Here is a 57,671-nt window from a genome sequence, read left to right as displayed (position 1 = left end):
CTGCTCGGCAGCCTTCTTCTTGCAGCCCTCCGAGCAGGTCATATCGGCCAGGTTGACCTTAAAGACCTTGCCGTTCTCCAGGCGCAGCACCAGCTGCTCGCGCGGCGTGTCATATTCCTGAATACGCGCCTTGCCGAGCGGCGTATCGATGAGCGTCTTCTTTTTGGGCGCGCGGCTCTTAAAGTCCTTGTAGGCCTCGAACTCGTAGCGCAGGCAGCACATCAGGCGGCCACACACGCCGCTGATCTTGGAGGAATTGAGCGGCAGGTCCTGCTCTTTTGCCATGCGGATCGAGACGGGCTCAAACTGTCCGCCAAAGCGCGTGCAGCAGAGCTCCTGTCCGCACTGGGCATAGCCGCCCACCAGGCGGGTCTCGTCGCGCACGCCGATCTGGCGCATGTCGACGCGAATGTGCAGCGTCGAGGACAGGTCCTTGACGAGCTGGCGAAAATCGACGCGCTCCTCGGCCGCAAAGTAGAACACGGCCTTCTCGCCGCCAAACAGGTACTCGACGCCGACCGGCTTCATCTCGAGGTCGAGTTCTTTGACCAGACGGCGGAAATCGACCATGGCCTCGTCGCCCTGGATGGCAAGATCGTCGGCAAGCTGCAGGTCAATGTCGCTCGCCACGCGCAGTACGGGCTTGAGCGGCTGACCGATCTCGTCTTGCGGCACCTCGAAGGGATCGGCCGTAACCAAGCCGATCTCGGTTCCGCGCTCGGTGGAGCAAATGGCATAATCGGCCTCGAGGATATCCAGGTCCTGCGGGTCAAACCACAGGTCGCGCGAGGCGTAGGTAAACTTAACGGGTACGACTAACGGCATTTCAGTGCCTTCCTGATATCGAACAGCATGACCTCGATGGCCAGCTGGGGAGTAACGTTTCTGGCGATGTTGCGCTCGGCGGTCGCGACCGCCTCGAGCGCCTGGGTGGCACCCGCAACATTGGTCGCGGCGGCAAGCCGACCGATCGTGTCGCGCACGTCCTCGTTCACCACGTCGGCTGCCTCGTCCTGAAGTGTCAGCAGCACGTCGCGCATGAGCGTCCGCGCGCTCGCCAGCGCTTCCATGATACCCGAACGCTCGCGCGCGTTGAGTTCGCGCTTGTTGCGGTCCTCAAGCTGCTTCAATGCTCCACGCGACAGGTAGTCGGCGTTTTGCTCGAGTACCTTTTCCTGCGTGGACTTGACCTCGGCAAGCGGCGCCTTGACGGCGACGATGAGCGACTTGGCGCGACTGAGCACGTCGGCCTCGTCGGCGGCAATGAGTGAGTCGATGGCACGGACCATCTGACGACGGGCGTCCTGGCGCTCGGCGCTCTTAAGAAACTCGATGCCGCGTGTGGGGCTTCCCGCCACGGCGACCGCCATGCGGCAACGCGCAGGGTCCTGACCGGTGGCGCGGCTCACGGCCTGCGCGGCGACGGCGGGCGATACCAGCCGAAACGGCACGCACTGGCAGCGGCTCACGATGGTGGGCAACATCACGTCTGCCGAGGTGCCCAGCAAGATAAACATAACGCCATCGGGCGGCTCCTCGAGTGTTTTGAGCAGTGCGTTGGCGGTGTTAGCGCGCAGCTGCTCGGCACGGTCGATGATGTAGACCTTGGCCTTGGCGCGAATGGGCGCCAGAGGCACGTCATCGAGCAGCTCGCGGGTCTGGGCAATGAGGTAACCCGTGGCGCTCTCGGGCGTGTAATAGTGCACGTCGGGGTGCGTATGGCGGGCGACGCGCACGCAGCTATCGCATGAGCCGCAGCCATCCTGCTCGCACAGGAAGGCTTGGGCGAGCGCCCACGCGGCGTCGAGCTTGCCCGCGCCGGGAGCGCCCAAAAACAGGTAGGCGTGCGATGCGCGACCGCTAGCGACGGCATTGGTCAAAAAGTCACGCACGCGCTCTTGGGTGTCGAGCTTGGTCAGCAGGCTTGCCTGAGCAGGGGCCATGTTACTCGGCCTCCTTGGCAAGCGCGGCGGCGACGGCTTCCTGCGGAATGTCGAGACCGTACGCGCGAACCTGCTCGACCGTCTTCTCGAAGACTTCCTCGACGGTCGTAGTGGCGTCGATGAGCTTTACGCGGTCTGGCTCCTCGGCAGCAATTGCGCAAAACCCCTCGTAGACACGCTCCTGGAATGCCATGCCCTTAGCCTCCATGCGATCTGCCGCGCCACGGGCTGCCATGCGCAGCGCCGCCTGCTCGGGCGTGATGTGGTAGACGAGTGTGAGCGCCGGGTGCGTTCCCGCGACGGCCAGGTTGTTGGCGTCGCGCACCATCTGGCGGTCGAGCCCATCGGCAAATGCCTGGTAGCAGGTCGTGGAATCGTAGAAGCGATCGCACAGGACCACCTTGCCGGCAGCGAGGGCGGGCGCGATGACCTCGTGCACCAGCTGGGCACGCGCAGCCTCGTAGAGCAACAGCTCGCAGGTATCGCCCATCGTCGTGTTGGCAGGGTCGAGCAGCAGGGCGCGAATCTTTTCGCTGATGGCAGTGCCGCCCGGCTCGCGCAGGCTCACAACCTGATAGCCAGCGAGTTCGAGCGCGCGGGCAAGCAGGCGCGCCTGCGTGGACTTGCCGGCGCCATCGACGCCCTCGAGCGTAATGAAGCTATGTTGAGCGGGCTCAAAAGCCATGGGCGCAGCCCCTTCCTACAAGGCGCGTAAATGCAGATATATCAACCAAGCCATGATACCCCAGCGTCCGGTGCACCCCAAATCCGACCTAGTCGTTTGGGGCGGCAGTTGGGGACGTTCCTAAACTGCCGGCACAGACGATATGAGCAGGACATAAAACATTGAGAGCCCCTGCTGCATGAAAGACCGCGGATTAGGCCGACAATGGTGAGTGTCTAATTCAGCCGCGGCGGCCACGCCGCATTCATGGAAGGGGCTCCCATGCTCGATACTACCACCTTCGTCGGCCTCGACGTCCACGCCCGCTCGATAAAGGCCGTCTCCCTCGACGTCATGACCGGGGAGGTGCGCTGCGCGACCTTCGGCTACGACGCCGGCGCCGTCGCGGAGTGGGTCCGCTCCGTGGACCCCGGGGCCAGGTGCGTGTACGAGTCCGGGGTCACGGGCTTCGACCTGCAGAAGAGGCTCTCCGGCCTGGGGGTCGACTGCGTGGTCGGCGCCGTCTCGAAGATGATCAAGCCCAGCGCGGACAGGCGCAGGAAGAACGACCGCAACGACGCCGAGTTCCTCGCCCGCATGCTGTCGGTCGGCAACGTGGTCGAGGTGTGGGTCCCCGACGACGAGTGCGAGGCCGCCCGCGACCTGACCAGGGCGCTCGAGGACGCGAGGGACGACCTCTCGCGCTCGAAGCAGCGGCTCTCCAAGTTCCTGCTAAGGCACGGGCTCGTCTTCGGCGAGAGGACGCCCACCGGCCGCAGGAAGGGCAACTGGACCCGGGCGCACTGGTCCTGGATCGAGTCGATTAGGTTCGCGGAGGGGGCCGACAACGACGCGCTCGCCTACTACGTCGACGCGGTCAGGCGGGCGGCGGAGGAGAAGGCGAGGCTCGAGGGGCTCGTCGAGGCCGAGGCCCGCAAGCCCAGGTGGCGGAAGAGGGTCGACTCCCTGCGCTGCCTCAAGGGCGTCGACACCGCTTCCGCCGCCGACCTCGTGTTCGAGGCCGGCGAGTTCTCGAGGTTCAGGAACGCCCGCTCGTTCGCGGCATGGGTCGGCCTGACGCCCTCCGAGCACTCCAGCGGGGAGAGCGACCGCAGGGGCGCGATCACCAAGGCCGGCAACAAGCACCTGAGGAAGACGCTGGTCGAGGCCGCGTGGCACTACCTGACGTGCTCGGGGCGGCCGAAGGACCTCGCCAAGGGCCAGGCCCCGGACCGGGGCGCCCGGAGGCATGCCGCCAAGGGCGTGCGGAGGCTGGTCGAGAGGCGGGAGGCGCTGCTCGCGCGCGGGGTCCACGGCAGCAAGGCGAACGTCGCCACGGCGCGCGAGCTCGCCTGCTGGGTGTGGGCGGTCGGCCTCATGGCCGAGGGGGCGTAGGGGGGCGGTCCCCCGCACATAAGCCAGTCACCCCGGAAGCGGTTCGATCCGAAGCCGTTGAGGCGAACCTCAGGTCCCTTTTCTGCGAGCGCCCAGGGCGCCACACGCGTGCACAGACTGTCGGTTCGACGTAGAAGCCTCAGCCGTAGCAACGGATTGCCCAGCGAGAGATCGCCACGGGCGGATATTAAACTGCAAAGACGAGCGTCGGTAAGACACGCCGAGGTCGCCGCGGACGGGTTGATATAGGGAGAGGGCCTGACCCCATATCGTTGGGGCCAGGCCCGATTTTGCCTCTTGACAATGTCCTGCTCATATTAAAAGGAACGTCCCCAACTGCCGGCTTTTTTGTACGCTGGGTATAATCGTCGTATTGCATTGAAATGTGGCGAAAGGAGTGGCAATGTCTCGGTATTGCGCCTCGTGCGGCAAGCGTCTTGCAGATGATGCCAAGTTCTGCACCTCGTGCGGTGCACCCGTTGAGCAAACAGCCGCGAGCGATAGCCAGCCCGCTTTTGAGCAGACCGGCTCCCTTGATGCGCCGCAAGCCAAGGCGGACGACCCCCTCGCCTATAGCCCCGACCCCGCCGCAAGGACCGAGGCCGTCGAGACCACGCAGCGCATACCCGTCGCGAGCGGCTCGCCCCAACAGCAGCCGGCTCCCGCATACGCGCCCGCTTCGCCACAGACCCCCGCTTCCAAAAAGAGCGGCACCGGGCCGCTTATCGCCGTTATCGTTGTGCTGGTGGCGATCATCATCGCCCTGGTCATTTTCTTTGTGATCAAGCCTTTCGACAACGCCGGTACGCAGACGACCGCCGAGGTTACCAAGCTGCACCACGATGTTGACGATGATGACCTTGAGCCTCTCGGCGATCCCAATAGCCTTTACGACGATGACGATGATGACGACGAGGATGGCGGCGAAGCAACGCTCTCTGAGCAGAACCTCTACCGCCGCCTGAGCGAATACTACGACCTGCTCGAAGATCTCGACAGCCAGGTCCGTGGCTGCGCGCAGAACTTCAACGGCAACTATCTGGAAGAGGATCGAACCACCCGTCAAAATCTCGCCGACGTCGCCGAGCGCACGGAGGACACCATCGAGCAGTATTACGACATCGTCGAGGACCTGGACGTCCCGACGAGCTCCAAGAACTACAGCTCCTGGAAGGACATCATCGCCCTGTACGACGACCTGGATCACCGCATTGACGCAATCTGTGATGCCTGGGAGATCAGCCTGAAATACGCCAAGCCTGCGGACCACAAGAATGAGATCGTGGCGCCGCTGTCGCGCGACAACGTGGCGGGCACCAATGACAATAAGTACCGCCTAGACTTTGAGGAGCGCTATCCCGGCGCCAAGCCTGTCGAGGTGAACTAGCGCTTTGTCGTTCCCGAGCCGGCAGTTAGGGACGTTCCTAAACTGCCGGCAGAAAAAGAACATCCCTAACTGCCGGTCAAAAAAACGAGCGAGGATCGCGGGGTCCTCGCTCGTTTTTTTGGGCAATGTTTCGACTGCGCCGTTACTTGTCGGCGGCTGTTTTCTTGGCAGTCGACTTCTTCGCGGTCGTCTTCTTGGCGGCAGTGGCTTTCTTAGCCGTCGTCTTCTTGGCCGCCGTCGTCTTCTTTGCCGTGCTCGCCTTGGTTGTGGTCTTGCGACCGCGGGCGGGCTTCTTCTCCTTGGTCGGGCAGTCCATGTTGACGCAGATACGCCACGGACCGCGCGCCGTGTTGACCACCACGATGGGGGCGCCGCACTCGGGACAGGTCTCGCCCGTCGCCTCGAGCTTGCCACGCGCCGGCAGCGGATAGCTCACGCCGCAGTCATCGTAGTTGGTGCAGCGGATAAAGCGCTTGCCGCTCTTCTCGCTCTTGTGCGCGATCAGGTCGCCATGGCGTCCGGCCTCGGCACACACCTTGCACTCGCCCACCTTAAGGTCGGGCTCGTAGTTGGTGGGGCACGTCGGGTTCACGCAGATCTCGAAAGCCTTCTGGCGGAACGGCTGACACTTAATGCGCGGCGCACCGCATTCGGGGCACACGGCGGCCTCGCCCTCGAGCGGGCTCACCTTGACGCCGCTCGGCACCGGATAGGTCACGTCGCAGTCGGGCCAGCCCATGCAGCCGATAAAGCTGCCGCGGGTCTTGGCGCTCGTCTTCATAACCAGGTCCTTGCCGCACTTGGGGCAGGCGCCCACGCGCGCATCGGCCGTGACGGCGTCGCTGATGGCATCGCCCAGCTCCTGCGTATGCTTGAGCAGCTCGTCGAGCACGCCGGCCAGCAGCGCACGCGAGTGCGTCACGACATGCTCTTCGGTGTCCTCGCCGCGCTCCACGCGGGTCATGTCGCCGTCGAGCTCGCTGGTCATATCGGGGCTCGTGATGCGCGGGGCAAACTGCGTCAGCGCGTCGATGATGGCGATGCCCAGCTGGCTCGGCTCAACGGGATCATTTTTGAGATAGCGCACGGCATACAGGCGCTCGATGATGCTCGCGCGCGTGGACTTGGTGCCCAGGCCACGCTTCTCCATCTCCTGCACGAGCTTGCCCTGGCTGTAGCGCGCGGGCGGCTCGGTCTGCTTGGCCTCGAGCTTAATGTCGAACACGTCGACCGTATCGCCCTGCTCAAGCGGCGGCATCTGCTCGTCGCGCTTGAGCCCGTACGGGTACGCCTCGCGGAAGCCCGGGGTCACGAGCACGTCGCCCGAGGCCACGAACGGCTCGCCGCTCACGTCGAGCTCGAGCTTGGTGTTCTCGATGGTCGCGGGACCCATAAGCGTCGCCAGGAAGCGGCGGGCGATGAGGTCGTAGAGCTTACGCTGGCCGCCATCGAGCGTGGACGGATCGCCTTCGCCCGTGGGGTAGATGGGCGGGTGGTCGGTGGTCTCGACCTTGCCGCGCGTGGGCTTCATGGGGCCGGCGAGTACCTTTTTGCACACGGGCGCCAGCGCCGGGTTGATCTTTGCCAGGTCGCTCACCACGGCGCCCAGATCGAGCGTCGCAGGGTACACGGTGTTGTCGACACGCGGATAGCTGATGAGGCCCGCCATGTAGAGGGACTCGGCGATGCGCATCGTACGCGCAGGCGAGATGCCCTCGGCCGCGGCGGCAGCCTGCAGCGAGGTCGTCGCGAACGGCGTGGGCGGCTGCTGCTTGCGGGAGCGCCTGGTCACCGCGGCGACGGTCGCCGTCGTAGCGCCGTCGACGTGGCCGTACGCCGTCTCGGCAGCATCTTTATCGGTAAAACGCGCCGTCTTGTGCGCAATTTTAAAGCGGTCGTCCTCGGCAGCACCCTGCGCGGCACCCATGCCGCGAATCTGCCAATAGTCCTCGGGCACAAACGCCATGCGCTCGCGTTCGCGCTCGACCACCAGGGCGAGCGTCGGCGTCTGCACGCGGCCGGCGGAGCGCACGTTGCCAAAGCCGCCAAACTTGGCGAGCGTCAGGTAACGCGTGAGCACCGCGCCCCAAATGAGGTCGATGTGCTGGCGGCTCTCGCCGGCGTCGGCCAGATTCTGGTCGAGCGAGACAAGATTATCGAAGGCCTGCGTGATCTCGGCCTTGGTAAACGAAGAATACTGGGCGCGGGCGACCGGCAAGTCCGGCGCGACCTCGCGCACCTTGTTGAGGGCGTCCGAGCCGATCAGCTCACCCTCGCGATCGAAGTCAGTGGCGATGATGACGCTGTCGGACTTTTTGGCGAGGTTCTTGAGCGAGCGAATGAGCTCTTTCTCTGCCGGCAGCTTAATGACGGGCGCCCAGGTGAGATAGGGCAGGCTCTCGAGCTTCCAGCCCTTGATGGAGATACCGTCGGCAAGAAACGGCTTGCGCTTGGTGTCGTAGGGCGGACGAGCCAGGCCATCGGGCATGTCGGCCGGCAGCATCTCGCCGTCCTCGGTGACCGAATACCAGCCCAGCTTTTTATCGAACAGCACGCTGTCGCAAAAATCGGGCGCAAGGATGTGACCGGCAAGGCCGATCGTCACGCACTCCTCGCCCTTCCACTCAAAACGGTAGATGGCGGTGTTGTACACCTTGTCCTTTTTGGGCTTGCCCGTGGACAGACGCTCGGCGATCTGACGCGCGGCGTCGTTTTTCTCGGCGATGATGAGCTTCAAAAGAGGCTCCTATCTCGTATCTCTGCGGCTACGCCCGCCCGTATGGCGGCCGACTTACGCCCTTGCTTGCTCAATCTGCCCGATGAGCCAATCGCACCAGGCATCCATGCCCTCGCCCTTGCGCGCGCTCACGGCAAACCGCGGCGCTTGCGGATTGAGGTCATCGAGTGTCTTAGTATACCTATCCATGTCAAAATCGAAAGCCGGAGCCACGTCGACCTTGTTGAGCAGCTGCGCGCCGGCGTGTTGGAAGATGCCCGGGTACTTGATGGGCTTGTCGTCGCCCTCGGGCACCGAGAGAATCATGATGGACAGGTTCTCGCCCAGGTCAAAGTCGACCGGGCAGACCAGGTTACCCACGTTTTCGATAAAGATGACGTCGATGTTCTCCAGACCGACGGCCTGGTCGAAGGCGTCGACGGCCTCCATGATCATGTTGCCCTCGAGGTGGCACAGGCCGCCCGTGTTGATCTGGATGGCGGGCATGCCGGCTTCCTTCATGGTGATGGCGTCGACATCCGAGGCGATATCGCCCTCGATGACGGCACAGCGCAGGCCGGCTTTGTCACGCAGGCGCTCGTTGGTGCCCAGAATCGTGGTGGTCTTACCCGAGCCGGGGCTCGACAGCACATTGATCACGTAGGTGTTCGTCTGCTCAAATCGCTGACGCAGCTGATCTGCCAGGCGCTCGTTGCGCGACAGAATCGGCGACGCAATATCAATCGTTTTCTCGGCCATACTTAGCGCTCCTTACTTTGGCCCCTTTATACCCCATCACCAGATGGCTAGCGGGCTAATCGTCGGGGGTTTCGATTTCGATACTTGCGATATCGAGCTCGCGGCCGTGCAGTAGGCGCACGTTGGCACCACCACACTGGGGACAGCGACAGTGGAAGCGATCGTGGTCGAAAACCTCGCCGCAGTCCAGACACTCGCTTTGTGGATGGACCTCCTCCACGGCAAGCTCGCAGCCGCGCGTGAGCGGGTCATCGTCGCGAAACGTCTCCCACGCAAAGTCGAGCGCCTCGCGCACAACTTCGGTCATATCCCCGATACGCAGCGTTACCAAAACGGCGCGCGAGGCCCCCGCCCCACGCGCCGCGCGAATCACTGTATCGAGTATGCCGTTGACAATGCCAACCTCGTGCATACCGATTTACTCCTCGTCGTCCTCGTCGTCCGAGAACAGGTCCAGACGGCTCACGAACAGGCCCTCCTTGCCCTCGCGCGCGGTAATGACCACGCGAGCGATGGCGAGCGAAATCTCGTAGAGCGAGAGCAGGGCGCCATACATGAGACCCAGCGTAACGGGCGAGCCGTCGGGCGTAATCACAGCCGAACCCACGAGCAGGCCTACGTACACGTAGCGCCAGGCGCTGCGGAAGGCCGCATAGGACACGATGTGGAAAACGGACAGGTAGAAGATGATGAGCGGCAGCTCAAACGCCACACCAAAGCCGATCATAAAGAGCAGCTCCATGTTGACGTAGTTCTCCAGGTCGGGCAGCGCCGTGGCGACGGCCGAAGTCTCGCCGATGAGCCACTCAAAGCCCGCCGGGATAATGATGAAGTAGCAGAAGATGGCGCCCAAGAAGAACAGCACCGTCGAGGCGAGCACCGTGGGTACGACCCATTTACGCTCGTTGGGGCGCAGTGCCGGCAGGAAAAATGCCAGAATCTGCCAGATGATCATGGGCGTGCACATGACCACGGCCATCTTGATGGCCAGCGAGAAGCGCAGGCCAAAACCGCCGAGCGTGGTGGTGATGTAGAACTTACCGTCCGGCACAAACGAGCGGATGGGATCCTCGAGGATATCGAGTACCACGGGCGTGGCAAAGTACAGCACGATGGCGGCGGCAAACACCGACACGACCACGATGGTCAGGCGGCGACGGAGCTCTCCCAGGTGATCGAAGAGCGGCATACGCGCAGGTCCGATAGGCATTACTCATCGCCTCCCTTCGGGGCATCGGCGGCAGCAGTGTCGTCCTCGGCCTCGAGCTCGCGAGCGAGCTGGTCGGCGACGGCTTTGCGCTTGCGGGGACGACGGGCGTAGAGGTCAGCCGTCGTGGGCTCTGCCGGCTCGGGCTCGGGCTCGGGCTCTGCAGCAGGCTCGGGCTCGACAGCGGCGGCGGGCTCTGCACTCTCGGCCTCCTCGGCAGCGGCCTCGCCCTCAGCGGCACCCTCGCTTGCAGCCTTCTCGGCAGCAAGGCGGGCACGGCGCTCGGCGAAGGTCTCCTTCTTTGCTGGCGCAGCCGTCTCGGCGGCTTCCTCGTCCGCATCGGAATCGTCGTCGGTCGCAGCGGCCTTCTTGGGCTTGACCGGCGCCGACGCGGCCTCGCTTACCGGATCGATAATCTCGGACTGAACAACGGCCGTCATCTTTTCCTGCGTCTCGCGGAACTGACGGATGGCACGGCCGATCGTGCGGCCCATCTGCGGGAGCTTATCCGGGCCAAACAGCAAAAAGCCGAAGACCACGATGATCGCGAGCTCACCCTCTCCAATACCAAACACACATACCTCCAAGGCTCGATGTGAGTCGAGCCCGCACCGCGCCATTCGGCCGGAACTCGTCTATTCATTCGGTCAAGTATAGCGCCCGGACGCCAAAACGTCCGAGCGCATCACAAACATATGCCAAACGGCACGCCCTTTTGGGGGCCAAGATTATGCAGCGGTGATCGAAATCTCCTGGTCGACACCCAACAGCTGAACCACGCGCATCACCGGAGGCTGCACATTGGTGCAGCTAAAGCGCTTACCGTGGTCGACCGCGTGGTGCACGGCGCCCACGAGCACGCCAATGCCCGTCGAATCGATGTAGCTCACCTGGGCAAAATCGAGCTCAACGGCCTCAGTGGGCTGCTCGAGCGCCAGGTCGATGGCATTGCGCAGGCTATCGGCGTTAGAGATATCGATCTCACCGGTCACCTTAATGGTGTAGAGCTCTGGCGTGGGGTTGGTGGAAATACCCAAATCCATGTATACGCTCCTTTACGTATCGAAAGTGCGGATAGTACTGGGCCGGACTTGCGGGGCCATACTCGCTAGGCGCGCTCGGCACGCGCAAGCTCGGCAGCGACGAGCTTGACGGCCAGCACCAGCACATCGAGCGCGGCCTCCAGGTCCTCGACCGTGGGATAGCTCGGCGCGATGCGGATGTTGGTGTCGCGCGGATCCTTGCCATAAGGCCAGGTGGCACCTGCCGGCGTGAGCTTGACGCCCAGGTCGGCGCAAAGCGCGGCGACCTTCTGGGCCGAGCCCTCGGGACCATCGAAGCTCACAAAGTAGCCGCCGCGGGGATGCGTCCAGGTGGCACAGCCCGTGTCGCCCAAGCCCTCGGTGAGCTTGCGCTCGACGGACTCAAAGCGCGGGCGCAGGAACTCGGCATGCTTTTTCATGTGCTCCTTGACCGCCTCGATGGTGGGAAGGAAGCGCACGTGACGCAGCTGGTTGAGCTTGTCGGCGCTGATGAGGCCGGCCTTCAGGCGCTTGGAGAACTCGGCGATGACCGCGGGGCTCGCACCGATAAAGCCGATGCCGGCGCCCGGGAAGGTGATCTTGGACGTCGAGGCAAAGGCCACCACGCGATCCTCGGTGCCCGCCGCGCGAGCGAGGTCAAAGATGTTTGCGAGCTCGTCGGTCTCGTCGTACAGGTCGTGCACGCAGTAGGCGTTGTCCCAGAAGATGCGGAAATCGGGCGCGGCCGTGGGCATCTCGACCAAGCGGCGCACAGTGTCCTCGCTAAAGGTGATGCCCGTGGGGTTGGAATACTTGGGCACGCACCAGATACCCTTGATGGAATCGTCGGCGGCAACCAGGCGCTCGATCTCGTCCATGTCGGGGCCGTTGTCGGTCATCGCGACGGGGACGTTCTCGATGCCCAGATCGGCGGTGATGCCAAAGTGGCGATCGTAGCCGGGAACAGGGCACAGGAACTTGACCTTCTTGCCGTCGTGCGCGGCCTCGTAGGCGTCCCAGGGCTCGCTGCCGCACGAGCCACAACGCCAGAACATGCCGGCGATGTCATGCTCGATCAAAAGGCTCGACGAACCCAGCACGAGCGTCTGCTCGGCGGGGCAGCCCAGGAACTCCCCTGCCAGCTTGCGTGCCGAGGGAATGCCCTCAAAGCAGCCGTAGTTGGAACAATCGACGTTGCCGTCGTGCAGATCGGCGTCGGCATTGAGGATATCGAGCATGGGGCGCGAGATGTCCACCTGGGAGGGCGACGGCTTGCCGCGGGCCATGTCGAGCGCCAGGCCCTTGGCCTTGACCTCGGCGACCTCGGCTTTGAGCGCCTCGATGGCGGCATCGAGTTCGGTGGTTTCCATCTTCTGGTAGATCGTCTGCATGGGTGCGACCTTTCGCGAAGCGGTACGTTGCAGTTCGTCTAAGTATAGACCGCCACCGCCGCAACGTTATGAAGCCGTGATAGATTAAGTTCATCGCAATCAATTACGAATCGCCGCGCATGCCGGCGTGGGGCGCCCAAGGAGGCACTATGGAGTACGGATCGTTTCAGGCCGAGGAATTCGGCGACTTGCAGCGCCTGGTCGACGGACTGTTTTACGACCGCCACGCCATCGACCGCCTGGATCTGATCGTACAGGCCGAAATCTTGGACCTGGCGCCCGACCTCATGGAGATCGTGAATCTTTTGCCGCCCGGCTACTACGACCGCCAGTCACTTTGCGACCAGCTCAACTCCGCCTTGGCCGCCCACGGCTGGGGCGCCGTCTACGGAACGGTGGAATAAGCCTCGAGGCCGGCGATTTGGCCCGCTTCCCGACCTTGGCGAGGCTTGTTTTAGAGCTTGTGGCCAAAAAAGGGCAAATATGAGTACTGTTACCTTTTTAGTAGCAGCGATTCTTGGTCGAAATCGGCAAAACTCGACTTGAAACTTCCTAATCACCGTCAGCTAGCGCCAAATTGGAAGTCGATGGTCACTCATTAACGTACAGTTCTTATAACTTTGTTCATTATTTTCCGCACCTAAAATGATACGCCGTTTGTGACAGTACTCACAAACGGCGTTTTTTTGACCACTGGCGTGTCTGGCAGGCGGCAAGCACCGCCCGAATCCGCATTTTGAACGCGCCCGAATCGGTTCTGGAGCCGGTTTTCGCGCTCTTACTCGTCTTTGGGCGAGGGATGCTTGCAGACCACGCTCATGTAGATCATGCCGAGCACGGCTGCGGTGACCGAACCGGCGAGAATAGCGGCCTTGGCTGCAAGAACCTCAAACTGGGCCGTCGGGAAAGCAAGGCCGCTGATGAGAATCGACATGGTAAAGCCGATACCGCCCAGAATGCCCACACCGGCGATCATGTGCCAGTTGACATTATGCGGCAACTCGGAAATCTTGAGTTTAACCAGGGCAAACGTCATGCCAAAGATACCGATCGGCTTGCCCAGCAGCATGCCAAAGTACACGCCGAGCGTCACCGGGTCGGTGAGCAGCGTGCTCATGTCCACGCCCACCAGGCGAACCTGCGCGTTCACGAACGCAAAGATCGGCAGGATCACGAAGTTGACCGGCGTGGAGATCAGACGCTCCATGCGGATGAGCGGCGGGGTCACGCGGTGCATGACGCGCTCGACCTTGGTGGTCGAGACGGTAAAGTCATGCTGGCCCAGGATGTGCGCCTCGTCGTCGTAGCGATCATCGAGCAGCGGCAGGCACTCGCCCAACCAATCGGTGAGGCTATCGAGCTTGACACCGCACTTGGCCGGGATGGTAAAGGCCAAGATGACACCAGCAAGCGTAGCGTGCACGCCGCTCTTGAACATGCAGAACCACAACAGCAGACCCAGTACCGAATACGGGGCAAGGCGGTAGTGCTGCGTCTTGTTGAGCCACACGAGCGCGCAGGTCACAAGCGCGGCGGCGCCCAACCAAAACGGATTGGGGCTCTGACCGTAGAAGATGGCGATGGCGGCGATGGAGATGAGGTCGTCGGCGATGGCGAGCGTCGAGAAGAACACGCGCACGCCGTTGGGCACGCGATTGCCCAAAAGCGACAGCACGCCCAGCGCAAAGGCAATATCGGTTGCCATGGGAATGGCCCAACCGCTGCGGGCGCCAGCATGGTTGAAGATCAAGTAGATGCAGGCGGGAACGACGACGCCGCCCACGGCCGCCAGCATGGGAAGCATAGCCTGGCGCGGGTTTTTGAGCTCGCCGACCGTCATCTCATACTTGAGCTCAATGCCCACCAGCAAAAAGAAAATCGCCATGAGGAAGTCGTTGACGAATAGCTCGACGGTGAGACCGGCCGTAAGGTTGCCCAGACCCACATACAGCGGGGTCTCCAAAAAGTGATGGATGGCCTCGTAGGCATCGGTATTGGCGCAAATGACGGCGGCGATGGCGGCGAAGACCATAACGGCGGCGGAAATCGTGCCGTTCTCGGCGATGCGCTCCCAAATGTCGTGGCGCTCAAAACGCTTGCGCTCACGAACGTTGAACAGCTGCTCAGTTGCTGCCATGGGCGGCTCCTTTCACGGGAAAGCTCCCGTCTTAAAAAAGCACGGCCCGCCCAAGTGGCGGCGCCGCGCTCTAACGTATTACGCTTGCATCTAGCCTACCCTGCACGACAAGCACGCAGGCATGGCCGAAAAGCGGAACCACAGGTTGAACATTATTTGTTCAACGGCACGGGCACGCCTGTCCAAAAGACGACGCGGCACCGTGCACAAAAAACGACCGGAGCGCGGGGCGTCCGCGATCCGGTCGTAGCGTTTGGTCAACTAAACCTAGCAGGCGGCCATGATGGGGGCAGCGACCTGCTTCTTACGGGAGAGGACACCCGGCATCCAGACGCCGTCGTGCTCGTCGGCAATGCCCAGGCCCTTCTGAGCGGCCTCAGTCTCGCCCTCGAGCAGGACCTGCGAGCCCTCCTCCATGATGTCAGTGATGCACAGGACGATGCCGTCAGCACCCTTCTCGGCGGCGTAGGCGCGCATGGCCTCGCGGATCTCGTCAATCATGCCAAGCGCACGGCTCTTGTCGACGGTCTCGTACTGGCCGATGAGCAGCTTCTTGCCGGCAGGCTCGAACATCTTGATGTCGTTGCCGACCATCTCGGCTGCGGTGAAGGAGCCGGACGGACGAGTGAGGAAGACCTCCATGCCAAACTTGACCGGGTCGACGCCCACCTGCTCGCCGAGCTTGGCGGCGACGGCGCGGTCGACATCGGTGGTGGTGGGGCTCTTGAGCATGAGCGTATCGGTCATCATGGCCGAGAGCAGCAGCTTGGCCTGGACATCGGAAAGCTCAACGCCGAGCACGCCGGCGAGCTTGGTGACGATGGTGCAGCTGGAACCCCAGGGTAGGCAGATGTAGTGCAGCGGGCCGGCGGTCTCGAAGTCGCCGATGCGGTGATGGTCGACAACGCCAAAGACCGTGGCGTCCTTAAGGCCGGCGACGGACTGGGCGGACTCGTTGTGGTCGGTGAGGACGACGAGCTGACCGGCCTCGACGGACTCGATCACGCGGGGCTCGGCGATGCCGGCGTCGGCGAGCAGCTTGGCGGACTCGGCCGGAAGCTGACCAAGGGCGCAGGCCTCGTAGGTGTTGCCGGCATACTCAACCTGGTTGAGCAGCTGGGACAGGACGACGGCGCTCATGATGGCGTCGTTATCGGGGTTCTGGTGACCAAAGACAAGAACGTTTGCCATGGATATCCTCCACTTGATATGTGTACTTGGACGTAGCTATGGTAGCACGCTGACGCCGAACCCTATGAGATGGAAGGGCCGCGGCACAAATTGGGGCAGGCACGGGGGCCAAGGCTGTCCCTTTTGCACCATGTTGGTGCAAAGTAACCTGTCCCCCTTGCACCAGCTATTTACCGGCGGCGCGCAGGGCTACGTAGGCGGCACCGATGATGCCGGCGTCGTTTCCGAGCGAAGCGACATTGATGGGTGTCTCGCGCGAGGCGGAAAGCGCGTACTGCTTAAAGTGCTCGCGAACCTTGTCGAGGTAGACATCGGCCGAGGCGGAGGCGCCGCCGCCGATGAGGAACATCTCGGGATCAACCACGTTGGCAATAAGCGCCAGTGCGCGGCCGAGATAGTCGGCCATGGTATCGGCCGCGGCAAGCGCGAGCTTGTCACCCTCGCGGCAGGCCTGGAACACGTCCTTGGAATCGGAGGGGCCGGTGAGCTCGATGGGCTCGACGCCCGCCTTCTTGCACTCGGCAAGGTAGTTGCTCACCACGCCGGTGGCGCTGGAATACTGCTCCAGGTGGCCATGGCCGCCACAGCCACAGGTGCGCTCCTCGGCCGGGTTCAGGCACATGTGGCCAATCTCGCCGCCGGCGCCCACAACACCCGATACCACGTCGCCGTTAACGATAACGCCGCCGCCCACGCCGGTACCGATGGTGACCATCACCACGTTCTGCACGCCCTTGGCAGAGCCGAGCCAGGCCTCGCCCATGGCAGCGGCGTTGGCATCGTTCTCGTACTTAACGACCGCGTCGGGGCAGTGCTCCTGAATGGCGACTCTCAGCTCGGGCAGGTTAATGGCAATGTTGGCCTTGACCTTGGCATCGCCCGATGCCGGGATGGGGCACGGAACGGCCAGACCAATGCCCGCCACAAAGGCACGCGGAATCTGAGCCTTGGCGACCACCTGGTCGATAGCCTCGGTCACCGCGGCAAAGCCCGCGGCGTCAACGATAGGAGGCGTAGGCACGCTGGCCTTGGCCAGCAGGTTGCCGTCCTCGTCGAACAGACCCTCCTTGACCGAAGTGCCGCCGACGTCAATGCCGATGTAGTACTGCTTAGGTTCCATGGGAGCCCACCTTTCTCGTTTAAACATTGCCAGTATGGTACCGCTCCCAAGGCAAAAACCTACCAAAAAGGGACAGGTTTGTTTTGGCAGGTTTTATCTGGGGAAACGCAATTAACCGCTCAACAGACCGCGCAAGACCATCCCCAAAAAAAGGCGCCGGGAGGCGGAGACTCCCGGCGCCCGTCAAAGGGGCTCTGTTGTCTGTTGGACCGCACGGTCCGTCGCGGCGATAACGCCGACTAGGCCTTAAGTGCCTGCAGCTGCTTGTGGATCTCGATGAGCTCCGTCGCCATGACGCGCATGGTCTCGGTGCCTGCCATCTGGTCCTCGGCATGCAGCAGAATCAGCGGGGCCTCGCCGTTACGCTCGCCGTTGGCCTCCTTTTTAAGGAGCCCCATATGGACATCGTGGCCACCGTTATAGGCCTCGTCGCCCTGCTTGATAAGCTCCTCGGCAGCGTCAAAATCGCCCTCCTTGGCCTTTTGCACGGCATTGATGTACATGCTCTTGGCGGTACCGACGTAGCTGATGATCTCGAAGCAGGTCATCTGCAACTCGTTCATATCCTCCATGCGGAGCACCTAGCCCATCACGCTGACGCAGTGGTCGATGATGCCGGCAGCGTTCATGCGGCCATAGTCGACCATGTTGATGACCTCGACCGGGAAACGACCGGCGGCCTCCTTCTCAAAATCGCCCTTGGTGTAGCCGATCTGCGGGCCAAGCAACAACATGTCGCACTCGTCCAGGTGATCGTGGGCCTCGTTCATGGGACGAGCCTCGATCTCGATATCCAGACCACGGTTTGCAACCTCGGCCTGCATCTTCTGGACCAGCAGGCTCGTGGACATACCGGCATTGCAGCAGAGCATGATCTTCTTCATGGTTTCCTCCTTATAACTGCGCGGCGCGCAGACGACGACTGGTTTTATTCCTTGCGGCTATTGTGCCCAACCCCTGCGTCTTTACACAAGGGAGAGAGCTGCGGGCACCGGCACCGCGTACCGGCGCCCGCAGCGGTGAAAGGGACGAACGTTAGGCGTTCTACTCGGCGAGAGCCTCCTGCTTGGCGATTGCCTTCTCGGAAATCTTCATAAAGGGCAGGTAGACGGCCATGCCAATGACAATCTCGAGAGCCTGCCACACGCCGGCGCGCCAGTCAAAGCCCGTAGCGAGCAGGGCATTGATGACGGGAGGCATAGTCCAGGGCACCTGGGCGATGCAGGGGCTGATGATGCCTGCGCAGGTAAGGCCATAGGTGATGCCGATGAACAGATCGGGAAGAAGGACAAACGGAATCATGAGCGGCAGGTTGTACACGATGGGGTAACCGTAGATAACCGGCTCGTTGATGTTGAACAGACCAGGCAGGATAGCCATCTTGGAAACGGTCTCGGAAGCCTTGTTCTTGGAGAACAGGAGCGTGTCGAGCAGAAGCATGAGGGTGCAGCCCGAGCCGCCGATGAGGGCGAAGCTGTTAACGATCTGCATGTTCATGTAGTGATCGGGCTGGATGGTGCCACCGGCGGCAAAGGTAGCCATGTTGTCGACGATGAGCATGGTCAGGATCGGCTCGACGGTAGCGCCAGAGATGGTGGACTGGTGAATACCGACGCAGAACAGCAGGTTAGCAAGGGTGTAGATGAGGATAACAGCCCACGGACCGGCGTTCATGATGCTCTTGAGCGGGTTGGAGATGCACGTGGAGATGATGGTGCACAGATCGGTGCCGGCGCACACGGCGAGCAGGGCTGCGGCAAGAGCGAAGATCGCGAGGTTGAGCAGCATCGGGATCATGACGTTGAAGGAGTTGGAGACCGCGGGAGGCACGCCCTCGCCCAGCTTAACCTTGAGCTTCTCGACGCCAGAAATCTTGATGAAGAGCGAGACGGAAAGCAGGGCGATGATAATAGCCGAGAACAGACCGTTGGTGCCGGTGTTGGCAGTCGAAAGGGCGCCCGTGACCTCGGCGGAGGTGATCTTGTCGGTGAGCAGCGGGCTCGTGGCGGCAAGCGTGGCGGTGACCTGCTGCGGCATCATGATGACGAAAGCAGAGATAGCGACGACCACGCAAGCAAGCGGGTTATCGAAACGCTTGTTCTTAGCGAGGCTGTAGCCAATCAATCCGGCCAAGATAATGGCAGAGACGTTGAGGGTGCCCAGCGTAATTGCCGAACCCCACGTCTGAAGATTGGCAAGGCCCGCCGCATCGAGCGGGAACAGGGGGAACACGACGTTGTTAATAAGAACCGCGATACCCGCAAGGATATAGAGCGGCGTGATGGTCGCGAAGGCGTCACGCAGGGAACGCAGGTGAACCTGGTTTCCCACCTTCGCAGAGACCTCGGCAAACTTGTCGAGGAAGCTCTTTCCGTTGTCACTGGCCATGATTGCTCCTAACTTTCAAATCCGGCCTTTTCCTATGCGCACGGTGGTCTGTCGCCCTCTGCCACCAGATGTGCCATGTGTTGCGCGCGGCGGCGCGCGGTCTGGGCGTTCGCCCGATCGCTAATCAACCACGTGGGTCGTGGCGACCTGTTTGAGCCAGGCCGCCGACTTCTTAAGACGGCGCTTATAACCATCCATCAAATCGACCTCGACAAAGCCATAGCGATTCTTAAAGGCGTTCGCCCAAGACCAGTTATCGATGACGGCCCAATAATGGTATCCGCGGCACTTGGCGCCCTCGGCAATTGCCTTGGCAACCCACTCCAGGTGTTGACGTACAAAGTCGACGCGGTAGTCATCCTGGATGGTTCCTTCGGCGTCACGGTTCTTGTATTCGTCCATGATGCCGATGCCGTTCTCGGAAACGAACCACTCAAGATCGGGGTAGTTCTTGGCGCAGTCCATGCCAAAGTCGTAGAGGCCCTGCGGGTAGATCTCCCAGCCGCGGCTCTCGTTCATAACGGCGTCGGGCCACACGTACTCGTCGGCAAAGTGCGGCAGGCCGTACTGGTCAATCTTGCTCGCCGGCGCCTGAACGCGCGTGGGGTGGTAGTAGTTGCAGCCGAGCCAGTCGACAACACCCTGCTTAAGAATCTCTTGGTCGCCGGCGCGGAACGGGAGCTTAACGCCGCCCTCGGCCAGGCTTTCGAGCACGTCGGCAGGGAGCTCGCCCTTGGTAATGAGGTCAAGCCACCAGCGGTTGTTGATGCCGCTGGTCATACGCACGGCCTCGAGGTCTGCCTCGCTGGGGTTCTCCTTGGTGTAGACCGGGGTAAAGCAGTTGATCATGCCGATCTTGGCATCGGCGCGAATAGCGCCCTCGTCATAGGCGCGACGATAGTTGGCCACGGCCAGCGCGTGCGCCAGCGAGATGTGATACTGCACGGTGCGGGCGCGGTTGAAGTCGTGGAGCTGCGGGAACCACACACCCTCCTGATAGCGCTGCTCGGGCTCGACGATGGGCTCGTTAAAGGTGAACCAGTACTTAATCTCCTGGCCAAACTCGTGGAAGGCGACGTCGGCGTAATGCGCGTAAGCCTCGACGACCTCACGGCTCTCCCAGCCGCCGCGGTTAAAGAGGTAGGTGGGCATGTCAAAGTGGTACAAGTTGACAAACGGCTCCAGGCCGGCCTCGCGAGAGGCGCGGAACAGCTCGTGATACCATGCAGCGCCCTCCCCATTAAGGTTGCCGTCGGCATCGAGCAGACGACTCCACTGGATGGAAGTGCGATAGGTATTCAGGCCCAAGTCCTTCAAAATGCGAAAGTCTTCCTGGTACTTGGCCATAAAGTCATTGCCGGCATAAGAGCCAACGCAGTTGTAGAACGAACCCAGATCCTGGATGGACCAGGTGTCCCACAGGTTCTCGAGCTTGCCGCCCTGGTTCCACTGACCCTCAGTCTGCGGGCCGGACATAGCAGCGCCAAAAAAGAAGTCACGGGGCAGCTGATACTGTGCCATCAAAGTCCTCGCTTTCGTGTTCTAGAGCTTCCGGTTGGAGACGGGTTTGCTTTGGCAGGTTATCCGGCGCGGGCGCGCACCGGTCATACCGATATCCAACCCGCCAAAACAAAGCCGTCCCCAAACAGTACAAGGAAACGCCAATGCATCTCGCTTGTTGTCTGTAACTATAGCGCTCTAATTTTCTATGTAAAGCGTCTTTTTCATTTTTCTTTATCGAACTTCTTTCATGAAAGCCATATGGATGCTTTCTAAGTAGGTATACTTTCTAAATATCGACGCAAATATGAAGGGAGGATTGCATGATTCCCAAATACGAGGCGATAGCTGCAGATATCCGTCGAAGCATCGAGGACGGCGCACTTAAACCGGGCGATAAGTTGCCCACCGTCGTTGAGTTCTGTGAGCTCTATGGCGTTTCCAAAATCACCGTCAAACGAGCGATTGAGCAGATCACCGAGGAAGGCCTTATTACCAGCCGGCGCGGATCGGGCACCTACGTCAAGGACACGGCGGGACTTCCCGGCCAGGTGTTTTTTCAAGGCAAGAACGACCGTGCCCAGGGCTTTTCGTATGAGCACCGCGGGGAAAAGGTGACCTCGGTGGTCTACGATTTCTCGATCGTCAATCCGCCGGCAGAGGTTGCGACCCAGCTGGGAATGGCCGAGGATGACTTCGCCTATCACATCGTGCGCGTGCGCCAGGTCGACGAGAAGCCCATCGTCATCGAGTACACCTATATGCCGCTCGAACTGATCCCGGGCCTTAAAAAGAAGGACCTGTACGGATCGGTCTACGGCTTTATCCGCGAGCAATGCGGGCTGAAGATTTCGAGCTTCCATCGCACCATTCGCGCTGTCGCGGCAACTGAGGAAGAGGCTGAGCGCCTGGATACCAAACCCGGCTCTCCCCTGCTCGAACTCAACCAGATTGGCTTCTTGGATAGCGGCACCGCGTTTGAATATTCTATCTCGCACAACGTAGGCGACCGCTTTGAGCTGCACAACGTAACGCTGGCCTAGTTTTGCAATCCGGTGGGTGCTCGTTTTGAGCTGTCTTACGCGGCACCCGCACAACCTTATGGGAGTATGCACATGTCCGACTTGATTAAACTGACGCCGATCTTCCACGAGAAGATCTGGGGCGGCCGCCAGCTCGAAACCGTATTTGGTTACGACATTCCCGAGGGCCCCATCGGTGAGTGCTGGGCCATCTCGGCCCACCCCAACGGCGACTGCCAGATCGCGGAGGGCCCGTACGCCGGTCACACGCTGTCATGGCTGTGGGCCGAGCACCGTGAGCTCTTTGGCAACTGCGAGGGCAAGGAGTTCCCGCTGCTCATTAAGATTCTGGACGCCAAGGACGACCTTTCAATCCAGATTCATCCCAACGACGAATACGCTGCGAAGCACGAGAACGGCAGCCTGGGCAAGACCGAGTGCTGGTATGTGCTGGACTGCGAGCCCGGCGCCACGATCATCGTCGGACAACGCGCTAAGGATCGCGCTGAGGCCGCACTGATGATCAAGGACGGCCGCTGGGACGACATGCTCAACGTGCTGCCGATCCACAAGGGCGACTTTTTCCAGATTGATTCCGGTACCGTGCACGCCATCAAGACCGGCACGCTCATTTTGGAGACGCAGCAGTCGAGCGATGTGACCTATCGCCTGTACGACTACGACCGCCCCGGCACCGACGGCAAGCTGCGCCCTCTGCACATTGAGCAGAGCCTCGACTGCATCGATTTTGATGTCCAGGCTCCGACCGACGGCACCGTGACCGCGCCCGAGGTCGACGGCGTGACTGAGCTCGAGTCCAACCCCTGCTACACCGTCGATCGCGTTCGCGTCGACGGCAGCAAAACCCTCGACCAGCGCTGGCCCTTCATGTGCCTGTCAGTCATCGACGGCGAAGGCACCGTCTGCGGCGACCCCGTCCACAAGGGAAGCCACCTGCTAGCCCCCAGCACCGTTAGCTCCATTGACCTCGAAGGCAAGATGGAACTGATCGTCAGCCACCTCTAGGTCGCAATAACAACCAAAACGAAACAAGGGGCTCCCCCGTCCATGCACGGGAGAGCCCCTACTCACATCTATTTTTCTATCAGCCCACCCGGCTCTCCAGACCAAAAAGCGAACGAGCAAAGCGACGTTCGCAAGCTGCAGGCTAAAACGCCACAAGGAAGAGGGCGCGTCGGGGGCTTTGGTCGATCGCGAGTTCCGCACGAGCCGGAGAGCACTTAATGTGCTCTCCGTGCGAGCAGGACTGTCCGAGCAGGCGACCAAAGCCCCCGGAGCGCCCGGTCAACCTCGCAGTTAGGCATTCAGCTTAACGATCGGTGCAAAGCCCTTCATCAGCTTTTTGGTCTGGCCGGTCTTTTCGAATTGAACCTCAATCATGTCTCCCGCGACCGAGATCACGGTACCCGTGCCAAAGGTCTTGTGACTCACGGTATCGCCCGCGGCAAAGTCCTGCGATGCACTGGCGCGATCGACCTTGCGTTCCACCGTCGGCGACACCTTGGACGATGGCTTTTTGGCTCGCGGCGCACCCGAACCAAAGGTCGAGGCAACACGGCCGGCGTCGGGCGAGACCCCGCGATGACGCTCGGTCCCGTAGCTGCTGCCGCCAAAGAAATCGTCGAAGCTCGATCCACCACGCGAGGCGGAACCGCCCGTCGAGCGCGTATGAGAGCCAAACACCTTGCCGCCGTACATATCCGAGCCCATGCCCGAGCCAAAGGTGCCATGACGGTCGCCGCGCTTCTCCCAGCCCGTGCCCTCAAAACCGGCAGAACCGATACCGCTAAACTCGATGTCCTCAAACGGAATCTCGTTGAGGAAGCGCGAGCGCGGGTTGGCAGAGGTCGAGCCGTAGGTGCGACGCGTAGCGGCATAGGTCAAGAACAGGCGCTTACGGGCGCGTGTGATAGCGACGTAGGCCAAGCGGCGCTCCTCCTCGAGCTTACCCGGGTCATCGCTGCCGCCAAAGTCGTGCACGTGCGGGAAGATGCCCTCCTCCATGCCGGCCACGAACACCGCCGGGAACTCCAGGCCCTTGGCGGAGTGGATGGTCATCATGGTAATGGCGTGCGTCTCGCCGGCCAGGGAATCCAAGTCGGAGCGCAGGGCCAGCCACTCCATGAGTGCCGGTAGCGCCTTACAGGTGAGCGGACCGTAGGTACGCTCGATCTCGTCGGCATGCACAGCGCCCGCCGGCAGCTCCGTCGGCGTGGCATACGCGTTGCCCGCGATGGCGGCGGCCAAGGCATCCTGCGGCGAGAGCGCCGGGACGGCTAGGCTATCGAGCGGATTGGAACCTGCGGCATCGCGCGCGCCGACGAGCGCCTCAAACGAGGATACCGGTGCAGACGGCCCCGGTTCGGGCGCGGGCGCGCTCACCACGACGGGCTCGGGCTCGGCGCCGGCAGGCACGTCGGCAACACCGGCTGCGCGCAGCTCTTCTAGGCTCTCGAGCGTACCCTCGATATCCTCGTGCGTCTCCTCAAATTCGGCAGCGACGCCCAGGAATTCCTGGATGTTCTCGGCGCGGCTCTCGGACTCCATGGTGCCCTCGGCGCGGAACGCCTGCAGCAGGCCCGTCTTGTCGACAATCATCTCGACGACGTCCTTGAGCTCGCCGTCCATGCGGCGGCCCTCGCGCACCAGCGCCACAAAACTCGACAGGCCGTTGCGCACCTTCGCGCTAAACATGCCCGTCTCGGCTGTTGCGATCTCGCAGGCCTGGAAGAACGAGCAACGGTTGCCGCGCGCAAGCTGCTCGATCTTTTGGATCGAGGTGGAGCCGATGCCGCGACGCGGCGTGTTGATGACGCGCTTGACGCTCATCTCGTCTGCCGGGTTCACGATCATCTTGAGGTAGGCCATGACGTCGCGGATCTCGGCACGGTCGAAGAATCGCGTGCCGCCCACAATCTTGTAGGGCACGCCCGCGCGCAGGAACATATCTTCGAGAATACGCGACTGGGCGTTGGTGCGATAGAACACAGCGATGTCGTCGTAGCTCGTGCCCTTGGAGTGCAGCTTTTCGATCTCGCCGGCAATCCAGCGGCCCTCGTCGCGCTCATCGCTTGCCTGGAAGGCCTGGATCTTCTCGCCGTCGCCCTCGGCCGTAAACAGGCGCTTGTCCTTGCGTTGCGAGTTGTGACGCACCACGGCGTTGGCGGCGCTCAGGATATGACCCGTGGAGCGGTAGTTCTGCTCCAGCTTGACGGTCTTGCAGTTTTTAAAGTCCTTCTCAAAGTCCAGGATGTTGGTGATGTCGGCGCCACGCCAGCTGTAAATGGACTGGTCATCGTCGCCTACGACCATGAGGTTTTGGTACTTGGCGGCCAGCAGGTTGGCGATCTCGTACTGGACGTGGTTGGTGTCCTGATACTCGTCGACGCTAATGTAGCGGAAGCGCTCCTGGTACTTGTCGAGCACCTCGGGGCGGGTGCGCAGCAGCTCGAGCGCGCGTACGAGCAGGTCGTCGAAGTCCATCGCGTTGGCGGCGCGCAGGCGGCGCTCCAGCTCCAAGTAGACCTGCGCGGCCTTTTTGTCGTTGGGGCTATCGGCGGACTTGAGCATATCCTCGGGACCGATCATGGCGTTTTTGGCCGAGCTGATCTTGCTGCGGATCATGTTGATGGGGAACTGCTTTTGCTCGATGCCGAGCGCCTGCATAATATCGCGCACCATGCGCTTTGAGTCGTCGTCATCGTAGATGGTGAACTGCCCGGTGTAGCCCAGCAGATCGGCGTCCTCGCGCAGCATACGCACGCACATGGCGTGGAACGTGCACACCCACATGCCGCGGGTGCCGCTGGGAATGAGCGCCGCCAGACGCTCGCGCATCTCTGCCGCGGCCTTGTTGGTAAACGTAATGGCAAGAACCTGCCAAGGCTTAACGCCCAGGTCGCCGAGCATATGTGCGATGCGGAAGGTCAAAACGCGGGTCTTGCCCGAGCCGGCGCCGGCGAGGACCAGCAACGGACCCTCGGTGGTGAGCACCGCCTCGCGCTGGGCGGGATTAAGGCTGTCGATGTCGACAAACGGCTTTGCGGGCGCAGGAGCCGGCGCGGGAGCGTCGTAGATGTCGAGCGGGACGAGTTCGGGCTCCGGCGCAGCGGGGGCGACGTATACATCGAGCGGCACGGGTTCCGGCGCGGGAGGCACGGGTACCGTGGTGTTCTTTTCCCAGGGCAAGGGCTGGGTCATGGGCGACTCCTCATCTGACGGACGGCGCGCCTGCGGGCAGCGCCATAGTTTGAGCCGTACCAGTATACCGAGCCGCGCGGACACCAACGCAAATCACACCACGACTCCGTCCGCCACTGTCAGGCCTGCCCCAGCGGATTTGGTGTAATGGGGTCAGGTTAATCTGCACCACCGGAGGGATAGAATATCTACCGCTCCTACCCACCCCACATCGCAGGAGGGCCGTTGTGAAACACAAGGTGCTCTATTACATGGTCGACGGCTCGACCGAAGCTGGTCAAGCGGTGCTCGACACAATCGAAGGCGGCGACCAAATTGATCTGGTTGGCTGCGCGCACAAGCCCAATGTCTGCCCCACCGCCGAGCAGTTGGTCGGCTGCGAGGGCTTTGTCGGCGAGTTCGGTCCCATCGACGATGCGTGTGCCGACGACATGGCCGCCGTGGGGATACGCATCGTTTCGAATATGTCCATCGGCGTGAACCACGTTGCTGTCGACCGCTTGGCCTCACACGGCATCACCGTCACCAACTGCCCCGGATACTGCTCGGAAGACGTCGCTCAGCATACTATTGCCTTGATGCTTGACCTGATGAGACAGGTTACGTTTCTCAACTGCGACGTGCGGACTGGCGTTTGGAATCCACTGGGCGGGTATACCATGCACCGCACGCAGGGCCGCACGTTGGGGCTCGTCTTTTTTGGCAGCATCGCGCGTGCCGTGGTGCCTATCGCGCAGGCACTCGGCATGAAGGTGCTGGTGTGGGCGCCAACCAAGAGCGCAGAAGAGCTTGCCGCCGCCGGTTGTATCAAAGCGCAAACGCTCGACGAATTGCTTGGGGCCTCCGATATCGTCAGCCTTCATTGCCCGTTGATTCCGGAGACCGAAACGCTAATTGGCAAGCGCGAACTTGCGCGTATGAAACCAACGGCATTTTTGATTAACACGGCCCGGGGACCCATTGTGGACGAAAATGCCCTAGTCGCCGCGCTGGACGAGGGTATTGCCAGCAGTGGCACACGCGGCATTTGCGGCGCTGCGCTCGACGTGCTCGCCGACGAGACCGCGCCCAACCAGGCCTTGATCGCCCACCCGCGCTGCATCGTCACACCCCACTGCGCCTACAGCACGCAGGAGGCCTACAACACCGTCCGTCATATGTCGCTTCAGGCCGTAGTGGACAAGCTCATCTTTAACCGCAAGCCCCAGCACACCGTGGCCTGAATGCGGCAAAGGGACAGTCCCTTTACCGCATTCGGCATTATCCTCAAACCGCCACCAACATTTTTCGAGTTGTGCGGCCTTTTCCACTGGCTCCACGCAAGGGTTGCTGAAATAACTTGAGTGCCTTTGTCCTATTTTGGGAATATTCTCGCGAATTTACGCATATAACTCACAGTAGCAAACACTACTGTGAATGCTGATGGTACCAAGATGGCGTTTTTTGTCAGCTAGAGACCTCCGAGAGGCCGCACAACTCGATTTTTGTTGGCGACCAGGAAGGACAGTCGACTCATTCGCCCAGATCACCATCTCCCACTGCGATTGATGAAAAGGTTTCAGGCTATTCTGAACCAAGTTGGTGCAAAATTACCTGACCCCTTTTACCTAGCCCCTTGACAAAGAGGGCGGCATAGACCTTTTGGTCATGCCACCCCCTTTGAATGACAAGTTGTCGTCCTGACCGCCGCGCAGCGTCGACTAAGTTAGAGGCCGAGCATCGGCTCCAGGACAAAGAAGTACGCAAGCACTACGATGCCCAGGACAATGCGATACACGCCGAAGCACTTAAAGTCATGACGGCGGACGAAGCCCATAAGCCACTTGATGGCAATGAGCGACACCGCAAAGGCGACGACGCAACCCACGCCCAGGATGGCAATCTCGTTGGCGCCAAACGTGCCGCCCTTAATAAAGTACTTGACCAGCTTGAGCGCACTCGCGCCAAACATAACGGGAATGGCCAGGAAGAACGTGAACTTAGACGCCACCGAGCGCGTGCAGCCCAGCAGCAGGCCGCCGATGATGGTGGAGCCAGAGCGCGACGTACCCGGCACCAGCGAGAGCACCTGGAAGCAACCGATACCCAGTGCGGTCTTCCAGCTCAGGTCCTCGAGCGTAGCGATGGAACCAAAGTCCAGGTTATCGTCATCGTCGTCTGCAGCAGCAACCGCAGCGGGCGCGGCAAAGTGTGCGCCAGCGGGACGTCCACCCGACGCCGCGGCACGCGAACCAAACGAACCGGCAACGGCCATTTCCTCGCGCTTGCTCGCGCGCCAGTTCTCAATCACGATAAACAGCACACCGTACACAATGAGTGCCAGCGCCACGACGGGAGCATTATAGAAATGCTCCTCCATCCAGTCGTTAAGCGGCAGACCGATCGCCGCGGCGGGAATGCAGCCGAGCACAATCTTGCCCCACAACACCCAGGTGTCGCGACGACCCTCCTTGCCCTTGCTGGGTGAGAACGGATTGAGCTCATGGAAGAACAGGACGCAGACGGCCAAAATGGCGCCAAGCTGAATCACGACCAGGAACATATTCCAGAACGTCTCGCTCACGTTCATCTTGACGAACTCGTCCACCAAGATCATGTGACCGGTCGACGAAACAGGCAGCCATTCGGTGATGCCCTCGACCAGGCCCATAAAGGCAGATTTTAAAAGCTCGATGATATCCAAAGGGACCCCCTCGTTAGACACCCGCCGATATTGTTCTGCGGACGGTGCGGGCGATGTCCCATTATCAACCGTTGGCGGCGCGCCTGCGCCTACCCTTACCAAAAAACTCGCCCGTTCACAGAATTGCGAGCGGTCAAACCCAAATCCTTGGGTATAACTGCAACAAGATAAAGTGTCCGGCGGCCAACGCGCCCGCGCCCGCCCGATGCACGAGCCCCGCGCCCGTGCGATAGACCAAGGAGGAAACCATGAACGAGGGCTACACCAAGGTATTTGTTTCACTCGACGGTACTGAACAGCAGGATTTTGTGCTCGCACGCGCCATCAAGGTCGCCGCGAACAACGGCGCCAAGCTAATCATCGGCCACGTTATCGATTCCACGGCGCTCGAGAGCGCCGGTTCCTATCCGGTCGATCTGGTCAACGGCCTAGAGGAGGCATTTAAGAACTCCATCGCCAAGCAGCTCGAGGAGGCCAAGGCCAATCCCGACATTCCCGAGGTCGAGGTCATGATTCGCGCCGGCCGCATTCGCGAGACGCTCAAGGACGAGATGCTCGACGTGGTTAAGCCCGACCTGGTGCTCTGCGGCGCACGCGGCCTGTCCTCGATCAAGTATGCGCTCCTGGGCTCGATTTCGACGTTCCTGCTGCGCAATACCGATTGCGACATTCTGGTCGTGAAGTAGCGTTGCTCCCACCGGCCGCGGGGCCTACGGGGTTTCCTAAGGGCACGTCCTCGCCGCGTTGCGGCTGCGGGATGTGCCCTTAGGAAACCCCTCCCGGCCCCGCGGCCTTCGCAGCCTTACTTCAGCGTGTTGGCTGATAAGAAAGATGGCGTGCCGCCCCGATCGGGGCGGCACGTTTTTTATGGCACGTTTTTTGTTATGGGAGATTCATTTGAGCCTCATAGTTATGTTCACGTTCGGGAACATAGCGCCAGTTGCCTCAGCTAAGTTCATGTTCGGGAACATAGCCATCCGCACCGCAAGACGGCCCGACTACTCAAAGTATTGGAACTTGTTCGTCGAGAAGGCAAACGTTACGACAAAGCCTTCGCCGGGGTCGGAGGCTGCGGTAACGTCGATGCCCATCTTGGAGCACAGGCGCGCCACCAGGTAGAGGCCGATGCCCGTTGCGTGCTTGGTGGTGCGGCCGTTGTCGCCGGTAAAGCCCTTCTCGAACACGCGTGGCAGGTCTGCCGTGCACACGCCGCAGCCGTTATCGGCAACGGTAAGCTCAATGCGCTCGCTCGCCAGGCCCTCGTCCAACAACGCGCCCGAAAACACGATCTTCGCGCCGTCCTCGCGCGCATATTTAATGCTGTTCTGAATGAGCTGGCCCAGGATAAACTCGAGCCACTTCTCGTCGGTAAAGACCTCGAAGTCGAGGTTCTCACACACCGGAGCCACGTGCGCCGCAATGAGCTCGCGCGCGTTGGCCTTAATCGCACCCGTCACCAAGGTCTTGAGATCCCAGCGGCGAATCAGGTAGTCGCGTTCCACGACTTCCGAGCGCGCATAGTACAGCGCTTGGTCGATATAGCGTTCCACGCGAGCCAGCTCACGGCCCAGGTCATCCACACGCGACAGGTCGTCTTCGCTGCCGTCCAGGTTTTCCAAAATTAGATGGGCCGCCGCCAGGGGCAGCTTGGCCTCATGGACCCAGCTCTCGATATAGTCGCGATAGTCATCGGTCTGACGCCGGCCTTCGGCAACCTCGTCGCAGGCAGCTTTGCCCACCCGGCGCAAGACCTCGTACTCGAGCTCGCCCTCGGCATAGGTCGGGCATTGCACCATCTCCTGCACCCATACGGGGCTCTCCAGCTCCTCTGCCGCACGCTCCAGCTGGCGCAGAAAACGACGACGGCGCGCGTACTCGATCACGATGCCGAGCATACCAAAGATAAAGGACACGCCGACCGCCACGACCACAATAGATGTCGAAGCACCGGCGACCGTCAGCACAAAGCAGCTCAGCAGCACGCCGCACGCCCACACGGCGACGGGAAGCAGCGCATCTTTAAAGAATTTGCCAAACGACATAGCCGACCCCTAGACCGAATAGCCTTGGCCGCGGTGCGTTGTCAAATACCCCTTGATGCCGATTTTTTCGAGCGTAGTACGCAGGCGGTTGATGTTGACGGTGAGCGTGTTGTCGTCCACGAAGGCGTCGGAGTCCCACAGGTCCTGCATGATGGCCGAGCGCGAAACGATCTTGCCCGCGCGGCTCAGAAGCAGCGAGAGGATACGCAGTTCGTTTTTGGTGAGCTCGGTGCTGGTACCGGTTTGCGTATTGGTGACCATGGAGCGAGCGAGATCGAGCTCCAGCCCCTTGTGGACGAGCGTGCCGCGCTCGCCCGCCGCCGCGGTGCGACGCAGCAGTGCGTTGATGCGCGCCACGAGCACGCGCGCGCTGTAGGGCTTGGGAACAAAGTCGTCCGCGCCGAGCGTCATAGCCATGACCTCGTCGATCTCGGTCGTGCGCGACGTGAGAACGATGATGGGGACCTCGGATTCGCGACGGACCTCATGACAGATGTGCTGGCCGTCTTTGACAGGAAGCGTGAGGTCGAGCAGCACCAGGTCGGGCGCGGCAGCGAGAATATCGCGCGAGACGTGCTCAAACGATTCGCAGGCCTCGACCTCAAAACCGGCACGGGCAAGGATGTCGGCAAGCTCGCGACGAATGGGCTCGTCGTCCTCAACGATATAGATCAGCGCCATGGATTCCGTTCCCCTCTTAGTTGCCTTACAGCCATTATCGCCGCGAAGTCGCCGGCACGCGCCTCGCGCGGCAACAAGGTGACAGAACTGTTCGCGAACGAAAGGTCCGACTCGCCCTCGCTCGCAACGGGTGCGGGGATCAAATGATTATAAAATCCCCGTCCCAGAAAAATCATTTAGCGGCGGGCGCGGAGCTTTTCGTAGCCGTCGGCAAAAAAGGCGACCGTCGCTGCATCGGACTCGGCGGCGTCGGCATCGGCAGCGGGAACCACGCCGTGCTCGTCGCTCACCAGAAACAAAGCGCCCTTGAGCTGCGCGGGAATGTCTACGCGCGTGACCGAGATGCCCTTGGTCTGGGCCAGCTGCTCGATGAGCGTCGCCGTGCCGCACAGGAACTCGTCCGCCGGCGCCACAAAGGCGAGCTCGCCGTTGTTGACGGCGGCGAGCAGCTCGGGCGCCACACCAGTTTCGTCAGCCTCGGAGCGGGCCTCGGCAGAGCGGGCACGCAGCGCCTTGGCCGACGTATCGGCGAGCGGCTCGTACTCCCCCACCGTCATGGCGGCGTTGCCGTTGATGTCGATCACCAGCATGAGCACGCCGTCGCGTGCGGTGTAGTCGCCTTCGGCAAGCGACCACTCAACGTGCTGCTTGGCCCAGCTGAGCATGTTATGGGTAAGCGGCTCGCCCTGCACCAGGCGCTCGGATAGCGCACGGATGTGGCGGTTGAGCATGGGCACCTTTTTGTTGGACATGCGCCAACGGCAGATAAGCGCGGGCTTGTCGAGCGTAAACTTCTCGACCGCCTCCTGATTGGCGCAAAAGTCCTCGTACGCACGCTGATCCTCGGCATTGCCAAACAGCTCGGCATCATCAATCTGGGGCATGGTCATACCTTTCGTGTTAGTCATTCCGTCCTCTTATACCAAAAAGACGGCCCTCCAAACGGAGCGGCCGTCTTTTGCAGAGATTATTTTAGAAGCGAGGCCAGTCCAAGGGACGAGATAACATCCCATCCTCCCCAGTCAACCTAACAGGTCGGCGAGGGTTGCCCAGGTGCCGCAGATTGCCGTGAAAGAGGAGCGACGCGTACTTGGGTACGCGAGCGACGAATGAACGGCAAGGTGCGGTGGCTGGGCAAGCCGCAGCGCCACCTCCCTACTTAATGGCGGAAGTGGCGGGCGCCCGTGAAGACCATCGCAATACCATGCTCGTTGCAGGCCTGGATGCTCTCGTCATCGCGCTTGGAGCCGCCGGGCTGGATGATGCAGGTCACGCCGTGTGCGGCAAGCACGTCGACGTTGTCGCGGAACGGGAAGAACGCGTCGCTTGCGCAGGCAAAGCCGCCCTTCTCCACGCCCTCGCGCTCGCAGAAGTCCTCGGCGCGCTCGCAGGCAAGCAGCGCAGAGTCAACGCGGTTGGGCTGACCGGGGCCCATGCCAATGCCGGCCTTGCCCTTGGAGACCAGGATGGCGTTGGACTTGACGCCCTTGCAGACCTTCCAGGCAAACTCGAGCTCGGCCATCTCGGCATCGGTGGGCTTGCGGTCGGTGGGGAACGTAAAGGTCGCGGGGTCCTCGATCACGTGGTCGACCTCCTGCACCAGCATGCCGCCGTCGATGGAGCGCAGCTCCACCTTGGCGCCGTGGTCCACGCCGCCGGTAGCCAGCACGCGCAGGTTGGGGCGCTTGGCCATGCGCTCGAGCGCCTCGGCGGTGTAGCTCGGGGCGATGATAACCTCGACGAACTGCTTGTTCTGATCGGCAAAGTGCTCAACCAGCTCAAAGGGGACCTCGCGGTTGCAGGCGATGATGCCGCCGAAGGCGCTCTTGGGATCGCAGGCAAAGGCGCGGTCGTAAGCAGCCGTGATGTCCTCGGCAACGGCGGAGCCGCAGGGGTTCTGATGCTTGAGGATCACGCAGGCCGGCTCGTCGAACTCGCGCACCAGGTTCCAAGCGGCATCGGCGTCCAGATAGTTGTTGTAGCTGAGCGGCTTGCCTTGAATCTGCTCGGAGCCCACGAGCGGGAACTGCGAGCTCGCGGTGTTCTCGCAGCCCTCGGCAAAGCGGTAGACCGTAGCCTTCTGCTGAGGATTCTCACCATAGCGCAGGTCGTCGACCTTCTCCAACGAGATCTCGAGCTTGGCAGAGGTGTCCGCCACGTCGCTTGCCTGGGCGGCAAGCCAACGGGAGATAGCCGTGTCGTAGGCGGCGGTAGTCTGGTAGACCTTCACCTGCAGGCGACGACGGGTGGAAAGCGTGGTGCAGCCACCGGTCTCGCGCATCTCGGCCAGGACGGCATCATAGTCGGCCGGGTCGGAGATGACGGTAACGCTCGCGGCGTTCTTGGCGGCAGAGCGCAACATGGAGGGGCCACCGATGTCGATGTGCTCGATGGCATCCGCAAAGGTGACCTCGGGGTTGGCGACGGTCTTCTCGAACTCGTACAGGTTGACGACGACCAGGTCGATCAGCTTAATGCCGTGCTGGGCGGCCTCCTGCATGTGCTGCTCGGAATCGCGGCGGGCCAGCAGCGCGCCGTGAACCTTGGGGTGCAGGGTCTTAACGCGGCCGTCCATCATCTCGGGATAGCCCGTGAACTCCTCGATGGGGGTTACGGGAACGCCCGCGTCCTCGATGGCACGAGCCGTGCCGCCCGTAGAGATGATCTCGACGCCAAAGTCATCGACCAGCGTCCGTGCGAAATCGACGACACCCGTCTTATCGGTAACCGAGATCAACGCGCGTGCGATCTTCACATCAGATCCCATGCAGTCCTCCTGTCTGATACGCCGCCGTGCTCTGTGAGTCGGTGATACGTCGATCTGCAGCGCTCGCGCAGCGGCATTGAAAATACTGATTCAATGTAGCGCATCGAGCGCGACGTTGCATCCCGCAACGCACGGCTGTGCAGAAAAAGTTTGCGAGCGGGGGGATGGGCACGGCACCGGGCACGGTGAGTTCATGGAACACAGGGGCACCATAATTAGATGCCAATGGCGTGGTAGAACTGTGCTCGATATGCATCCGCAAAAGAAAGAGGCACCATGGTCTCGCGGGTTCTCTACCGACCGTTTGATACCGAAGACTTCGACGCCATCGCGCTGATTCTGCAGCAGCTTTGGCATAACAATTCGGATAACGATGAGTACAACCGCCTCGAGGCCGCGTGCGACCTTGCCTACTGCCTTTCGTCGTCGACGTTTTCGCAGGTTGCGGTGATTGACGGTCAGGCGCGTGGCATTTCGCTCGCGCGTGCGGGACAGAGCTCCGGCGCCGTTAAGGAACACTGGATGGATACCGAACGCGCGCTGCTATCGCAGATGCGTGAGCTGGAGCCCGATGCCTGCGCCGAGTATCTCTCGTTTGTACGCGCAACCATCCGAACCAACAACCGTCTGCTCGAGAGCAGCCCGTTGCCGCACGACAACGAGGTCACGCTGCTTGCCGTGGATCGCGATGTCCATGGCCTGGGCGTTGGCACGGTTCTGCTCGATGCCGCAGTCTCGCACCTGTCCTCGCTTGGAGCGACGAGGGCGCACCTGTACACCGACTCCAACTGCTCGTGGAAGTTCTACGAGCTGCACGGCTTTAAGCGCACGGCCACGCACCGCGCCAACCGCGAAGAGCGCCGCCACGCCATGCCGCGCGAAAGCTTTCTCTACGAACTCGACCTAACAGCCTAGCCCAAGCAGCCACACCTAGTCATTTAAGAACGTCCCCAATGACTGATCCCCAACAACTAGTCATTTAAGTCTGTCCCCAATGAGTGGCCTAGGGGGTTTGTAGATAGCCGTGGTCAAAATACATCAAATATGAGTACTGTTACCTTTTTAGTAGCAGCGATTCAGGGCATTTTTGATGCTTATAGGCATGACGACCAGCTGCACGAGCTGACGTAACTCCCCAAATGTTCAATAAAATGGGCTCCTAACGAGAAGTACTCTCATTAGGAGCCCACTATTATGTGCAAACATATGTGACCAACGCAGCAACAGTACTCATATTTGGCATTTTTTGTCCACTGCCCCTTGCGCGAAGGTCCTCAGCGGAAAGTTTGACCCGTTTCGATGCACAAAAATGGGATGAATCTTCCCTGGCAACCGCCCAGAAAGATCCACCCCAAAGCAAGCGCTCGCTAGAACGTTCCGCCGCCGCCTCCGCCGACGCCGCCACCGCCGCCACCGGAAAAGCCGCCACCGCTGCCGCCGCTCGAGCTATCGGAACTCGAAGCCAGCTCGCGGATGGTCTCGTGGTACACATCGTTGAACGAATCGAGCGGGGACTCGTTGCCGTAGTGATGGTAATACCACCAGTAGCAGGGGTAGTTGTCGTAGAAATCGTCACTGTTGCGCAGGTCCGCAGGCACGGCTTCGGCCAGCTGTCGCAGCACTTCTTTCGAAACGCCCAGGGCAACGCCCATCACCAGAAACTTGTTCCACAAGATCAGGTCGCTGGGGACGGCCTCCTTCAGACGCGTAAAGTCCTCGAGCCAATGCTTGAGCGCCTTGCAGCGAGCCGCCACCTCGGCGCCCTCCGGCGTGTAACGGCGGAAGGTGCAGCTCAGGACAAAGCCCACGATCGTGACGGGGATCGAAATCATAGCGGCACCGACGTTGGCGTCCGCAAAGTCGGTATAGAACAGAGAGCCCAAAATGCCAAAGACAATGATGATGCCGAGAACCAGGCCGGCCACCATCGCGATAGTGCCATCCGATGCGATAAACTCGCACTCCTCCAGCTTGCCCTTAACCGTGCTCTGATAGTCCTCGAGCTTGTCGCCAACAGATTCAGTACGCTCGCTGGCATACTCCTCCAGCTCGCTAAACGTGCGCGAACGGACGCCGTCTTTATCGGGCTTAACGCCAGCGAAGAAGACCTTGAGCACGTCGCGATCGATGCCGTCCTTCTTGGCAGCCTTCCAGGCCTCGTCGGTCACTGTGATGCGATACGTCTGCTCCTCTTTTTCGCGACGGAGCAGACCCTTCTTCTTGGTCTCGGTCGCTTCTTCCAGCTTGATCACGCGGTCGTCGGTCAGCTTCATCAGCGTGGCGATATATGCCTGATCGGGCACGTCGTTCCAGCTCATAAGAGTTGCAAGCACCGCGGGATGATCGGCGGAGGGCACATCGCGGAAGTACTCGTCCTGGAAGAGCGGCTTGGGCTTGGGCCTGCGCAGCTTGAGCATCACGATTACACCGGTATAGGCAACCGCCACAACAACACACACCACGGCAATCGCGCTGGCAACCGCACGCGCGTGCTCACGGCGGGCGTTAGCTTCGTCGGCCCATTCCTTCTCTTCGCTCAGGATCGTTGACATGCGCTCTTCGCCCGAAGCGGCAAGCTGCGGCACCCAGTCGCTAGGGAAGGCGATGCGTGCCTCGGCGAATTCGCCCTGGTGCACGCAGGGAATGGTATAGGTGACCATGGGCTCGTCCGCATCGAGCGACACGTCGCCCGTCAGCGGGCCGTGGCCCCATGCGCGGAAGTTATCGCCCTTGACGGCAGCCGTCCCGGCAGCGGCATTTGCAAAGTAGACTTCCATCTCGACGTCATCGGAGTCCGCCGACCAGCCGTCGCCGACGAATTTCCAGTAGAGCTCGGCGGTATCGGCCCAGTTCATAACCGCACCGGTCATGGAATAACTCACGTAGTAGATTGCGCTGTCGCCGCTCTCGTGAGGGCTGAACACCTTAATCTTTACGCCGTCGTCGGACTGTTCCACCGTGTAAACGCCGTCGTCGCCTTTATTTGCGCTGTCGACCTTGTTAAACGCAGTGTCGTCTTCCTCGACGCTCAGCACATTGACGACCACCGAGCCGCCTTGCTGGTTAGAGCCTGTATTGATATCCCAATACACGCCGTTAATGTCATCGTCGAAATCGAACTGGCGTCCCTCGACAACGGTCAGCGAGCCATCGGCCTCAACCGTGGCACCGATATAGGTTTGGCTCATGGAGTAGCCGTCGGCGTGCGCGACGGCAGGCAGCAGCAACAACGCAAGCGCGACGAGTGCGCAGACGGAAGCGAACCGCGCAAACAGGCGGCGCTGCCGACAGGGCTGGGCAACGGGGGCGTTCATAGGCACATCCTTTGTCTGTGGTACCAGTAGCGTCATTGTCCCACGTTTGCGGGTTCATGTGACGAACATCTAGGTCAGCGGAGCGTCAAAACGGGACAAAAGTCACGCCCGCCGCCGGCACCTGGTGACGTTCCCTATCTGCCGGTAATCTGGAACACTCCTTGGCATAGCCCGCTCCGGCAATAGATACCACTTCATAGCTCCATCACAGGTGTAGCGGCTTTGTGTGGGCGCGGCATTCGCTGATTGAGCCGCCAGTTGAGGGGCATAAAGCAGTTGAGCGAAAACGGTTTGCCCCTTTGCCGTCCGCTTGAGGATCATGTCCCCCTTTTCCGCGGAAACCCCGGCAGTTGCGAAGAGCTGCCGGGGTTTCTGTCGTTTGAGGGCTAGATTGATTGACGACGATTAAGGCGCCGAGCCGGTGGTCCGGCACGCGCAACGTGTGGCCGCGGCAACTTGCGAGCATCGACGACGCCTCCCCTCACCTCACCCCGCGCTATACTCGTCCGCATGGATATCAACGCATGCAACATAGCAACGCCCGCCGTGGCCACGTCGACGGCGACCAACAGCAAGCTCGTCCCCGCCCCCGCGCCTGTCGTGGGCCGTTTTGCCCCGTCACCCTCGGGCCGCATGCACCTGGGCAACGTGTTCAGCTGCCTGTGCGCGTGGCTTTCGGCCCGCAGCCAGGGCGGCAGCATCGTGTTACGCATTGAGGACCTGGACGATCGCTGCAAGCGCCCCGAACTTGCCGCTCAATTGATTGACGACCTGGCCTGGCTGGGGCTGGAGTGGGACGAAGGCCCCTACTACCAGCACGACCGCCTGGACTTGTACGAGGACGCCCTGCACCAGTTGCAATACGCCGGCCTCACCTATCCCTGCTTTTGCACACGCGCCGAGCTCCACGCCGCGAGTGCACCGCACGCGAGCGACGGCACGCCCATCTACCGTGGCGCCTGCCGAAGTCTTTCGGCCGAGGAGGTGGCCCGCCGCAGCGCCCTGCGCGCGCCGGCCACACGTCTGCGCGTGCCCACCGTCGACGACCTCGCAGACGACGTGATCGAATTTGTGGATCGCACGTACGGCGCCCAATGCGAAGCACTCGCCACCGAGTGCGGCGACTTTTTGGTGCGCCGCAGCGACGGCGTGTTTGCCTATCAGCTAGCCGTGGTGGTCGACGACGCTGCCATGGGCGTCACCGAGGTCGTGCGCGGATGCGACCTGCTGGGGTCCACGCCGCGCCAGATCTATCTGCAGCACCTGTTGGGACTGCCCACGCCGCACTACGCACATATTCCGCTGCTCATGGCACCGGACGGCCGCCGCCTTTCCAAACGAGACCGCGATCTGGACCTGGGCGAACTCCGCGCCCGCTTTGGCACGCCCGAAGCGCTGCTGGGTTGGCTCGCCGGACAAACAGGCATCGCGCCGGGCACCACGCCGCGCTCTGCCGAGCAGCTGGTCGAGCATTTTAGCTGGGATGTTATCCGCAAGCACAGGGAGAACATTACCGTAACGGCTGAGTAATCAGGCACCCCACCCCTACGCAACATCCCAGGGCTGGAGTTCGTCGCCCAGGCGAACGATGCAGTCGTAGAGCACGGTATGGCGCTCGGCCGGGTTGGCATCCCGATGAAAATGCCCGTAGTACCAGCGCTTGTAGTCCAAGCGGTCCTCCAGCTCATCGAAAAACGCCGTAAGCCGATCAACGGCGGGGCAATTCCAGCCGAGCGCCGGATAAAGCGTGGGCGAAAGCATGCGCGTAGAGCAGGTGTGGGTGACCACGTAGTCGACCTTCCAGCCCACGCCGTCGAGCTTTGTCCGCGCCTCCTCAAAGTTGCGCTCGTCCGGCAGCTCCTGCGGCCACCAGCTGGAATACGGAATGCGGTATTCCTTGTCCACGCTCGTGGCGCCGCCCATGGTAAAGACCGTTGAGCCGTCGAGTTCAAAAACCTCGCCGCGCGTCAGGCGCCGTATGGGCGAGGTGTCCGACAGGCGCTGTGTCAGTCCGCCGTGCCACAACTCCATGGGTCGCTCCGCCCAGTGGTCGAAACGTTCGTGGTTGCCGTCGACGAACAGCACGGTATAGGGGCGCGACTCCAGCCAAGCGATGTCGGCGCACTCCTCGGCAGAGAAATCCCACGGAAGGCCAAAGTCGCCGGCAATGATGAGATAGTCGTCGCTCGTCAGGCTTTCCCCAAGATCCCAATCGCGCAGCTTTTGCATGTCAGCGCCGCCATGGACGTCGCCCGTCACATAGACCGTCATCGGATCACCACTTCCCTCTTATAGGTTTCGAGATCGCGCTCGACCTGCTCGTCGCCCGTGGCGTTGACCCACCACGGCCACTTAACGCAACACACCGGCTCGTCTACCTGTGCAAACCACGACTTGAGCTCCTCCAGGCTCACCGGGGCGTAGCCGTTGGCGTCCACGCCCACGTCGTAGCGCAGCAGCCCCTGCCGAAGGTTGAACTTGTTATACGCGTCGCCACAGCTGTGGATATGCCCGTGCAAATGCCAGCCGCCGTGCGACATACCCTGCCAGTCGACCATGGGATAGTGGCTCAGCACGATTTTCTGACGGTCGATCTTGAGCACGCAAATGGGCGGCTCGACGATAAAAGCATCCGCCACCGCAGGCTGCGTCCAGTCTTTATCGTGGTTGCCGGGCAGCAGATGGATGCGCTTGCATGCAATGCTTTTGCGCAACTCGTAGGCATCTTGGACCGTCATCTTAAAGCTGAAGTCACCCAAAATGTAAAGCTCGTCATCCGCAGCGACCTTGCTATTAATGCTAGCGACCATGGCGTCGTTCATCTGCCCAACAGTCGACCAAGGCCTGTCGGCGAGCCGCAGCATGTTCTCGTGCCCAAAGTGGGTATCGCTGGTAAACCAGATCATGGGGACCTCCTAACGCTCTTGCTCAAAATAGTCACTCGCCGTCTCATCCTGCCCATCGGCACATCGCGCTTCGATCGGCACGATATCTTGGTAGATAAGGCGATGCTTGTCATCGCGCCATTCATCGTCATGGTAATGGCCAAAGAACCAGGTGCGGTAGTCGAGCCGCCCGTCGAGCTCGCCCAAAAAGGCCTGCAGCGAATCGTCGTAGAACTCGCGATTGCACTCCATGCACAGCTCGTCAGCCAAATCGACCGGCGCCTCGTGCGTCACAACATAGTCGACCTTCCAGCCCGCGCGATCGAGCGAGGCGCGACAGTGTTTGATCTCGCGCTCACTCGGCATCTCCTCGGGCCACCACGTCTTTCCCTCCTGACGCCACTGTTTGTCATGGCTCGCGGCGCCACCCATGGCGAGCACCGTGGTCCCCGTGATGTCGAACACCTCGCCGCGCATCAGGTGCAGCACGTGCGGGCGAACCTCGTGAACGAGGCCCCCGTTCCACTCACGCATTGGCAGCCCCGCCAGCAGATGATGGTTCTCGTGATTGCCGTCGACAAAACACGTGGTCCAGGGCTTGGACTCAAACCAGTCGAGCCAGTATTTGTCGGTGTTCGAGCCGCTCCATATAAAGCCAAAGTCGCCGGCAACGATGACAACGTCATCGCGCGTCAGCGTTCGACCCAATGGCCAAACGCGCGACGAGAAGCGACTCGCCCCATACTCGGCAACACCGTGAACGTCTCCGGTAACGAAAATAGACATCAAACAACACCTCCGTGCTGTGCGACTCTGGACAAATCAATGGAAGAAATTGCAGGCCGGGCCGGCATCTGTATCCCTTAGGGCTTACCCTTCGTTCTTCCATCCAAACGGATCAAACACCCAAAAAACTAGATCGAGCACACTGTTGGCGGGCAGCATGTTGGGCAGGGCGTCTTGCCTCGCTTGAGTGCAGCCGCTAATGGTACGCTTGTTTTAATGGCGTTTTGAGGAAGGCTTTTGCACCCCGTAGAACGGTGGTAAATCTTGCCGTTCTTAGTGACGGTTACCTTGATTTTTGAGGTATCCACGCTGCGGGGCTCGATGGGCGCAGCCACCTCTTGACGAGCTGGCGCTGTTTTCCAAGGCTTGCCTCTCGAAAAACCAAAATCGCAGAATCGATTGATATAGCTGTCGAAACATCCATCGAACAGCAACCCCGTTGCCAGACCCGCCATGAATCCGCAGGCGATCGCGGCCTCTCCTCTTATTTGCATATATCCCTCCTTAATCAATCTTGAAGAAAAAGGCGGCGCGCGCCGCAGAGCCCATGCCCCTGCGGTGCGCGCCAAAAACAGCGCGCTTCCCTGTCCCTAACGGATCAGCTGGCGGCGCTTATCGGACAGGAATACGCCGGCGGCCACCAGGACCGTGCCGCCGATCACGAAGGTCTCACCCAGCAGCTCGGACGCATCGCCCGTGGCGGGCATCGCCGTCTGCCAAGTCGTGGCCTCGGTCTTTGCCTCCGCATGCTTGGCCTGGTACGTCACTTGCGTGACGGGCTGGGTCTGCTCGCCGTTTCCGCGGTCGGCGGCCTCTTGGCGAGCGATCTCGGCGTTAAGCTCGGCAATAGCCTGGTCGAGCTCGACCTTGGCGGCGGTGTAGTTGGCGAGCGCCTCCAAGTATGCCGGCGCCACGGCATCCGTCGCAGCCACGGCGTCATCGAGTTCGGCCTTGGCGGTCGCGGCACGCTCGGCGGCATCGTGGGCCGCAGCGATCTTGGCGTTAAGTACCTCGTCCGCATCGTCAGTGCTGCCGTTGACAATGGCTTCGGCAATATTGATTCTGCGCAGGCGGGCAACCGCGGCGGCAGAGGCGTCGCGCGCGACAGTCGCATCCACCACGGCATCGTCAGCCTCCACCACGTCATACTCGGCATCGCTCACGGCCATCGCCGCTGCATCGAGCGCGGCATCGGCAGTCGCTTTGTCCCCAGTGGCCTTGGCAAGTGCTGCGGCGGCATTCTTAAGCTGAGAGGCGCGGGCGGCAGCTGCATCAGATTTTGCCTGAGCCGTTGCCACGACGGCGTCGGCATCGCTTGCAGCCCGCTGCGCCATATCGAGCTCCACCTGAGTGGCAGCAGCATCGATGCCTGCCTGATCGGCATCGCCTTGGGTGGCAAGAAGTTCGGCCTCCGCCTCGCGCTGATTGGCACGCGCGCTTTCGAGTGCAGACGACGCCGCATCAAACGCACGCTGAGCAGCGGCGATATCGGCTGAGTACGCCGCTAGCTCATCCTGGGCCGCGGCAAGTGCATCCCGTTTGTCGCCAACACCGGCACGAGCGGCGTCCAGTGCGCGCTTGGCAGCAGCCACCTTGCCCTTGGCAATGTCGAGCTCGCCAGACTTGGCGGCCACGGCGTCCTGCGCTGCCGCAACAGCGGCGTTGGCAGCGCTCAAATCGGCGCGGGCATCGCTGACGGCACGCGCGGCGGCGTCAGCTGCAGCCTGCTTTTGCGCCACGGCAGCCTGGGCCTCCGAGGCCTTGGTTGCCGCGACATCAACGTTAGCGGCAGCGCGCTCAACCTGGGTTTGCTTTGCTGCAACGGCCTGCGATGCTGCACTCACCTTGCTGCCGGCATCGTCGGCAACGCCCTGCGCCACAGCAAGCTCCTTGCGTGCCGCATCCACGCCCTGCTCGGGATTTGCCAACGAGTCACACCACGCATTCAACGCAGCCTCATACTCTGCAACCGTCATCGGATTGAGGTTATACGGCTTATACCATTGACCAGAATATACAAATGTTTGCGCCTGTGTACTCCCGTACAGCGTCCCTCGCGTGCAAACGCCCATGCCCGTCACGGTGTAATCGGGGTTGATCACGTTGATGTAATGTCCGACCGAAGGGTTTGGTCCACCGTGCAGTGCGGCGTAGTTATCAATCTGGGAGCTATGCGCTGTATAGAAATCGTAAGCGGCCTTTCCCGTAAGGCCCGACGCGCCCAGCGAGGCGGCGGCAGCATCAAAGATGGCCTTCTCCTGATCGACCCACTGCTTAAACGGATTGCTTCCGTAGTTCCACGCCACATTCTCGCCCACGTTAAACTGCTGAGCGTGCGCGACCTTCGTATCGGAGAAGTTCGCGTCGGCGATGGCGGTCGCCATCATGGCATATGTCACCTTGAGCTCGCCTAGGCCAACGCTTGCGCGATACTCGTTGCACGCTTTGAGCCACACAACCGCCTGCTTCATATTGGTCAGGCTCGTCGCGTCGACTTCCTCGCCCACCTTGTTGTAGCCAGCGAGTTTGCAGTTGAGGATGATATCCGCCGCATCGTCGGCACCCACACTCTTAAAGAATGCGATGGCACCCTGGCGGTAGTTCTCCGCCGATGCATTCGCCGTTGCCTGAGCGGCATCGAGCTTTGCCTGGGCCTGAGCCACAGCCTGGTCGGCCTGCTGCTTTTGGGCCTTCGCCTGATCGAGCGCCTTGTCGGCAGCGTCTTTCTCGTCCTTGGCCGCCGAAAGCTTGGCCTGGGCATCGGCCAGCTCCGTGAGCGCACTGGCATGATCGGTCTTGGCCTGGTCAAGAGCGGCGTCGGCAGCGGTCTTGGCAGCAGCGGCGGCATCCAGCTTTGACTGGGCATCGGCAGCGGCCTGCTGCTGATCGGCAACTGCCTGCTGAGCAGTCTGAACCTCGCCCTCGGCGGCGGCAACGTCCTGCTCAGCGGCAGCAAGCTCGCTCTCGCACTTCGACCGCGCGGCCTTGGCGGCCGTCAGCGCTTCGGACGCAGCAGCCACCTTTGCCTTGGCGGCCTCGTACTCCGGGCCCGCGGCGCCCTGCTCGGCTCGATCCAGATCGGCCTTGGCCGCGTCATAGCTCGTCTGCGCGGCATCCACGTCCGCATCTGCCGCGGCCTTTGCCTGCTGAGCTGCCGAAAGCTTGCCCTGCGCGTCCTGCTGCTTGGCAGCGGCGGCAGTGGCAGCGTCTTGAGCATCCGAGAGCTTGGCCTGCGCATCAACGACCTGCTGCTTCGCCTGTTCCAGGTCACTCGCAGCCTGCCCTGCGGCAGCCTGGGCGGCAGCTACAGCCTCGGGCGTAGCATCGGATGCAGCAGCCTGTGCGGCCTCAAGCGCAGACTGGGCATCACGGGATGCCCTCTGGGCAGCAGTCAGGGCTTCATCCTTGTCCGCCAGCTCCTTCTTGGCAGCATCGAGCGCAGCCTGAGCGTCCTCAAACGCCTTGACATCCTGATCGGCCTTGTCCTGCGCAGCGCCCAGCTGCTTTTCCAGCTCGGCCGAAGCAGCGGAGGCCGCGCTATCGCTCGCACCGCGGGCCGCGTCATAGGCGCCCCGCGCCTGCTGCTGGTTGACGGCGGCAGCATCGTAGGGAGCGGCAGCCGCTTCCAGATCGGCCTTGGCGGTAGCAGCTTTAGCGCGCGCCGCATCAACTGCAGCCTGCAGGTCGGCGACCTTTTGCGCTGCAGACACGGCACCCGCGCCAGTACCGGCGGCCGCAGCGCTCGTCAGCGGCGACATCACCGCAGCCGTTGCGCCCGCGGCGCCAATGCCATCCGCACCCTGCGCCGCCGCGGTCAGAGGCGACAGCAGCGAGCCGCCCGTCATGGCAATCGTCGCCGCAGCAACCGTCGCCACGCGCCCAGCCGCCCTGGCCTTACCCAAGGCCTTGCCGTTCATGTCCTTGTTCATGTTCTTGCTCATTGCCGATTCCTTCCCACGGTGAGCCGTTGTTTGACACAGATAGTCGATCTAACTTGCCCCGCTAAAAAGAGGTGATAACGGGGTAATTAAATTGAGCGAATTGAATCGTGATGAAACTAATCTCCGCAAAAGCCAAACTCATAGTTCCGCTCGCGCTCAATCTCATCTAAATACTCGAGTTCTTCGCCGCATGGCTTCTCTTCATCTAGAAATACAAGCCCGTTCTCTGCGCGAGAACCGACAGTGCAACCAAGGATAGTCTCGAGATTAATGTAACTACTATTATCGTTGTTAAAGGAGAAACTGCTGGTGCTCATGCTCAAGTCCCGTCTACATAAACTCAAATTGCTGTGCTTGGCCTCTTTTAGAGACCCCATCTCATACGCTATGACTGCAGTATATGCGCTCCGCTTGTATGTTGCAAGAACAATTTTATTTTTCTAACGCATATAACGGATGTTCATTTCTGTAAACCGCCTCGCTCTCCCCCGCCGCTCCCTCACTTGTTTTGTTACATGTGTTGAATACCATCCCGTACGGACAAAATCTCACGCAGGGCGGTTAAGACAGTGGCGTCCATGCCACCAGAGAAAATAGAAGAAAGGAAAGAGAAGCAGTCGGCGATTACTCGCACGAAGCGAGCAGCTTCTCAAGATCACACTCCAATGCCTCACGCTCCTCAACGTCCATCACTGCAAGGGCGACACGCATCAGGGACACCTCGGCGGCAAGCTCCTTAACCTGGTCGGGGCGTTTGCTAAAGTGGTCGTAAATCCGCAGGGCCTCCCCGGCCGCCAAGTACTGCCACTTTTCCAACGAAGGCTTTTCGGACCTGCTCATGGCATCGACCCACTCGCCAAGACCCTGAAAACCGTTGCCCGTAGTCGTGCCGTTCATAACCACATCGAGCGGGCTCAGCAAGCAATCGGGCGTTTTTTTGTACACCAATTTGGTGAGCGTAAGCACCTGGGCAAGGTTGCGATACTGTTCCTTGTCGGCATAGAGCACGTCGTTGTAGCAGGCGCAGGCCTTAAGCAGCTCGTGGGCGGCAATGCGCTCCGGCCCATCAAACGGAACGCCGCGCAACAACACCCCAGCAAGATCGAATGCCTTGCCGCCCTGCACGATCTTGTCGAGCGCCGAGCCGTCCACCAAATCCGCCAGCCAAGCAAACTCAGGCTGATACGGCTTATGCTCGTCCTCGTCCTCATGCTCCATCCAGTTGCTCACCAGCGCAAGGGCTTCAATCTCTCTCCCGTTCAGAAAGGGCGAATTCTTCCCCATCTCTTCCCGCAAAAATCCCCGCGGCTCATGAGAGTGCTCGTACGCAACCGCAAGCTCCCCGTCGCTCACGACCAAGGTCGCACGGGAAATATAGGTATCTTCCCGCATGTCCCTCCAGGCGTACATCATAAGGGGACGCAGCTGACGGAGCATGCCGCGCGCGCCGGCACCTTCCTTAACCGCGCGCTTCGCCGCAAGGCGAGCAGCATCTGCCATCAGCTCCATCTTGGCGCCATTTCCCATCATGTTGTTGTACTTGGGCAGGTACTGTTCATACGCAATCTGGACCAGATCGTCCACGCTCAAGGCGTTAAAGTTAATCACCGAGCCAATGCGCCCGCACAGCTCGGACATAATACCCCAAGTCTCAACATCCTCGATGGTCGCACTGTCTCGCAGCTCGTTTGCCGATTTTGCGGCGGTGCGCACGGCGGCATACGAGGATCCGAAGCCGACCGTGGTGCCAGACTTGTCACTCAGGCGCTTGCGCACCAGAGCATCCAAGCCCATAAAGGCGCCGCCCAAAATGCAAACAACCTGATCGAGGTTGAGCGTCTTAATAGCCGCACTCTTGGAGGTATCACATTCAAACGGCATCTCCCCGCCTTCCAAGAGCTTAAGGAACGACTGCGATGGACTAAAGCTCGATGCAACTTCGCCCCCATCGGGCTCGGCACGAACCGCCTTGTCAAACTCGTCAAAGAGCACCAAGCAAATTTCGCCGGGATTGGCAGCCTGATAGTCCGCGACCTGCGACAGGCAGTTGCTCATGCTGGCACCGCGCCAGCCCTCGCCCGTCATGGTGGAGACATCGAACACGAACAGTTTGAGCCCCGCGGCATCTGCCACGGCCTTGATGGTGTGGGTTTTTCCCGTGCCGGTGGAACCCATCACCAAAATGGCAGCGGGCGAAAGAACGTCGCGCGGGTCGGCGCCGCGTGCCAACATCACGCAGCGGTTGACCTCAAAGCTCAGCGCCGTCACAAAGGCCTCCAAGCTTCCTTCGTGGCCAATAACACTCTGACGCGTCTGCTCCACCAGACGCGTAGGCGCAATTCGATTGAGCAAGTCCTGGTAGCGATCGATGTTTCGATACTGCTTCTGAGTCATGGGCGCCTTCCTTTCCATATTGGTTTTCTTTCCTTCGATGTGGGCCGAGCCCTTAAACCACTACAGTGCCAGCGATGTCGCCGACTCCAGATAGATCACGTTGCCCGGCTGGGTAAAGACCGGAATGTGGTAGAGCAGCTGCAAAATGCCCTGCTTGAGCAGCGGAAACAGTGTGGGATGCAACACTTCGTACATCAGGGCACCAGCCATAAGAGCGGTAAGTACGGCAAGCAGCAGAAGCTTTTGAGCGTTAGAGAATACCGACATGGTCGTTCCTTTCTTTATGCGAGATATTTGGATTGCGTTGTGGGTTAGCGACTCATAGCGATGGCAATGCCAATAACCGTGATAACCACGGGGATCGCAAGCGATGCGAACACAATCCCGGCAAAAAGGCCTACCACCACCGCGCACACGACGATGACCAGTGCTGTGGGCACAAGCGCGAGCAGAGGAGTAACCACGCAGGCAGATGCAAAGCGAAGCCCGTGGAACAAGCACTCATGAGGGAATAAAGCCTTGAGAACTCCTTCGACAATTCGCCACTCGACAATCGTTCCGACTGTTAAGACAACAGCCCAAAGCAGATAATCATTGGCGCGGGAATCCGAAGCCATCTTTCCGGTAACGCCAGCCCACCAATCAAATGCGGCGGCACAGCCCAGCAAACAGACGATCGCGCAGACGACGGATGCAAATGCGCCCGCACCCTCAATTGCACCGAGCAGCTCGCACATGTCGGATTCGCGCTCTCCCGTTAACAGCACAATCCATTTGTGGGCAAGCGCCGCAACGACCGCCACGCCCAGCACAACCCAGTACGCCCTAAACGCCACCAGGCGCCACGAATGGAGCGGAATCACCGTGTTGCCCTCGCCAATCTCGAACATAAAGCCGCCGAGCCACGTCGTCAGCAAGCACATCATGTCGACGGCGACAACGTACAGCACAACCGCAAAGAGGGTTTGCAGAATCATGCCGAAAATATTCACTGTTGTTGGCTTCTTGAGAGCGTCTGGCTCGATCCTATACGTGTCGTATCCGTTCATTAGCTGTCCTTTCGTTGCTGAAACAACTAGTTGGTTTATCCACTGTAGCTTGATACAATTAGGAGATATGCAAATCTCTTAGTGTTAGTATCTAGCGAAATATTACCCAATGCGTACGGCCTCATACGCACCATTCGATTTTTTCTTTTTCATTTGAGTGCCCCGTCTGAAAAACGCCGCAACTGCTCTTCTTGTAGACTGAAGGCAATTGAGCCGCGACGGGCCAGTCAGCGAACCGCGCAATATAGGGAATATGCAGGAGGTGCGCATGCTCAAAACTAAAGCAGAATTTGCAACTCTTCGCTTAAACGAAGATCTCAAGCCATATATGAGCCGATATCTATCGGATCTTGTGTCTCATATGGTCGAGAAATATCAGCCTTCGTCGAGAACGAAAAGGCTCATTGAACTGTGCTGTCGCGATTTTGAGTTTTCGAGCGAGCACGTCGATGGCCCCTCGTGGTCTGTTTTGGGGATTGACCTCAAGCGACCTTCGGCCGCCTCGTTTGAGTTTGAGGACCGCGTTTACAACGAAGCAACCGACGAATGGGATTATGTGCCCGCTTGCGTTTGCAAAAACCGAGTCAAAGTCCCGACGTCGACGTTTACTGCCATCGAAGAGAATATCTTTTTATACGACTACGAGCAGGACGCAGCCTCTCACACGTACGAATCAGCACTCATTTACTGCAGGCCCCCCGAGCTACGACCGCTATCCCAATTCCCGGCATCTATCGATGCGGCAAATGCGCGAGTCCTGGATTTCCTCAGAACGCGCTCGAAGCAGCTGCAACGCAGCGCAGGCATCCCCGATCTGCTTTCGGTCACTGAGTGGTACTACATCTTTCTTGCGGCATCCATTGCCTGCTCTCAGTCCCATGCCACGGCCGTCATTCAGATTTCGGACCGTCTGTTCAATCTGGCGCGAGCCGTAGATGGACGTCGCCTTCTTTGTGACCTCGGCCTGCTAAAGAGCATTGTGCTTCTTCCCAACACCATTGCCAAAAAGGCCGAGGGTCGCGCGCTGCTCTTTATTGGCGACGGCGAGCCCAATGATCCGTATTTCCTTTTTGACGGCAGGAGCTTTGACGACAAGCAAATGACCGATGAGATTCTGCACCAGCTCCTCGATTCCGTCGACCGAGCCTACGGCGATCAAAAGAATCCAGTCTATTGGCATCGGCTCGAGGATCAGGGCAACGGCATCTATCCCCTATTACCCAATACAAAGAGCGGATCGTTCGACGAGAGAATGTTCATCCCCCTTGGGTCGCTAGCGCCAATCTACCGCGGCACCGCCCGCAGCGTTGTAACCAAACTGCCCGAATCAGATCCGACAGACAGTTACCAACAGCACGACTGCTACTACCTGTCGCTAAAGCATCTTCATGATGGCGCAATCATTGCCGCAGAAGATGTACTTGAGCGTGTCCCCGATACAGATATCTACGATGTAAGCCGTGTAGACTACGAAGATTTTCGGAAGGCCAAACCGATCGACGCCCGCGAGGCGAGCCTTCTCATATCACGCGTCGGGCCTCCATTCAAGCTTGCCCTCATCACGCCAGGCCACTTTTCTGTCGGTTCTGAGCGCCCCGTGGAGCGCGGTCTTTTGTTTGAGAGCATTGTCCCCTGCGACGCCATGTTCTGCGCTACCTTTGAGGACGAGCTGCTTGCCCAGTTTGTCCTGGCATACCTGTCGTCCGATGAGGGGCAGAAGAAACTGGCGGACACCTCGCACGGAGACGCGCTTGTGCAACTTGCCCCAATGGACCTGCGAAGCATGACCGTGCCTGTTCCCGGGCGAGCGGAGCAGGAGCGCTACGCGCTAGAGTACGAAGCAAAGCAGCGCGCCTACGAGGACGCCCTTAAGCAGGCGGAACATTACGCTGCGAGCAAGGGAACGATGTAGCGACCGAGGCCGGCAGACTGTCCGGACTTTTGCCGACAGTCTGCCGATCAGGCACGCCGTTCAGCGCAGCAGCTAGAGATCCTCAACAGGCTTCGAACTGGCTTTGGCCGCCTCTTCGCCCGCGATCAGGTCCCTAACCGTTATATACGCACTGTACGTAGCATCTTCAATCTTTTCCATAACATCAGGGTCGCAAGTTCCCCAAATATCTTTGAGAACTCGAGCCAATCCCCAAGCAGCGCTGAGCAGGACGTCAACGTCCTTTAGATCTAAGTGGCTGACCGTAAAGGGACAGTACTCGCACTCCAACAGATAGGTGTCAACAGCCTCAATTGTCTCAGCCACATACTGCTCAAGATCGGGATGGGGATGGAAGGCGCACAGCGCCTTGTGCGGATCGGTCGGCTCAATCCAATACAGCGTTGTCGCTTCCTCGCATTTCTCGAGCGGATAACGCTCAGCTGCCTTCTCCCAGCTTTCATACCAGGGATCGGCATCGCCGTCCGTCATCGACCTGCAAAGATTAATCGCCGCAGAAACAGTCGCACACGAATATCTATAGCTGGCGTCTTTCTTAAACTCATCATTGAGCTCGACGTCACCAGACAGCTCCGCCTCCATGATAAGGAACGGACCATCCTCATCCGTAATGCTTATGGGATAGTTGTTGCACTCATAGCCCGGATACATTTTGTCTCCAATCAATCGTTCGGACACATTAACAAGCAATATCGAAACCGCGCTCACGCGGAGGACCGTCGTCCTCGCACCAACCTGCAAGTTTTTCTCATCGCATGAAAAGAACTTGCGATTCTTGCAAGTTTTTCTCACGCGGTGACAAGAACTTGCATGGTCGCCCCGCTACCTGCGCCACGAGGCGGCAAGGATAACGGGAAGCCCGGCGATGCACACCACTAAGGCCACGGCTGCGAACGCAAGCACGATGGCCACGCTCACGACGACATAGGCCACGGTAATGAAGGCCAGCGCCAGCAGGCAGGCAAGCAGCTCGGCCACGTAGCACAACACCAGGTTCGAGCTCGCGCGCTTCAGCAGAACGTCGGCGAGGCGGACCAGCTCGACGGCAAAGCCGCTGCCGAAATTGCGTCCGGGGCCCTTGGCAAGGAACCACTTGAACAGGCACATCAGGGCGCAGCCCAGCATCATCATGATGGAAACGGTCCATGCATTGTGCCCCGTCTCGACAAGGCTCTGGTCGCCCACCGCGCTGCCGTTGACGAGCCAGGCCGTTCCATAGCCCATGAACAGCATCGCCAGCAGCAGGCAGGCGCTCACCGCGGCGAGAGAGCGCGACACGCGCCCGCTGAACACCGGAGCCTCGCAGCTGAGCCCAAGGCCCTCGCGAACACGCCAGGCGGCATGGTAGGCAGGGTAGGCCGCGATGAGCGCGGCCACGAGCAGCGACGCCCAATCGGACCCGGGCACAGCCGACGCGTACTCCGCAATCGCGGAGATGGAGAAGGCAGCATGGAACGACTCGTTCAGAAACAGCGCGACCTCGCCCTTCCAGACGCAAAACGGGGCGGCGACGGAGGCGGTGCCGGCAGCGGCAACCGCAGCAACGGCAACGAGCAGCGCGCCCTGCACGAGTTTGACGACCTCGTCTTTGGCGGTGCGGGACGCAGGCTCAACGGCGCTGGACGAAATTTGAATAGAAGTGTTCATGTTTTCCTTTCAACAGAAATCAAACCGGAATCGCCGGCAACTAGGATGCAGCCTCTAGTCGGCTCCGATTAGAGATTGTTCGCCCACATTGATACCAAGTCGTGCGGACACACTAACAAGCGATATCGAAACCGCGATCTCGTGGAGAGCTGTCGTCCTCAATCCATTCGAGCCCGACGCACTCATCGATCCCTGCATCGGGAACTGACGACCATCTGAACTCGAAACCAAGCTGGTCAAGCTCATCGACTCGCCCACGGATCACTCCGTAAACATCCAACGCATTCTCGAAATCCTCCGAAGACGCGTAGCCTCGCTCGCACTGCCTGCGCATCTGATGCAAGCGACCCATGGCGGCGGCGATAATCTCGCGAAGAGCGATAACCTCGCGCTCGCATACATCAATGTTTCCTTCGTTGAGCTCGATGCGATCGGACATAACGGCCTCCCTGGTTTTAACCCTTTTCGCTTGACTCCATTGAACAACCGCAAACAGCCGCGTAATATGACTTTTATCGCGTTTTAAATTTTGGCTGTTTGGAGCATCAATGCATAAGTCCGAAAAAGAAGCATTTAGCTGGGGTTTTGAGGCTGGTTTTCTTCGCTCCCCTGTCAATCCCCGTATGCTACTTCTTAACAGGACGCCGGAGATTGATTGTGCCGGCGACGGAAACACATCCGGCAATGCAAGCGCATGGAGTCTCGTCTCCATAGCCAACGACCTATTGCGCGTCGACTTAAGCTCGCTTTTCAACGAAATCGGGGGGCACTTTCGTAAGCGAGCAAACCAGCGCTTTTATATTGATTTGCAGAACGCCATGCGCCAGTCCTCTGCTGCTCTCCACCATGCGCAACACGCTTCGATAGACTGTGCAGCCGAGCAAGACTATGACGATCGGCTCGATCCAGACGATCCCGACCAAGAGCCCACCCAAGCAGAATTGAACGAAGCTGAAATCGCTATCAACCTTCAAAAACAAAAGGAACGCGACCTCGATTTCTTTGCTCCGATATTCGACAAAGCCATTACAAGCCATGCACACGGAGAGATTTCCGGCATGGCCAGATATCTCCTTAAAAATGTCTGTAGACAGTGTGTCATGAACATCACGGCGATTCCCGACTATCGCTATTACAGCTGCTGGATGAACAACAACGCTATTGAGTGCGACGAGATCAACCGCCTGTACCGCGCGGTGATTACAACATCGGACCAACTCAACAAGCAAGAAATGGCGTCCCTCTTCAGCTCCTATCTCCAGCTCGAGTCGAACGACATGAGCATTAACGCTACCAACGGCGAGACCAATCTAACAGCACCGGTGCCGTATGACCGCGACAATCCTATACGCAACTTTCCCAAGGCGAAATCTCAGATAGAAACAGCTTGCGTCTGCACCAATATCGATCTCTTTCGAGCGCTTCTCATTGTTTTTTATCAGGAATGTCTGGAGCTTACCCCGCTGCTTAAAAACACCGAGGCACCTAGCCTGCTCGCGCAAAACGAAGAGTTTTTCCCAGCCGCCATCAAAACAAGCGACCCGCGACAATTTCGATTATTCGATGAGCAGCTGCCGGCAATCATCCGCTTTGGCGAAGCTTTTGTATACGCAGCCAAAAAACACTTGCCCGGAAACGAAACGGCCCAAAAGCTCGAAGAGCATTTGAATGGAATAAAGCGCATGAACAGCGCCCCCTTTATGCAGGCGTTTCGTAAAAACTATCTCGAAGCTATGCGCGAGAACCAGATCTTCGCAAATGGAGACTTCCATACGCATGCAGAGCTTAACGACCAGGAAAACCTCAATAGGCTCGTTGGGCTTCAAGCCGTTATTTCAAAGGCAGGAGAGCTCTACTTCACCGAAGAGGAATGGTCCTTTGCAAGCCTTTATGCCCGCATCCTTCACGAGCTGCTGCTGTGCGGCATTATGCCGATAGCATGCCAAACCTGCGGTTCGCTCTTTTTTCCGACCGGTCCTAACAGCAAGTACTGCGATCGATATAACGCGGCGACCAAGCTCTATTGCAACCCGCGCTTTAACGCCAAGAAGCATCTTGGTCGTAAATCGCCCCGCGATGTCGCGCTTAATATACAGAGAAAGACCGAAACGGCATATGAAAAGGGCCTAACGGATTGTGCCCACTATTTTGAGCGCCTCGGCAGCTTTGTCCTCGATGGTCTTGGCCCAGCATACCAAGCGAACGACCTCATTTCCGATGAGCTCTATAGGACGTGGCTGTCTATCGTCAACCAGCCCAATTGTAGAGCGAAAATCAAGCGGCCGGATAGGCTCGAGTATCCATACCCCGTGCTGTGGTACGGATTTGTCCGCGATGGCAATCGGTATGTACAAGTCGAGTTTCCTGGAGCCGAGCACCCGACGCTTTTTGAATGTTTGAGCCAGCTCGCCGAAAGCCCACAATCAAAGTGCACACTGGATTACAAGGGGCCAGATGAGCATCCATACAGCTCATGGCATGTAAAACTGCACATGTTGTTGGAGATCATTGTACAGATAAATAACGCCGACCACGTGGCGAGGCCCATTCCATTGCTTGGAATCGATGGGCCCGAATATGTCTGGACTGACCCGACCGTCCAAGACACATGGAGCACGCCCGACGCATGCATCTACAGCACCGGAACGATCGATGACCTCAGCTTTACCGTGTATACAAAGGGATATGACCCGGAAAAGCAAGACTGAGCTTGATGCCGCGGCTTTCTACGTGTCCGCGAACAGATTCACTCTTCTAGTCCTTCGAGCTAGCCAAGACACAGCCGATGCAAAGAGGGATAAAGATGATGGCGAGCACAATGCCCCAGGCGGTTAATGTAATCGTAATGATGGATGCAATAGCGCTAGCGATGCCATATCCAAAAATCAACGATGCCGCGCAGGCAAGCATCTCGGCACCATACAGCAACACCATGTTTGAGCTTGCGCGGTCCAGCAAGGCATCCGCGCGGCCGAACCATGCGATAAGGGCTTTGTCGCCACGATAGCGCCCAGGACCTTTGAGCTCATACCATTTGACAATGCACGCCAGGACGCATCCAGAAACAAGCGCAATCGATGTCACCATGAGGAAAAGGCCCACGATCATGAGGAGTTTGTCCCCCGTGACCCCGCCGTCGATATAGCACTCAAACCCACGACATACGGCAAGCACGGCCAAAAGCGAACAGGCGCTCAACGAGCCAAAGCGGCGCGACATCCGTCCGCAAAACACAGGTGCCTTGCAATTGCACCCAGCACCTGCGCAGAGGCACCAAATGGCATGGTATACAGGATACAGAGCAACGAGCACGGCCGCGGCCATCGACACCCGGTCAAGCGTCTCCATTCCCGACACAATATCCTCCGCCGTTGGAGCCTCGTAGGGATGATCGAACAGGTCAGGCGTGAACATAGGAATCTCACCTTTCCAGATGTACGACGGTGCAGTAAAGGAAATGATGCCGTTCACAGCTAACGCCGCGACAGCAATTAGCAACGCGCCTTCGGCAATCTTGGTGATGCTCGACTTGTGAGAGACGGACACATTTTGAATAGAAGTATTCATGATCTTCCTTTCAGAGAGACCCGATTGGTTGGTGATTGAGTTTTGGGGTGATTGGCGTAAAGAACGGGACTGCTTAGAAGTCCCGATAAAACAGCAGGTCGGCTTGACCGCCTACGAAGAAAGAAAGACTAACAAGCTATATCGAGGTCATTACGACTCGAATACTCGACGCCAACGGCGTCATGCGCTGAGATCCGCGCAAGCGAAACCGAACGGACCGGCGAGACCACCGGATAGTCCTCAACGCCCCACTCGAGCTCAAAGCCCAGACGAGCAAGCTCGTCACGACAATTGTCGAGCATGAGCTCATAGGCGCTTTGACGGGCACAGTCTTCAAAGAAGCCGAGCCCGCGCTCCTCAGAAAGACCCACCTTCAGCTCATCACAGATGGTCATAACTTCGCAAACGATATCTTCAAGCTCATCGCGCTTGGTGGAATTAACCAGTTCAAACAGGGTGCCGTCGAACATTTTCCGTCCTCCTTTGGACTTCTTTCTTGCTCGACTCCTATTGAACACGGCAAAGTGGCACAATGGCACAAAGTATATTTGATTTTAAAAGTTGTGCTGGTTTAAGAAATATGCAAGGTGCCAATTTAATAGCTCTGACCTGGCGTGTTAGGGCTAGCTTCATTCGGTTTGACAGAGATACCTCTTTGCATCTCTGTTGCAAACAACTGACAAACGCAAAACCCGATAAGGATCAAGAATGTGAAGGAGCGGAATTCGAACAGCATTGGTCTGCAAAAGAGCTGTTAAACGAATTCCTAAGAATTGATCTTGAGAAGTTCTTTAACGAAATGTCCTCTTGGTATGCCGAATATCGTAACGCCCATTCAGTGCCCGTTCCACACCGTATCTTTAATTCGCTACGGCGAATACAGCACATTCTAGAAGCTCAATATCTCGAAGGCTCAGATAATAAAAAAGGTGCCACGTGTTTTCCTCCGCTTTGTTCGAGAATAATTGACGCAGGCGATGACCTCGACAAATGCCGTATCGAAAAGGCAGATATAACGCATGAGCTCGCGGAGGCAGTCAAACAAGCGCTTGATTCCGCAATAAGCGGCGGCTATTCGGACGGTATCTACCAGCTCTTCTTCAATGCTTGCTCATTGTGCATCGATTCAGTTTATCTTGATGAAATACCCGATGCCTATTTGCCCTCGAAGGTTTTCTCTCTTTGGGCAATAGAGTGTGGGAACATCGCGAGAGTTACTATTCCGGCTCTTGAGTTACTAAGCAGTAACGATGCCGACGATTCCGTTGCACCTAATCTGGCCAGTTACATTGAAATGGTCTTTGACCTAAATAGAAGGCCCGAGCTCGCTCGCGGAGGCGAGCACTCAATTGTCCACCACCCGCTGGCGCTTAAAACGCCAGAAACTAAAAGGGAGTTTTATAAGACGCACTTCCACGTTCAATTAGTTGATAACCAACTAGCCATCGATATCCATGAGTTGGCAGTAGCCGTTCTTGGCGACATCATCATTGATTGTCTTAGCTTATCCAAGAAGATAAACGAACCTTCTTATCGGGATGACCTCAGCAGCTACGTTTCATTATTCGCGAAGCTGCTTTCTACCGGAGAATCCATCCTGGATGTCGCTAATCAAATTCGCCGTTTTGGGGAACTAACGTCCTCAAAATGCACGAAACATGCAATCGCCGGCCCAATGGTCCAGGACCTCAATAGCCTCAACTCTCTGGCACTCAACCTGATTCAGAACAGGCTCTACAACAAGGTGGAGTTATCGAGGAACGGCGAAAACACAATCGGCATCATGCGGTTTATCGTAAATGACGGAAAGTACCTTGTTGTCAACATCAACGACAGCGACGCAATGCAAGAAGCCCTCCATTTTGAGTAATCGCCCTCTTTGACACCGGCGATATTGAGCC

At 59.8% G+C, this 57,671-nt stretch carries 49 protein-coding genes (1 of these 49 running past the window's edge); 12 read left to right on the top strand and 37 right to left on the bottom strand.

Annotation, left to right across the window (positions count from 1 at the left end; genetic code table 11):
- The 3 genes in view from DWZ52_RS03435 to tmk are tightly spaced (at most 1 nt apart) and all read right to left on the bottom strand, a layout consistent with a single transcriptional unit that may run on beyond the window.
- On the bottom strand, positions 1-825 hold the beginning of the coding sequence (locus DWZ52_RS03435; protein ID WP_118384909.1) for a regulatory iron-sulfur-containing complex subunit RicT. It extends 876 nt beyond the left edge of the window; only the first 825 of its 1,701 coding nucleotides appear in the window; it begins with the start codon at positions 823-825; the stop codon falls past the left edge of the window.
- Positions 816-1,943 carry an ATP-binding protein gene (locus tag DWZ52_RS03430; protein WP_117843171.1) on the bottom strand — a complete coding sequence of 376 codons (1,128 nt, stop codon included), beginning with the start codon at positions 1,941-1,943 and terminating at the stop codon, positions 816-818. Before DWZ52_RS03430 ends, DWZ52_RS03435 begins: the two co-directional genes overlap by 10 nt.
- A gap of 1 nt (position 1,944) precedes the next feature.
- Positions 1,945-2,628 (bottom strand): dTMP kinase, encoded by a 684-nt coding sequence (gene tmk, locus DWZ52_RS03425; RefSeq protein WP_117799792.1) that lies wholly within the window; start codon positions 2,626-2,628, stop codon positions 1,945-1,947.
- Positions 2,629-2,889: 261 nt separating this feature from the next.
- Between tmk and DWZ52_RS03420 the strand changes: the two genes are divergently transcribed.
- Together DWZ52_RS03420 and DWZ52_RS03415 are read left to right on the top strand one after the other, a co-directional pair.
- Positions 2,890-4,002: an IS110 family transposase gene (locus DWZ52_RS03420; protein ID WP_233524983.1), complete on the top strand. Its 1,113-nt coding sequence runs from the start codon at positions 2,890-2,892 to the stop codon at positions 4,000-4,002.
- A 403-nt stretch (positions 4,003-4,405) separates the two neighbouring features.
- Positions 4,406-5,389 carry a zinc-ribbon domain-containing protein gene (locus DWZ52_RS03415; protein WP_089572419.1) on the top strand — a complete coding sequence of 328 codons (984 nt, stop codon included), beginning with the start codon at positions 4,406-4,408 and terminating at the stop codon, positions 5,387-5,389.
- A 142-nt stretch (positions 5,390-5,531) separates the two neighbouring features.
- Here DWZ52_RS03415 and DWZ52_RS03410 read toward each other — a convergent pair whose 3' ends face one another.
- The 7 genes from DWZ52_RS03410 to DWZ52_RS03380 all read right to left on the bottom strand — a co-directional run bounded on the left by DWZ52_RS03410 (position 5,532) and on the right by DWZ52_RS03380 (position 12,484).
- A complete protein-coding gene (locus tag DWZ52_RS03410) occupies positions 5,532-8,126 on the bottom strand; it encodes a DNA topoisomerase I (protein WP_118384908.1) in 2,595 nt (864 codons plus the stop codon).
- A 54-nt stretch (positions 8,127-8,180) separates the two neighbouring features.
- A complete protein-coding gene (gene hypB, locus DWZ52_RS03405; protein ID WP_117640380.1) occupies positions 8,181-8,864 on the bottom strand; it encodes a hydrogenase nickel incorporation protein HypB in 684 nt (227 codons plus the stop codon).
- A gap of 55 nt (positions 8,865-8,919) precedes the next feature.
- Entirely contained in the window at positions 8,920-9,276 is a 357-nt protein-coding gene (hypA, locus tag DWZ52_RS03400; protein WP_117640381.1) for a hydrogenase maturation nickel metallochaperone HypA, read from the bottom strand.
- A gap of 6 nt (positions 9,277-9,282) precedes the next feature.
- The gene (gene tatC, locus DWZ52_RS03395; RefSeq protein ID WP_055285525.1) at positions 9,283-10,074 is read right to left on the bottom strand and encodes a twin-arginine translocase subunit TatC; all 792 of its coding nucleotides are present in this window, start codon (positions 10,072-10,074) and stop codon (positions 9,283-9,285) included.
- The gene (locus DWZ52_RS03390) at positions 10,074-10,646 is read right to left on the bottom strand and encodes a twin-arginine translocase TatA/TatE family subunit (protein ID WP_158549333.1); all 573 of its coding nucleotides are present in this window, start codon (positions 10,644-10,646) and stop codon (positions 10,074-10,076) included. The genes tatC and DWZ52_RS03390 overlap by 1 nt, the downstream gene beginning before the upstream one ends.
- 153 nt (positions 10,647-10,799) lie before the next feature.
- On the bottom strand, positions 10,800-11,114 hold the full coding sequence (locus DWZ52_RS03385) for an STAS domain-containing protein (protein WP_117640383.1): 315 nt from the start codon (positions 11,112-11,114) through the stop codon (positions 10,800-10,802).
- A gap of 65 nt (positions 11,115-11,179) precedes the next feature.
- Positions 11,180-12,484 carry an aminotransferase class I/II-fold pyridoxal phosphate-dependent enzyme gene (locus DWZ52_RS03380; protein ID WP_117637072.1) on the bottom strand — a complete coding sequence of 435 codons (1,305 nt, stop codon included), beginning with the start codon at positions 12,482-12,484 and terminating at the stop codon, positions 11,180-11,182.
- Positions 12,485-12,633: 149 nt separating this feature from the next.
- On the opposite strand from DWZ52_RS03380, the gene DWZ52_RS03375 reads away from it, so the two are divergent.
- Positions 12,634-12,888, top strand: coding sequence for a hypothetical protein (locus tag DWZ52_RS03375; RefSeq protein ID WP_022093864.1), 255 nt, complete (start codon positions 12,634-12,636; stop codon positions 12,886-12,888).
- A gap of 374 nt (positions 12,889-13,262) precedes the next feature.
- Here the strand turns inward: DWZ52_RS03375 and nhaA are convergent, their stop codons facing one another.
- The 7 genes from nhaA to DWZ52_RS03340 form a co-directional block, all read right to left on the bottom strand.
- Positions 13,263-14,621, bottom strand: coding sequence for a Na+/H+ antiporter NhaA (gene nhaA / locus DWZ52_RS03370; protein WP_117640384.1), 1,359 nt, complete (start codon positions 14,619-14,621; stop codon positions 13,263-13,265).
- A 267-nt stretch (positions 14,622-14,888) separates the two neighbouring features.
- Complete coding sequence (locus tag DWZ52_RS03365; protein ID WP_006235927.1) at positions 14,889-15,812, bottom strand: manganese-dependent inorganic pyrophosphatase; 924 nt, start codon at positions 15,810-15,812, stop codon at positions 14,889-14,891.
- 166 nt (positions 15,813-15,978) lie between these two features.
- The gene (locus tag DWZ52_RS03360) at positions 15,979-16,932 is read right to left on the bottom strand and encodes an ROK family protein (protein WP_233508985.1); all 954 of its coding nucleotides are present in this window, start codon (positions 16,930-16,932) and stop codon (positions 15,979-15,981) included.
- Positions 16,933-17,171: 239 nt separating this feature from the next.
- Positions 17,172-17,504, bottom strand: a complete 333-nt coding sequence (locus DWZ52_RS03355; protein WP_199411192.1) for a PTS lactose/cellobiose transporter subunit IIA — start codon at positions 17,502-17,504, stop codon at positions 17,172-17,174.
- A 9-nt stretch (positions 17,505-17,513) separates the two neighbouring features.
- Positions 17,514-17,816, bottom strand: coding sequence for a PTS sugar transporter subunit IIB (locus DWZ52_RS03350; protein WP_055285538.1), 303 nt, complete (start codon positions 17,814-17,816; stop codon positions 17,514-17,516).
- Positions 17,817-17,976: 160 nt separating this feature from the next.
- Positions 17,977-19,320: a PTS sugar transporter subunit IIC gene (locus tag DWZ52_RS03345; protein ID WP_117716272.1), complete on the bottom strand. Its 1,344-nt coding sequence runs from the start codon at positions 19,318-19,320 to the stop codon at positions 17,977-17,979.
- A 120-nt stretch (positions 19,321-19,440) separates the two neighbouring features.
- Entirely contained in the window at positions 19,441-20,841 is a 1,401-nt protein-coding gene (locus DWZ52_RS03340) for a glycoside hydrolase family 1 protein (RefSeq protein ID WP_117716271.1), read from the bottom strand.
- Between the two features lie 302 nt (positions 20,842-21,143).
- On the opposite strand from DWZ52_RS03340, the gene DWZ52_RS03335 reads away from it, so the two are divergent.
- On the top strand, positions 21,144-21,863 hold the full coding sequence (locus DWZ52_RS03335; RefSeq protein WP_117637077.1) for a GntR family transcriptional regulator: 720 nt from the start codon (positions 21,144-21,146) through the stop codon (positions 21,861-21,863).
- A 72-nt stretch (positions 21,864-21,935) separates the two neighbouring features.
- A complete protein-coding gene (gene manA, locus DWZ52_RS03330) occupies positions 21,936-22,868 on the top strand; it encodes a mannose-6-phosphate isomerase, class I (protein WP_369831831.1) in 933 nt (310 codons plus the stop codon).
- Between the two features lie 291 nt (positions 22,869-23,159).
- On the opposite strand, the gene DWZ52_RS03325 is transcribed toward manA, so the two are convergent.
- On the bottom strand, positions 23,160-26,063 hold the full coding sequence (locus DWZ52_RS03325; protein WP_118384907.1) for an ATP-dependent helicase: 2,904 nt from the start codon (positions 26,061-26,063) through the stop codon (positions 23,160-23,162).
- A gap of 227 nt (positions 26,064-26,290) precedes the next feature.
- Between DWZ52_RS03325 and DWZ52_RS03320 the strand changes: the two genes are divergently transcribed.
- Positions 26,291-27,286, top strand: coding sequence for an NAD(P)-dependent oxidoreductase (locus DWZ52_RS03320; RefSeq protein WP_117648344.1), 996 nt, complete (start codon positions 26,291-26,293; stop codon positions 27,284-27,286).
- 482 nt (positions 27,287-27,768) lie between these two features.
- On the opposite strand, the gene DWZ52_RS03315 is transcribed toward DWZ52_RS03320, so the two are convergent.
- Positions 27,769-28,746 carry an undecaprenyl-diphosphate phosphatase gene (locus DWZ52_RS03315; protein WP_117716268.1) on the bottom strand — a complete coding sequence of 326 codons (978 nt, stop codon included), beginning with the start codon at positions 28,744-28,746 and terminating at the stop codon, positions 27,769-27,771.
- Between the two features lie 248 nt (positions 28,747-28,994).
- On the opposite strand from DWZ52_RS03315, the gene DWZ52_RS03310 reads away from it, so the two are divergent.
- Positions 28,995-29,432: a universal stress protein gene (locus DWZ52_RS03310; protein ID WP_006235921.1), complete on the top strand. Its 438-nt coding sequence runs from the start codon at positions 28,995-28,997 to the stop codon at positions 29,430-29,432.
- 312 nt (positions 29,433-29,744) lie between these two features.
- On the opposite strand, the gene DWZ52_RS03305 is transcribed toward DWZ52_RS03310, so the two are convergent.
- From DWZ52_RS03305 to purH, 4 genes are all read right to left on the bottom strand, one after another.
- Entirely contained in the window at positions 29,745-30,788 is a 1,044-nt protein-coding gene (locus DWZ52_RS03305; protein WP_117716267.1) for a sensor histidine kinase, read from the bottom strand.
- A gap of 9 nt (positions 30,789-30,797) precedes the next feature.
- Positions 30,798-31,469: a response regulator transcription factor gene (locus DWZ52_RS03300; RefSeq protein WP_117629944.1), complete on the bottom strand. Its 672-nt coding sequence runs from the start codon at positions 31,467-31,469 to the stop codon at positions 30,798-30,800.
- A gap of 176 nt (positions 31,470-31,645) precedes the next feature.
- Positions 31,646-32,377, bottom strand: a complete 732-nt coding sequence (locus DWZ52_RS03295) for a hypothetical protein (protein WP_117629945.1) — start codon at positions 32,375-32,377, stop codon at positions 31,646-31,648.
- 251 nt (positions 32,378-32,628) lie between these two features.
- Positions 32,629-34,236: a bifunctional phosphoribosylaminoimidazolecarboxamide formyltransferase/IMP cyclohydrolase gene (gene purH / locus DWZ52_RS03290; RefSeq protein ID WP_117716266.1), complete on the bottom strand. Its 1,608-nt coding sequence runs from the start codon at positions 34,234-34,236 to the stop codon at positions 32,629-32,631.
- Positions 34,237-34,512: 276 nt separating this feature from the next.
- On the opposite strand from purH, the gene DWZ52_RS03285 reads away from it, so the two are divergent.
- Positions 34,513-35,151, top strand: coding sequence for a GNAT family N-acetyltransferase (locus tag DWZ52_RS03285; RefSeq protein ID WP_117629947.1), 639 nt, complete (start codon positions 34,513-34,515; stop codon positions 35,149-35,151).
- Positions 35,152-35,603: 452 nt separating this feature from the next.
- On the opposite strand, the gene DWZ52_RS09930 is transcribed toward DWZ52_RS03285, so the two are convergent.
- Positions 35,604-37,550, bottom strand: coding sequence for a DUF2207 domain-containing protein (locus DWZ52_RS09930; protein ID WP_158551264.1), 1,947 nt, complete (start codon positions 37,548-37,550; stop codon positions 35,604-35,606).
- Between the two features lie 510 nt (positions 37,551-38,060).
- Between DWZ52_RS09930 and gluQRS the strand changes: the two genes are divergently transcribed.
- A complete protein-coding gene (gluQRS, locus tag DWZ52_RS03270; RefSeq protein ID WP_255413181.1) occupies positions 38,061-39,080 on the top strand; it encodes a tRNA glutamyl-Q(34) synthetase GluQRS in 1,020 nt (339 codons plus the stop codon).
- A 15-nt stretch (positions 39,081-39,095) separates the two neighbouring features.
- On the opposite strand, the gene DWZ52_RS03265 is transcribed toward gluQRS, so the two are convergent.
- The 8 genes from DWZ52_RS03265 to DWZ52_RS03230 all read right to left on the bottom strand — a co-directional run bounded on the left by DWZ52_RS03265 (position 39,096) and on the right by DWZ52_RS03230 (position 48,605).
- Positions 39,096-39,821 carry a metallophosphoesterase gene (locus DWZ52_RS03265; RefSeq protein ID WP_118384906.1) on the bottom strand — a complete coding sequence of 242 codons (726 nt, stop codon included), beginning with the start codon at positions 39,819-39,821 and terminating at the stop codon, positions 39,096-39,098.
- Positions 39,818-40,456 carry a metallophosphoesterase gene (locus DWZ52_RS03260; protein ID WP_117637087.1) on the bottom strand — a complete coding sequence of 213 codons (639 nt, stop codon included), beginning with the start codon at positions 40,454-40,456 and terminating at the stop codon, positions 39,818-39,820. The genes DWZ52_RS03265 and DWZ52_RS03260 overlap by 4 nt, the downstream gene beginning before the upstream one ends.
- Positions 40,457-40,465: 9 nt before the next feature.
- Positions 40,466-41,221 carry a metallophosphoesterase gene (locus tag DWZ52_RS03255; RefSeq protein WP_089572443.1) on the bottom strand — a complete coding sequence of 252 codons (756 nt, stop codon included), beginning with the start codon at positions 41,219-41,221 and terminating at the stop codon, positions 40,466-40,468.
- Between the two features lie 128 nt (positions 41,222-41,349).
- Positions 41,350-41,790: a hypothetical protein gene (locus tag DWZ52_RS09845; RefSeq protein ID WP_158572404.1), complete on the bottom strand. Its 441-nt coding sequence runs from the start codon at positions 41,788-41,790 to the stop codon at positions 41,350-41,352.
- A gap of 21 nt (positions 41,791-41,811) precedes the next feature.
- Entirely contained in the window at positions 41,812-45,162 is a 3,351-nt protein-coding gene (locus DWZ52_RS03250; protein WP_118384905.1) for a CAP domain-containing protein, read from the bottom strand.
- A gap of 624 nt (positions 45,163-45,786) precedes the next feature.
- Complete coding sequence (locus DWZ52_RS03240; protein WP_158549337.1) at positions 45,787-47,556, bottom strand: AAA family ATPase; 1,770 nt, start codon at positions 47,554-47,556, stop codon at positions 45,787-45,789.
- Between the two features lie 60 nt (positions 47,557-47,616).
- Entirely contained in the window at positions 47,617-47,823 is a 207-nt protein-coding gene (locus DWZ52_RS03235; protein ID WP_117637090.1) for a hypothetical protein, read from the bottom strand.
- 44 nt (positions 47,824-47,867) lie between these two features.
- Positions 47,868-48,605 (bottom strand): hypothetical protein, encoded by a 738-nt coding sequence (locus DWZ52_RS03230; RefSeq protein ID WP_117640397.1) that lies wholly within the window; start codon positions 48,603-48,605, stop codon positions 47,868-47,870.
- Positions 48,606-48,873: 268 nt separating this feature from the next.
- Between DWZ52_RS03230 and DWZ52_RS03225 the strand changes: the two genes are divergently transcribed.
- Entirely contained in the window at positions 48,874-50,517 is a 1,644-nt protein-coding gene (locus DWZ52_RS03225) for a hypothetical protein (RefSeq protein WP_117640398.1), read from the top strand.
- Positions 50,518-50,589: 72 nt separating this feature from the next.
- On the opposite strand, the gene DWZ52_RS03220 is transcribed toward DWZ52_RS03225, so the two are convergent.
- From DWZ52_RS03220 to DWZ52_RS03210, 3 genes are all read right to left on the bottom strand, one after another.
- Positions 50,590-51,264 (bottom strand): hypothetical protein, encoded by a 675-nt coding sequence (locus DWZ52_RS03220; protein WP_147352139.1) that lies wholly within the window; start codon positions 51,262-51,264, stop codon positions 50,590-50,592.
- 114 nt (positions 51,265-51,378) lie between these two features.
- Positions 51,379-52,203 carry a hypothetical protein gene (locus DWZ52_RS03215; RefSeq protein ID WP_117640400.1) on the bottom strand — a complete coding sequence of 275 codons (825 nt, stop codon included), beginning with the start codon at positions 52,201-52,203 and terminating at the stop codon, positions 51,379-51,381.
- 112 nt (positions 52,204-52,315) lie between these two features.
- Positions 52,316-52,642, bottom strand: coding sequence for a hypothetical protein (locus DWZ52_RS03210; RefSeq protein ID WP_117640401.1), 327 nt, complete (start codon positions 52,640-52,642; stop codon positions 52,316-52,318).
- 109 nt (positions 52,643-52,751) lie between these two features.
- Between DWZ52_RS03210 and DWZ52_RS03205 the strand changes: the two genes are divergently transcribed.
- Positions 52,752-54,911, top strand: coding sequence for a hypothetical protein (locus DWZ52_RS03205; RefSeq protein ID WP_147352138.1), 2,160 nt, complete (start codon positions 52,752-52,754; stop codon positions 54,909-54,911).
- Positions 54,912-54,957: 46 nt separating this feature from the next.
- Here the strand turns inward: DWZ52_RS03205 and DWZ52_RS03200 are convergent, their stop codons facing one another.
- Positions 54,958-55,770: a hypothetical protein gene (locus DWZ52_RS03200; protein ID WP_117640403.1), complete on the bottom strand. Its 813-nt coding sequence runs from the start codon at positions 55,768-55,770 to the stop codon at positions 54,958-54,960.
- Between the two features lie 128 nt (positions 55,771-55,898).
- Positions 55,899-56,240, bottom strand: a complete 342-nt coding sequence (locus DWZ52_RS03195; RefSeq protein WP_117640404.1) for a hypothetical protein — start codon at positions 56,238-56,240, stop codon at positions 55,899-55,901.
- Positions 56,241-56,302: 62 nt separating this feature from the next.
- On the opposite strand from DWZ52_RS03195, the gene DWZ52_RS03190 reads away from it, so the two are divergent.
- Positions 56,303-57,640, top strand: coding sequence for a hypothetical protein (locus DWZ52_RS03190; RefSeq protein ID WP_147352137.1), 1,338 nt, complete (start codon positions 56,303-56,305; stop codon positions 57,638-57,640).
- Positions 57,641-57,671: the final 31 nt, after the last annotated feature.

This window comes from Collinsella sp. AF33-16, assembly GCF_003475325.1.
Taxonomy (GTDB): domain Bacteria; phylum Actinomycetota; class Coriobacteriia; order Coriobacteriales; family Coriobacteriaceae; genus Collinsella.
Note: the sequence above shows the minus strand (reverse complement) of the source record. Positions and strands in the feature narration are given on the sequence as shown.

Excerpts from the sequence above, each read along its gene's own strand:
- DWZ52_RS03430 (WP_117843171.1), bottom strand. The coding sequence starts at position 1,943 with ATGGCCCCTGCTCAGGCAAGCCTGCTGACCAAGCTCGACACCCAAGAG.
- tmk (WP_117799792.1), bottom strand. The coding sequence starts at position 2,628 with ATGGCTTTTGAGCCCGCTCAACATAGCTTCATTACGCTCGAGGGCGTC.
- DWZ52_RS03420 (WP_233524983.1), top strand. The coding sequence starts at position 2,890 with ATGCTCGATACTACCACCTTCGTCGGCCTCGACGTCCACGCCCGCTCG.
- DWZ52_RS03415 (WP_089572419.1), top strand. The coding sequence starts at position 4,406 with ATGTCTCGGTATTGCGCCTCGTGCGGCAAGCGTCTTGCAGATGATGCC.
- hypB (WP_117640380.1), bottom strand. The coding sequence starts at position 8,864 with ATGGCCGAGAAAACGATTGATATTGCGTCGCCGATTCTGTCGCGCAAC.
- hypA (WP_117640381.1), bottom strand. The coding sequence starts at position 9,276 with ATGCACGAGGTTGGCATTGTCAACGGCATACTCGATACAGTGATTCGC.
- tatC (WP_055285525.1), bottom strand. The coding sequence starts at position 10,074 with ATGCCTATCGGACCTGCGCGTATGCCGCTCTTCGATCACCTGGGAGAG.
- DWZ52_RS03385 (WP_117640383.1), bottom strand. The coding sequence starts at position 11,114 with ATGGATTTGGGTATTTCCACCAACCCCACGCCAGAGCTCTACACCATT.
- DWZ52_RS03380 (WP_117637072.1), bottom strand. The coding sequence starts at position 12,484 with ATGCAGACGATCTACCAGAAGATGGAAACCACCGAACTCGATGCCGCC.
- DWZ52_RS03375 (WP_022093864.1), top strand. The coding sequence starts at position 12,634 with ATGGAGTACGGATCGTTTCAGGCCGAGGAATTCGGCGACTTGCAGCGC.
- nhaA (WP_117640384.1), bottom strand. The coding sequence starts at position 14,621 with ATGGCAGCAACTGAGCAGCTGTTCAACGTTCGTGAGCGCAAGCGTTTT.
- DWZ52_RS03365 (WP_006235927.1), bottom strand. The coding sequence starts at position 15,812 with ATGGCAAACGTTCTTGTCTTTGGTCACCAGAACCCCGATAACGACGCC.
- DWZ52_RS03360 (WP_233508985.1), bottom strand. The coding sequence starts at position 16,932 with ATGGAACCTAAGCAGTACTACATCGGCATTGACGTCGGCGGCACTTCG.
- DWZ52_RS03355 (WP_199411192.1), bottom strand. The coding sequence starts at position 17,504 with ATGGAGGATATGAACGAGTTGCAGATGACCTGCTTCGAGATCATCAGC.
- DWZ52_RS03350 (WP_055285538.1), bottom strand. The coding sequence starts at position 17,816 with ATGAAGAAGATCATGCTCTGCTGCAATGCCGGTATGTCCACGAGCCTG.
- DWZ52_RS03345 (WP_117716272.1), bottom strand. The coding sequence starts at position 19,320 with ATGGCCAGTGACAACGGAAAGAGCTTCCTCGACAAGTTTGCCGAGGTC.
- DWZ52_RS03340 (WP_117716271.1), bottom strand. The coding sequence starts at position 20,841 with ATGGCACAGTATCAGCTGCCCCGTGACTTCTTTTTTGGCGCTGCTATG.
- DWZ52_RS03335 (WP_117637077.1), top strand. The coding sequence starts at position 21,144 with ATGATTCCCAAATACGAGGCGATAGCTGCAGATATCCGTCGAAGCATC.
- manA (WP_369831831.1), top strand. The coding sequence starts at position 21,936 with ATGTCCGACTTGATTAAACTGACGCCGATCTTCCACGAGAAGATCTGG.
- DWZ52_RS03325 (WP_118384907.1), bottom strand. The coding sequence starts at position 26,063 with ATGACCCAGCCCTTGCCCTGGGAAAAGAACACCACGGTACCCGTGCCT.
- DWZ52_RS03310 (WP_006235921.1), top strand. The coding sequence starts at position 28,995 with ATGAACGAGGGCTACACCAAGGTATTTGTTTCACTCGACGGTACTGAA.
- DWZ52_RS03305 (WP_117716267.1), bottom strand. The coding sequence starts at position 30,788 with ATGTCGTTTGGCAAATTCTTTAAAGATGCGCTGCTTCCCGTCGCCGTG.
- DWZ52_RS03300 (WP_117629944.1), bottom strand. The coding sequence starts at position 31,469 with ATGGCGCTGATCTATATCGTTGAGGACGACGAGCCCATTCGTCGCGAG.
- DWZ52_RS03295 (WP_117629945.1), bottom strand. The coding sequence starts at position 32,377 with ATGACTAACACGAAAGGTATGACCATGCCCCAGATTGATGATGCCGAG.
- purH (WP_117716266.1), bottom strand. The coding sequence starts at position 34,236 with ATGGGATCTGATGTGAAGATCGCACGCGCGTTGATCTCGGTTACCGAT.
- DWZ52_RS03285 (WP_117629947.1), top strand. The coding sequence starts at position 34,513 with ATGGTCTCGCGGGTTCTCTACCGACCGTTTGATACCGAAGACTTCGAC.
- DWZ52_RS09930 (WP_158551264.1), bottom strand. The coding sequence starts at position 37,550 with ATGAACGCCCCCGTTGCCCAGCCCTGTCGGCAGCGCCGCCTGTTTGCG.
- gluQRS (WP_255413181.1), top strand. The coding sequence starts at position 38,061 with ATGGATATCAACGCATGCAACATAGCAACGCCCGCCGTGGCCACGTCG.
- DWZ52_RS03265 (WP_118384906.1), bottom strand. The coding sequence starts at position 39,821 with ATGACGGTCTATGTGACGGGCGACGTCCATGGCGGCGCTGACATGCAA.
- DWZ52_RS03260 (WP_117637087.1), bottom strand. The coding sequence starts at position 40,456 with ATGATCTGGTTTACCAGCGATACCCACTTTGGGCACGAGAACATGCTG.
- DWZ52_RS03255 (WP_089572443.1), bottom strand. The coding sequence starts at position 41,221 with ATGTCTATTTTCGTTACCGGAGACGTTCACGGTGTTGCCGAGTATGGG.
- DWZ52_RS03250 (WP_118384905.1), bottom strand. The coding sequence starts at position 45,162 with ATGAGCAAGAACATGAACAAGGACATGAACGGCAAGGCCTTGGGTAAG.
- DWZ52_RS03240 (WP_158549337.1), bottom strand. The coding sequence starts at position 47,556 with ATGACTCAGAAGCAGTATCGAAACATCGATCGCTACCAGGACTTGCTC.
- DWZ52_RS03235 (WP_117637090.1), bottom strand. The coding sequence starts at position 47,823 with ATGTCGGTATTCTCTAACGCTCAAAAGCTTCTGCTGCTTGCCGTACTT.
- DWZ52_RS03230 (WP_117640397.1), bottom strand. The coding sequence starts at position 48,605 with ATGAACGGATACGACACGTATAGGATCGAGCCAGACGCTCTCAAGAAG.
- DWZ52_RS03225 (WP_117640398.1), top strand. The coding sequence starts at position 48,874 with ATGCTCAAAACTAAAGCAGAATTTGCAACTCTTCGCTTAAACGAAGAT.
- DWZ52_RS03215 (WP_117640400.1), bottom strand. The coding sequence starts at position 52,203 with ATGAACACTTCTATTCAAATTTCGTCCAGCGCCGTTGAGCCTGCGTCC.
- DWZ52_RS03210 (WP_117640401.1), bottom strand. The coding sequence starts at position 52,642 with ATGTCCGATCGCATCGAGCTCAACGAAGGAAACATTGATGTATGCGAG.
- DWZ52_RS03205 (WP_147352138.1), top strand. The coding sequence starts at position 52,752 with ATGCATAAGTCCGAAAAAGAAGCATTTAGCTGGGGTTTTGAGGCTGGT.
- DWZ52_RS03200 (WP_117640403.1), bottom strand. The coding sequence starts at position 55,770 with ATGAATACTTCTATTCAAAATGTGTCCGTCTCTCACAAGTCGAGCATC.
- DWZ52_RS03195 (WP_117640404.1), bottom strand. The coding sequence starts at position 56,240 with ATGTTCGACGGCACCCTGTTTGAACTGGTTAATTCCACCAAGCGCGAT.
- DWZ52_RS03190 (WP_147352137.1), top strand. The coding sequence starts at position 56,303 with ATGGCACAAAGTATATTTGATTTTAAAAGTTGTGCTGGTTTAAGAAAT.